We start from the raw sequence: 57,671 nt of genomic DNA, 5'->3' as shown, positions 1-57,671 counted from the left end.
GGCAGCCCGTCCTCGGCGCTGTCGGTCACCGTGAACGGCGGGTCGGCCTCCTCGGCGGGCAGGATCCGCTGGTGGGGCACGCCGTCGATCTCGCCCACCAGGGTGCGCAGCGACTCGTGCCGTGCGGTCACGTCGTGGAGCGCGGCGCGCAGCGCGGGGAGGTCGAGCGCCCCGCGCAGCCGCAGGACGAGCGGGAAGTTGTACGCCGCTCCCCCGGCGCCCCCCGCCGTGTCGCCGAGCTGTCCCACCAGCCACAGCCGCCGCTGGGCGGCCGACAGGGCGATGTGTTCCGGCCGCTCGGCGAGGGCGGTGAGCGGCGGCCGGACGGGCCTGCCGTCGTCCACACGGCCGGCCAGCAGGGCCGGGGTGGGGGCCTCGAAGAGGTCGCGGATGGCGAGTTCGGCGCCCAGTTCGGTGCGGGCGCGGCTGACCAGCCGGGTGGCGAGCAGCGAATGGCCGCCCAGGTCGAAGAAGTTGTCCTCGGCGCCGGTCTCGGGCAGTCCCAGCACCTCGGCGAACAGGCGGCACAGCGCCTCCTCCCGCGGGGTGCGGGGGCCGCGCCCGCCGCCGAGCGCGACGGCGGGCTCGGCGTCGGGCAGGGCGCGCACGTCCAGCTTGCCGTTGGCGTTCATGGGCAGCGCGTCGACGGTGACGAAGGCGGCCGGGACCATGTACTCGGGCAGTTCGCGGCCCAGGTCCTCGCGCAGCCGCCGGATCAGGGCCGCGGTCCCGCGGGCGGCGGTGGGGTCGTTGGCGTACGGCGCGACGCCGCCGCCGGGGCGGAACAGGCCGGCGGTGAGCCGGGGTTCGGCCGCCAGGAAGACGGCGTCGTAGGTTCCGGTCCGGGCCGCCCAGGTGGTCAGCACCCGGTGTCCGGCGCTCTCGCCGAGCAGGCGCAGGGTCTCCGGGTCGATGCCGTCCTCGCGGGTGCGGCCGTCGGGGATGCCGGTCACCCGCAGCGCGTCGGGCCGTGTGGCGCCGGGGCGTGCGCCGGCGCGGCGGTCGGGCCGTCCGGCGGCGCGCAGGAGTTCGCCGACGGCCTCGGAGGTCCAGCCGCCGCGGGTGAGTTCGCCCGCGGCGTGGGCCGTGGCCCAGGCGACGGCCGGGATGTCGTCGAGGCGGACGTCGGGCTCGCCCGCGTACAGGACGACGTCGTAGCGGTGCCGGGTCAGCTCGTTGTGGTGGCGGCCCCGCTTGGTGCGCAGGTCGACGCCGTGGCCGAGGGCGGTGAAGTAGTCGGGGTCGACGAGGAGTTCCTTCTCCAGGCGCAGTCCGCGCTCCACGGCCCGCTCCAGGGCGGTGTCGTCGGTGGCGTCGGCGCCCCGGGCGCGCTGGATCTCGGTGTGGAAGGCGCGGGCGAGGCGGAGGTTGCGCACGTCGCCGAGGTAGAGGGCGCCGCCGGGCGCGAGCAGGGTCATGGCGCCGTCGATGACGGCGGTGAGGTAGTCGATGCTCGGGAAGTACTGGACGACGGAGTTGACGACGATCGTGTCGAACCAGCCGGCGGGCAGTCCGCTGAGGTCGTCGGCGGGCCGGCAGCGCAGTTCGACCCTGGCCGCCAGTTCGGGGTCGCGGGCGCGCAGTTCCGCGCCGATCTTGCGGATGACCGGGGCGGCGAAGTCGGTCGCCCAGTACGCCTCGGCGTCCGGGGCGAGAGCGGACAGCAGCAGGCCGGAGCCGACGCCGATCTCCAGGACGCGGCGCGGGTTCAGCGAGCGGACGCGGGCGAGGGTGGCCTCGCGCCACTCGTGCATCTCCTCGAAGGGGATGGGCCGGCCGTCGTAGGAGCTGTCCCAGCCGTCGTAGCGCTCGGTGAAGACGGCGGTGCCGATCTCCTCGTACTCGTCGGAGTAGATCTCCTGCCACTCGCCGACCTGGGCGGCCTCGGCGGCCGGGCGTTCGCCGGCGTCGGCGCCGGAGGGCACGACGTAGCCGACGAGCCGTTCGTCGCGCACCACGACGGCGGCCTGGGAGACCAGCGGGTGGCGGCTGAGGGCGCTCTCGATCTCGCCGGGTTCGACGCGGTAGCCGCGGATCTTGACCTGGTCGTCGGTGCGGCCGAGGAAGTCGAGGTTGCCGTCGGGGCCCCGGCGGACCAGGTCGCCGGTGCGGTACATGCGCTCGCCGGGCGCGCCGAACGGGTCGGCGACGAACCGCTCGGCGGTCAGGCCGGGGCGGTCGAGGTAGCCGCGGGCCAGGCCGATGCCGGCGATGTACAGCTCGCCGGGCACGCCGTCGGGCACCGGGCGCAGCCAGGCGTCGAGGAGGTGGGCGCGGGTGCCGCGGATGGGCCTGCCGACGGTGGGGGTGTCGCTGTCGAGGGTGCCGCCGCCGAGGGTGTTGATGGTGTACTCGGTCGGCCCGTACAGGTTGTAGCCGTAGGTCCCCTCGGTGTCGCGCAGGGCCGTCCACACCGTCTCCGGCACGGCCTCGCCGCCGAGCAGGACGAGCGGCGGCACGTGGCCCTCCAGCAGGCCCTGTTCGATCAGCAGCCGGGCGTAGGTGGGGGTGACGTTGACGACGTCGACGCGGTGCCGTTCGCAGTAGGCGACCAGGGCTTCGGCGTCCCGGCGCAACTCCTCGTCGCAGATGTGGACTTCGTGGCCCTCGACCAGCCACAGCAGCTCTTCCCAGGACATGTCGAAGGCGAAGGACACGGTGTGCGCGATGCGCAGCCGCCGTCCGCCGGCCGCGGCGATGGCCGGTGCGAAGATCTCCTTCTGGTGGTTGAGCTGCATGTTGGTCAGGCCCCGGTAGGGGGTGACGACGCCCTTGGGGCGGCCGGTGGAGCCGGAGGTGTAGATGACGTAGGCGGGGTGTTCGAGGCTGAAGCGGCGGCGCACGGGTGTGTCGGGCAGCGCGGCCAGTTCGGCCCGGACGGCGGGGTCGTCCAGCAGGACGCGCGGCAGGTCGCCGGCCAGGGTGGCGGAGACGGCGGTGGTGGTGAGCAGCAGCAGCGGGCGGGCGTCGGCCAGCGTCAGCGAGAGCCGGTCGGCCGGGTGGTCCAGCTCCAGCGGCAGGTAGGCGGCGCCGGTGCGCAGGACCGCGAAGAGCGCGACCACCGTGTCCAAGGAGCGCGGCAGGCCGAGGGCGACGACCCGCTCGGGGCCGGCGCCGCGGTCGAGGAGCAGCCGGGCGGTGCGGTCGACGGCCGCGTCGAGTTCGGCGTAGGTGAGGGCGCGGTCGCCGAAGACGAGGGCGCGGGCGTCGGGGGTGCGGGCGGCCTGGGCGGCGAGCAGGTCGGCGATGGTGTCCTCGGGGTCCTCGACCCGGGCGGCGGCCCACTGTTCGCGCAGGGCCGCGTGTTCGGCGGGCAGCAGCGGGTCGAGGGAGCCGACGGGCGCGGCGAGGTCGGCGGTGAGGCGGTCGCAGAGCAGGGTGAAGCGGTCCAGGAGGGTGCGGGCCCGGTCGGCCGGGACCAGGTCGGGCCGGTGGGTGAGGGTGACGGCGATGCGGCGGCCGGGGGTGACGACGAGGTTGGCCGGGTAGTGGGTGGCGTCGACGTTGGCGACGGCGGTGGCGCCGTGCCGGGTGCGCAGCCGCTCCAGGCGGTCCTCGGTGTCGTTGTTGCGCAGCACGAACAGGGTGTCGAACAGTTTGCGGTGGCCGGTCTCGGCCTGGAGCACACCGAGGCTCAGGTGTTCGTAGGGCATCAGGTCCAGACGCTCGGCCTGGACGCGGCGCAGCAGGCTGAGGACCGGTTCGGCGGGGTCGAGGGCGATGCGGGTGGGGACCGTGTTGAGGAAGAGGCCGATGACGTTCTCGACGTCGTGGACCTCGCTGGGCCGGCCGGCGACGGTGGTGCCGAAGACGACGTCGGCGCGGCCGGTGGCGGAGGCCAGGGTCAGGGCCCAGGCCGCGTTGAGGAGGGTGTTCAGGGTGAGGCCGTGGTCGCGGCCGGTCCGGCGCAGCCGGTCGCTGAGTTCGGCGTCCAGGTGTGCGTCGAGCTGGTCCGGGACGACCGGTTCGAGCCCGTCGGCGGCGGCCGGGGCGAGCAGGGTGGGCTCGTCCAGGCCGGTCAGGGCGGTGCGCCAGGCGGCGGTGGCGGCCGCGTCGTCCTGCCGGTCCAGCCAGGTGAGGTAGTCGCGGTAGGCGCCGGGGACGGGCAGGGCGCTCGCGTCGCCGCCGCTCTCGTACAGGGCGAACAGCTCGTCCAGGAAGAGCCAGGCCGACCAGCCGTCCCAGAGGATCAGGTGGCGGCCGATGACGAGCCGGTCGCCGCGCTCCTCGCCGAGGCGCAGGAGGAGCATCCGGAACAGCGGGGGCGCGGCGAGGTCGAACCGGCGGTGGCGTTCCGCTTCGGTCAACTCGGCTGTGCGGGCGTCCTGTTCGGCGCCGCGCAGCTGCGAGAGGTCGATCTCTTCGAGGGGCGCCTCCGGGGCCCGCACGATGAACTGGACGGGCTGGGACGTTCCTTCGCTGGTGAAGCCGGCGCGGAGCCCGGGGTTGCGCTCCAGCAGGGTGCGCACGGCGGCGCGCAGCCGGTCCGCGTCCAGCCGTGCGGCGAAGTCGAAGGTCTCGTGGACGGTGTAGACGTCGAGGGCGCCCCGGTCGTAGGCCGAGTGGAAGAACAGGCCCTCCTGGAGCGGTGCCAGCGGCCATACGTCGGCGACGGCGGCCGGGGCGGCGAGCGCGCGGACGCGGGCGTGTTCGGCCTCGGTGAGGGTGAAGGGTGCGGCCGGGGTGTCCGCGGCGGCCGCGGCGGTGCCCGCGGTGGCGGCGAGGGCGGCGGGTGTGCGGTGGGTGAACACGTCGCGAGGGCTGAGGTCGAGTCCGGCCGCGCGGGCCCGGCCGGCGACGCCGATGGAGCTGATGCTGTCGCCGCCGAGCCGGAAGAAGTCGTCGTCCGGGCCCACGTCCTCGGTGCCGAGCACGGCCGCGAAGATCTCGGTGAGCCGCCGCTCCGCCTCGCCCGCGGGCTCGCGGCGGGCGGCGCGTTCGGCCTCGGGGGCGGGCAGCGCGGCCTGGTCGAGCTTGCCGCTCGGGGTGAGCGGCAGGTCGTCGAGGACGACGTACGCCTCCGGGACGAGCGGTGCCGGCAGCGCGGCGGCGAGGGCGGCGCGCAGCGCGGCGGGGTCGGCGACGGCGCCGGTCGCCGGGACCGCGTAGGCGACCAGGTGCTGCTCGCGGACCACGACGGCGCCGCGGGCCACCGCCGGGTGGGCGGTCAACACGGCTTCGATCTCACCGAGTTCGATCCGGTTGCCGCGCAGTTTGACCTGCCGGTCGGTGCGGCCGAGGTAGTCGAGAGAGCCGTCCGGGCGGCGGCGCACCAGGTCTCCGGTGCGGTACATGCGGGCGCCGGGCGTGGCGGCGTCCGGGTCGGCGACGAAGCGGTCGGCGGTGAGGGCGGGGCGGCGGTGGTAGCCGCGGGCCAGCTGGACGCCGGTGAGGTACAGCTCGCCGGGCGTTCCGTCGGGCACCGGACGCAGGCACGTGTCCAGCACGCGCAGGCCGGTGTTCCACACGGGCCGCCCGATGGGGACGGTGGTGCCGGGTGCGCCGTCGTAGGCGTGGTGGGTCACGTCGACGGCGGCCTCGGTGGGGCCGTACAGGTTGTGCAGCGGTACGCCGGTCAGCTCGCGCCAGCGGGCCGCCGTGCGGCCGGGCAGGGCTTCGCCGCTGCTGAAGACGCGGCGCAGGCGGGCCGCCCAGGCGGGGTCCGCGGTCACCTCGTCGGAGGCGAGGAACGCCTCCAGCATCGAGGGCACGAAGTGCGTCGTCGTCACTCCCTCGGCCGCGATCAGCCGGGCGAGGTACCCAGGGTCGCGGTGGCCGTCGGGCGCGGCCAGGACGACGGCGGCGCCCTGGCACAGCGGCCAGAAGAACTCCCACACGCTCACGTCGAAGCTCGCCGGCGTCTTCTGCAGCACCCGGTCCTCGGGGGTCAGTCCGTAGGCGCCCTGCATCCAGGCGAGCCGGTTGCCGACGGCGCGGTGGGTGACGACGACGCCCTTGGGGCGGCCGGTGGAGCCGGAGGTGTAGATGAGGTAGGCGGGGTGGTCGGGGGCGAGCGGTGCGGGGCGGTCGTCGGTGAGCGATGTGGCGTGGCCGGGGTTGAGCGGCGCGGCTTCGCTCTCGCCGGTCTCGCCCGCCTCGCCGCGCTCCTCGCCGTCCTCTTCGACGTGCAGGACCTCCAGGCCGTGCCCCTGTGGCAGGCGTGCGGCGTCGTGGGCGGTGGTGACGACGGTCCGGGCGCCGGAGTCGGCGAGCATGTACGCGATGCGGTCGGCCGGGTAGTCGAGGTCGACCGGCAGATAGGCGGCGCCGGACTTGAGCACGCCGAGCAGGGCCACCATCAGTTCGGCCGAGCGCGGCACGGCGACGGCGACGAACTTCTCGGGTCCCGCCCCGGCGGCCCGCAGCCGGCGGGCCAACGCCGCCGCGTGCGCGTCGAGTTGGGCGTAGGTGAGAGCGGTGTCGCCGTACACGACGGCGGTCGCCCCGGGGGTGCGGGCACTCTGGGCGGAGATCGCGGCGGGCAGGGTGACGGGCGGCACGGGCCGCCGCTCGCCCTCGGTGTGCGCGGCGGCCCGCTCGGCCGGGGTGAGCAGGTCGAGGGCGGCCACCGGAAGCGCGGTGTCGTCGGCGAGGGCGGTCAGGACCAGGACGAGCCGGTCGGCGACCGTCCGTACGGCGTCGCCGGGGATCCGGTCGGCGTGGTGCTTGAGCCGCAGGTCGAGCCGCCGGCCCGGCTTCACGATCAGCGCCAGCGGGTAGTGGACGGCGTCGTGGAAGGCGTGCCCGGCCAGCCGGACGGCGCCGGTGGGGTCGGTGAGGCCCGGTTCGGCGGGGTAGTTCTCGAACACCACCAGGGTGTCGAAGAGTTCGCCGTCACCCGCGTGCCCGGCCGCCCGCTGGATCTCGGCGAGGCCGAGGTGCTGGTGGTCCATCAGGGCGCTCTGCTCGCCCTGGAGGCGTTCCAGGACGGCGCCCAGGGTGTCGGCGGGGTCCCAGCTCAGGCGGGTGGGCAGGGTGTTGATGAAGAGGCCGATCATCGACTCGATGCCGTCCACGGCGGCGTCCCGGCCGGAGACGGTGGTGCCGAAGACCACGTCCTGGCGCCCGGTCAACCCGGCCAGCAGCAGGCCCCAGGCGGCCTGGACGACCGTGCCGAGGGTGACGCCGTGCGCACGGCCGCGGGCGGTGAGGCGGGCGGTGGTGCGCTCGGGCAGTTCGACGCGGATCTGGGCGGGCTCGATCGGCCCGGCGGCCGGGTTCCCGGCCAGGCGGGTGGGCTCGTCGATGCCGGCCAGCGCGGCGCGCCACGCCCGCCGTGCGGCCTCGCGGTCGGCGCGGGCGATCCGGGCCAGATGATCGCGGTACGGAGCGACTTGGGGCAGCTCGGCCGGCCGCTCGCCGTAAAGGGCGAGGAGTTCGCGGTGCAGGACGGGCAGCGACCAGCCGTCGGCAATGATGTGATGGAACGTCAGCACCAGGCGGCTTTGGTCCTCGCCGAGGCGGACCAGGGCGAGGCGCAGCAGCGGCGGGCGGGCGAGGTCGAAGCGGTGGGCGCGTTCGTCGGCGGCGACGGCCTCGGCGAGGCCCGCGCGGACGTCGGCGGCCTGGGCGGACAGGTCGACCTCGCGCCAGGGCAGGTCGAGGCCGGTGGCGACGAGCTGGACGGGACGGCCGTCGGGGAGCTGGCGGAAGCAGGCCCGCAGCGGTGCGTGCCGGTCGAGCAACCGCTCGGCGGCGCGCCGCAGTTGGCCGCCGTCGACGGGTCCGGCCAGGTCGATGGTCTGTTGGACGACGTAGGCGTCGTGCTCGGCGCCGTCCACCAGGGCGTGGAAGTAGAAGCCCTCCTGGAGCGGGCCGAGCGGCAGGACTTCGGCGACGGTGAGCGGGTCCTCGCCCCGCAGTGCGGCGAGTTCGGCGTCCGTGGGCGTCTGCCAGGGCGCCTCGGCGCTCTCGCCCGCGCTGTCGGCGGTGCGGGCGACGGTGGCCAGCTCGGCGACGGTGCGGTGCCGGAAGACGTCGCGCGGGGTCAGTTCCAGACCGGCGCGGCGGGCCAGGACGAGCAGGTGGATGGCGACGATGCTGTCGCCGCCGAGCGCGAAGAAGTCGTCGTCCGCGGTCACCGAGGGGACGCGCAGGGCGCGCGCGTACAGGTCGCACAGCAGGCGTTCGCGTTCGGTGCGCGGGGCGCGGCCCGAGCTGAGCAGGCCGTAGTCCGGTACGGGCAGGGCCGCGGCGTCCAGCTTGCCGCTGGGGGTGACCGGCAGCCGGTCCAGCGGGACGAGGGCGGCCGGGACCATGTACGCGGGCAGGAACTCGGCGGCGTGCGCGCGCAGCACGGCCATCAGCGCGGTGACGTTGCGGAACGGCGCGGGGCGGTTGGCGTGCGGCCGGGTCCTGCCGGGCCGGTAGAGGGGGCCGGGCGGGGTGTCGTCGCCGAGCGCGAACACCGCGTCGAAGCTGCCGTCCTCGGCGTCCGCGGTCCAGGTGAGGGCGGTGCGGTAGCCGTGCCGGGCGGCGGTCTCGTCGAGGGCGGCGGGGTCGACGCCGACGGGGCCGGTGCGGCTGCTGTCGTCGAGGGCGCCGAGTGCGGCCAGGTCGGGGGCGAGGCGGGCGTTGGGGATGCCGGTGACGCGCAGCAGGGCCGGCCGGTCCGGGGCGGTGAGCCGTTCGGCGAGGGCCTCGGGGGAGCCGACGGCAAACCAGGGGAGCCGCGGGGCGGTGTCCGGGGCCGGGTGGGCGCCGGGGCGCAGGACGACGTCGTAGCGGTAGCGGGTCAGCTCGTTGTGGTGGGCGCCGCGCTTGATCCGCACGTCGGCCGTGAAGCCGTCCAGGGTGGCGAAGTAGTCGGGGTCGAGGAGGAGTTCGCCCTCCCAGGCGACGGCCCGGTCCACGGCGGCCCGCAGGGCCTCCTTGTCGTCGGAGCGGCCGTCGCCGGGGCGGCCGTCGGCGGCGCGGCCGGACTCGATGGCGGCGGCGAGGGTGCGCTGGAGCCGCAGGTTGCGGACGTCGCCCACGAACAGCGCGCCGCCGGGGGCGAGGAGCCGGGCGGCCGAGCGCAGGACGCCGGTGAGGTAGTCGGCGCTAGGGAAGTACTGGACGACGGAGTTGACGACGACCGTGTCGAAGTGTCCTTCGGGCAGGCCGGTCAGCTCGTGCGCGGGGCGGGCGAGCAGGGTGACCCGGCCGGCCAGTGCGGGTACGCCGTCTACCTGGGCGCGCAGGGCGCGTACCGCCTCCTCGGAGAGGTCGGTGCCCCAGTACTCGGCGCAGTCGGGGGCGATACGGGACAGCAGCAGTCCGCTGCCGACGCCGATCTCCAGGACGCGGCGGGGCCGCAGCCCGCGGATCCGGGCCACGGTGGCATCCCGCCACTCGCGCAGATCGGCGAGGGGGATGGGCAGGCCGTCGTACATGCTGTTCCAGCCCGCGAAGTTCTCCTCCAGGCCCTCCGACCCGGCGGCGGAGTAGAGGAGTTCGTGCAGGTCCTTCCAGTCGGCGACGGCCTCGTCGGCTCCGGCGGCCGTGTCCAGGGAGGGGACCACGTAGGCGGCGAGGCGGCGGTCGCCGGGGCGGTCCTCGCGGACCACGACGGCGGCCTGGTCGACGGCGGGGTGGGCGCGCAGCACCGACTCGATCTCGCCGGGTTCGACGCGGAAGCCGCGGATCTTGATCTGGCCGTCGGCGCGGCCGTGGAACTCCAGCCGGCCGTCCGCCGTCCAGCGGACCAGGTCGCCGGTGCGGTACAGCCGTTCGCCGGGCGCGCCGAAGGGGTCGGCGACGAACCGCTCGGCGGTCAGCGCGGGCCGGCCGAGGTAGCCGCGGGCGAGTCCGGCGCCGCCGAGGTACAACTCCCCCACCACACCGGCCGGTACGGGGCGCAGCCGGTCGTCCAGGACGTAGGCGCGGGTGCCGGGGTCGGGGACGCCGATGGGCACGATGGCGCCCGCCGGGGTGTCGGGGTCGCAGCGGCCGAGCGTGGAGTTGGTGGTGGCCTCGGTGGGGCCGTAGGCGTTGAACATCATCCGGCCGCGCGCGTAGCGGCCGACCAGTTCGGGCGAGACGCGTTCGGTGCCGGCCAGCAGGGTCGCGGTGGGCGGCAGATGGACGTCGTCCGGCATCGCCGCGAGCAGGGCGGGCGGCAGGATCATGAAGGTGACGCCGTGCGCGTGGGCGTAGTCGGCGAGCGGGGCGCCGGGGACGCGGCGGTCGGCGGGCACGACGACGAGGCGGCCGCCGGAGAGCAGGCCGAGGCACAGGTCCCAGAAGGCCACGTCGAAGCTGGGCGAGGCGAACTGGAGGACCCGGCTGTGCGGGCCGATGCCGAACCGCTCGCGCTGGGTGGCGACCAGCCCCGCGACGCCGGCGTGGGAGAGGACCACGCCCTTGGGGCGGCCGGTGGAGCCGGAGGTGTAGATGACGTACGCCGCGTGGGCCGTGGTCAATTCGGAGGCGACGTCCGGGTCGTGGGCCGGGTGGGCGGCGAGTTCGGCGGAGGTCTCCGGCGCGTCGAGGACCAGTGGGTCGGCGCCGGGCGGCAGGTCGGGGAGCGTGTCGGCGGTGGTGACCAGGCAGACCGGGCGGGCGTCGTCCAGCATGTAGGCGATGCGGTCGGCCGGGTAGTCGGTGTCGATCGGGAGGTAGGCGGCGCCCGTCTTGAGCACGGCGACCTCGGCGACGATCATGTCCGCTGAGCGCGGCACGGCGAGGGCCACGACCTGCTCGGGTCCGGCGCCCCGGGCGACCAGGGCGTGCGCCAACCGGGCGGCGCGCTCGTCGAGTTCGGCGTAGGTGAGGCGGACGTCGTCGTGGACGAGGGCCACGTCGCGCGGCCGGGCGGCGACCTGTTCGGCGAACATGCGCGGCCAGGTGAGCGCGGGCACGTCGTGCGCGGTGTCGTTCCAGTCGGTCAGCAGTCGCCGCCGCTCGTCGGCGCCGAGGAGTTCGAGGTCGGCGACGGGTGTGCCGGGGCGGGCGAGGGCGTCGGCGAGGAGGGTGGCGTAGTGGCCCAGGATGCGGTCGGCGGTGGCGGGTTGGAAGACGTCCTCGGCGTACCGGAGCCGCAGCCGTCCGTCGGTCACGGACAGCGCGAGGTCCAGCGGGCCGCCGTCCACCCAGGGCGCGGGGCCGAAGCCCGCGGCGCACAACAGGGCGCCGCCGCGCCCGGGTTCGGGGGCGAGCAGGCGCAGCAGCTCGCCGGTCGGCAGCCGGTGCGCGGCGGCCTCGTCGCGTACGGCGGCGACGCGCTCGCGCAGCCTGGCGAACGACAGCTCCCCGTGCACCGGCACCCGCAGCGGCAGTCCCTCGTGCGCGACCGTCACCTCGCCCGGCGCGCCGCCGCCGTAGCGGTGCAGCAGGGCGGTGAAGGCGGCGAGGCGGGTGGTCTCGTCGGCCGTCGGGCCGGGCGGGGCCGTGCGGTCGGCGTACGGTCCGGATCGCCGCGGGTGCGGCGGGTGCGGGAAGTCGAAGGGCAGCGAGGTCTGCGGCGCCGGTGAGCCGAACCGCTCCCGCCAGTGGTCCGCCGAGGTCGCCGCCCGCGCCGTCGCGGCGGCGGAGGGTGTGGAAGAACGCCTGTTGCCCGACACAGCTGCCCGTGCCTCCCCATAGGTGTGGAACGGCTCAGCGGAGCCGCGACCGCCCACATAGTAAGGTAAGGGTTGCCTAACTCAATAGGGCCGCCGAGGTTTGGGACGGGCCGCATCGCAGCGGCTGAGGTTATGCTCACCTAACCTGTTGTCAGTACTGTTCCGCGGTCCACCGAACGACGTCATGGAGACCGGCAAGTGGCTTCCGGCAGAAGGCTTCGCACCACGGTGCTGGTGGCGCTGATCGTCGCCCTCCTGATCCTGCTGTCCCTCCTCTCCGTGGCGCTGGGCGCGTTGAGCGTCCCGCTCGACCAGGTGGTCCGCTCGGTCCTCGGGCATCCGCCCAGCCGCCTGATCGACAACGTGATCTGGTCGGTGCGCGTCCCGCGCACCCTGCTCGGCCTGACCACAGGCGCCGCGCTCGGCCTGTCCGGCGCGCTGATGCAGGCGCTGACCCGCAACCCGCTCGCCGACCCCGGCATCCTCGGCGTCAGCGCCGGCGCCTCGTTCGCCATCGTGGTGTCGGTCGCGGTGTTCGGCGTCGGATCGCTGTACGGCTACGTGTGGTTCGCCTTCGCCGGCGCGCTCGTCGCGAGCGTCCTGGTCTTCTTCCTGGGGCGGCTCGGCCGGTCCGGGGCCACCCCGGTCAAGCTCGCGCTCGCCGGAGTGGCCGTCACCTCCCTGCTCTCCTCGCTCACCAGCGCCGTGGTCCTCACCGACCAGGACGCGCTGGACCGCTACCGCTTCTGGTCCGCCGGCACCCTGGCCGACAAGGACTCCGGCGACCTGCTGCGCATCCTGCCGTTCCTGGCGGTCGGCGCCGTCCTCGCCCTGTCCTGCGCCCCCGCACTCAACAGCCTGGCCCTCGGCGACGACGTGGCCGCCTCCCTCGGCCGGCGGCTGGGCCTGGTACGCCTCCAGGGCGTGACCGCGATCATGCTGCTGACCGGCGCGTCGGTCGCCGTCATCGGCCCCGTGGTCTTCCTCGGCCTCGTCGTCCCGCATCTGGCCCGGATGCTCGCCCAGTTCGCCGGCATCGGCCCCGACCACCGCTGGCTGCTGCCGCTGTCGGCCGCGCTCGCGCCCGTGCTGCTGCTCTCCGCCGACATCGTGGGCCGGATGGCGGCCCGCCCCACCGAGATCCAGGCCGGCGTCCTCGTCGCCTTCCTCGGCGGCCCGTTCTTCATCGCCCTGGTCCGCCGCCGCAAGCTCGCGGAGGTATGAGCGTGCCCGCGAAGTCCTCTCCCGCCCTGCCCGCACCGTCCGCCCTCCCGGCGCGGTCCGCGCTGCGCGACCGGCCGTTCCGCCTCGCCGCGCCGCCGGTGTCCGGCATGTGGCGGCCGCGTCTGGTGCTGACCGGAGTGCTCGTCGGCGTCGGCGCGTTCGCGCTGTTCTGCTGGGGCCTGGCCCTCGGCGACTACCCGGTGAGCCTGCCCGAGGTGGTCAAGGCCCTGTTCGGCGTGGGCGATCCCGGCACCCTCACCGTCGTACGGGAGCTGCGGCTGCCCCGCGCCCTCACCGGCCTCCTGGTCGGCGTCGCCTTCGGCGTCTCCGGGGCCGTGTTCCAGACGATGACCCGCAATCCGCTGGCCAGCCCCGACATGATCGGGCTGACCGAGGGCGCCGGGACCGCCGTGGTCGCGGCGGTGGTCCTCGGCTGGACCGGCGGACTCGGACTGTCCACGCTGGGACTGCTCGGCGCCCTGGCGACCGCGCTGCTGGTGTACGCGCTGGCGTGGAAGGGCGGGGCCACCGGCTACCGCATCATCCTCGTCGGCATCGGCGTCTCCTGGATCTGCACCAGCGCCACCGACTTCCTGGTGGCGCGCGGCAACCGGTTCGAGGCCGAGGAGGCGCTCGGCTGGCTCGTCGGCAACCTCAACGGCCGCACCTGGAACCAGGTGGACTCCCTGGCCGTCGCGCTGGCCGTGCTGCTCCCGGCCGCGCTGGGCATGGGCCGCTGGATGCGCACGCTCCAGCTCGGCGACGATGTCGCCGCCGGACTCGGCACGCCCGTCCAGCCGGTCCGGCTGGCGCTGCTGCTCACCGGGGTGGGCCTGATCGCCTTCGGCACCGCGGCGGCCGGACCGGTCGCCTTCGTCGCCCTGGCCTGCCCGCAGATCGCCCTGCGGCTGGCCGGCACCTCGGCGCCGCCCCCGCTCGTCTCCGGTCTCACCGGCGCGTTCGTCGTCCTCGGCTCCGACCTCCTCGCACGCGAGGCGATCCCCGGGACGGAACTGCCGGTCGGGATCGTCACCGGCGCCCTCGGCGCGCCGGTCCTGCTGTGGCTGCTCATCCGCGCCAACCGCGCGGGCTCTGGAGGCTGATCCCATGTCGACCACCGACTCGCGCACCCCGCGGCCGGCCACCCCCGGCTCCCTGCCGCAGCCCGCGCCCGGACCCGAACTGCGGGCCCGTGACCTGCACCTCGGCTACGACGGACGCGTGGTGGTGCGGGGCCTGGACCTGACCGTGCCCACCGGCCGGATCACGGCCATCGTCGGCGCCAACGCCTGCGGGAAGTCGACCCTGTTGCGCGCTCTGGCCCGGCTGCTGGCCCCCCGTCAGGGCGCCGTGGAGCTGGACGGCGCCGCCCTGCGCTCGATACCGACCCGGGAACTGGCCCGCACCCTCGGCATCCTGCCGCAGACGCCGGTGGCGCCGGAGGGGCTGACCGTCGCCGACCTGGTGGGCCGGGGCCGCTCCCCGCACCAGACCTGGTGGCGGCAGTGGTCGGCGGCGGACGAGGAGGCCGTCCGATCGGCGCTGACGGCGACCGGGCTGACCGAACTGGCCGACCGGCCGGTGGACGAGCTGTCCGGGGGCCAGCGGCAGCGCGCCTGGATCGCCATGGCCGTCGCCCAGGGCACCCCCGTCCTGCTCCTGGACGAGCCCACGACGTATCTCGACCTCGCCCACCAGATCGACGTGCTGGACCTGATCACCGACCTCAACCGGCGCGAGGGCCGCACGGTGGTGATGGTGCTGCACGACCTCAACCAGGCGTGCCGGTACGCCGATCACGTCATCGCCATGAAGGCGGGCCGCATCGTCGCCGAGGGCGCGCCGGCCGAGGTGGTCACCGAGGCCACCGTCGAGGACGTCTTCGACCTGCGCTGCCGGATCGCCCTCGACCCGGTCAGCGGCACCCCGCTCGTCATCCCGCTCGGCCGCCACCACCACGGCGACGGCGCGCGGACGGCCGGGGACGCGGTGCCGGCCGCGGTCGACTGAGCCCGCCCCGATCCGGCGCACGGCCCCGCCCCGATCCGGCGCACGGCCCCGGTCCGACCCGGCGCGCGGCCCGACCCGATCCGGCGCGCGGCCCCGGCGTGGCGCGCGCCGGGGCCGCGGCGTGTTCCGCCCGGCGCTCAGGGCCGGGACGTCAAGTACCCGCCCATCGTGCGGAAGTAGTCCGTCGCCGCGTACTCCGTGCCGTCGTCCGTGCGCACCCGCCGGACCAGGAGGCCGGGGCAGCGCCCGGTGTGGGCGTCGGCGCCCGCCACGACGACCACGCCGTCGCCCTCGCGGATGAAGACACGGCCCGGGGTGCCGCCGTAGCGTCCCTCGGACACCGCCGCGGAGACGATCTTGAGCCGCTTGCCGCCGTGGAAGGCGTAGGCGTTCGGGTACGGGTCGGACTGGGCCCGCACGAGGCGTTCCAGCCGGTCGGCGGGCCAACTCCAGTCGATGCGGCTGTCCTCGGCCGACCGCTTGTGGAAGAAGCTGGCGCGGGCGCGGTCCTGCGGCATCCACTGGCCGGCGTCCTGGCCGGAGGCGATCAGGTCGAGCGACTCCCGCACGAGGGGCGCGATGAGGTCGACGGTGCGGTGGAAGAGATCGGTGGCGGTGTCGGTGGGGCCGACCGGCACCGAGCGCTGCACGAGGACGTCGCCGGCGTCCAGTTCGGCGTTCATGCGGTGCGCGGTCACCCCGACCCGCTCCTCACCGTTGATCAGCGCCCAGATGATCGGGGAGAACCCGGCGTAGGCGGGCAGCAGCGAGTCGTGGATGTTGAGGGTGCCGTGCGCGGGGAGGTCGAACAGCTCCGGCGGCAGCCAGGTCCGCCAGTTGTTGGCCACGATGATGTCGGGGCGCGACTCCCGTACCGCGTCGAGGAGTTCGGCGTCGTCGGGACGGCTGCGCAGCAGCACCGGGACGTCGTGCTTCTCGGCCAGTTCGGCGACGTTGTCGTCCCATATCTTCTCGTAGGCGTGCTCGCTCTTCGGATGGGTGACGACGAGCACCACCTCGTGGTCGGAGTCCAGCAACGCCTGCAGCGTGCGGTGGCCCCACGTCTGGTAGCCGAGCATGACGACCCGCATGACGGTCCATCCCTTCACAGACTCCATTGCTAGGTAAGCCTTACCTTATCTAGCATGAGGCTGCCTGAGGGAGGCGATGCCAAGGTGAAATCACCGATCATGGATTCCGACGTCGTCCACGACATCGTCGGAGTCGGTTTTGGTCCGTCACATCTCGCTCTGTCCATAGCGGTTGAGGAGTACAACGCGCATTCTGCGGCGGACGGCCGCCTCGACGCCCTGTTCCTGGAACGCCAGCCGCGCTTCGGCTGGCACCGGGGCATGCTGATCGACGATGCCACGATGCAGGTCTCCTTCCTCAAGGACCTCGTCACATTGCGCGATCCGACCAGCGACTACAGCTTCCTGTGCTTCCTGCGCGAACGGGGCCGGCTGATCGACTTCCTGAACCAGAAGACGCTCTTCCCGCTGCGGGCGGAGTTCCACGAGTACTTCGCGTGGGCGGCCGCGCGCGTCGCGCACCTGGTCTCCTACGACAGCGAGGTCGTCGCGGTGGACCCGGTGCGCGACGCGGCGGGGCAGGTGGCCTTCTTCGACGTCACCTGCCGCGACGCCGGGCGCCCCGGCGCGACCGTGACCCACCGGGCCCGCAACGTCAGCGTGGCGATGGGTCTTGAGCCGCATGTGCCGCCGGGTCTCGAACTGTCCGAACGGGTCTGGCACAACAGCGAGTTGATTCCCCGGGCCGAGCGGCTGGCCGCTTCGGGGGCGGCGGTGCGGCGGGCCGTCGTGCTCGGCGCCGGACAGAGCGCCGCCGAGACGGTGGACTACCTGCACCGCACGTTCCCGGACGCCGAGGTGTGCTCGGTCTTCGCCAAGTACGGCTACACACCCGCCGACGACAGCCCGTTCGCGAACCGGATCTTCGACCCCGACGCGGTCGACGTCTACTTCTCCGCGCCCTCCGGGGTCAAGCAGTCCCTGCTCGACTACCACCGCTCCACCAACTACTCGGTCGTCGACATGGAGTTGATCGAGTCGCTGTACGCCACCGCGTACCGGGAGAAGGTGGCCGGGCGGGAGCGGTTGCGCTTCCTCAACGTCTCACGCCTGCGCGGTGTCGCGCCCGGACCGGCGGGCGGCGTCGACGTCACGGTGGAGTTCCTGCCCACCGGCGAGCGGCAGTCGCTGTCCGCCGACGTCCTGGTGCTGGCCACCGGCTACCGGCCCCGGGACCCGGCCGCGCTCCTGGGCGACGCGGCCAAGCTGTGTCTGCGCGACGACGGGGACGAGCTGCGCGTGGGCCGCGACCACCGGGTCCAGACGCCGCCGGAGGTCAGTGCGGGCATCTACCTCCAGGGCGGGACCGAACACACCCACGGGCTCACCAGCACCCTGCTGTCGACCGTGGCGATCCGGGCGCAGGAAATCCACAGCTCCGTCCTGGCCGGCCGGACCGCGGTGGCCTGACCCGCCCCCGCGTCCTCGCGCCCCCGTACCGCCTGTGGCCCGGACGACGGTCCGTCCGGGCCACAGGCTCGCCGTGCCGGGCGTGGCCCGCACGGTCCGCGACGTCTCACACGTGTGCGGCGTCAGAGGGTGAGCAGTTCCTCGTAGAAGCCGCCGAACCGCCGCGCCGGGTCGACGAGATGGATCTCCAGGATCCAGTGGCAGGCGCGGCCCGCCTTGTCGGTGCGCCGCAGCGGGGTGTCGTTGGCGGGGGCGATGTACGACTCGGTGTCCGCGCCGTCGATCTTCTCGTGCGGGAACTCGCCGACCAGGTGCCCGGCGTGCCAGCCGCCCAGTTCCCAGCCGGCCTCGGCGGCGAGGCGGGCGACCTCGGCGTGCAGCGCGGCGCCGGTGATCTCCGGGTGGCTCTCGAAGTGCCGCTTGCCGGCCGCGAACACCTCGGGCAGGTCGGCGCGGAGCCGGTGCTTGACGGGGTCGTCGCCGAGGACGAAGGTACGGCCGAAGTCGGCCTCGTACTCCTCGAAGATCGGGCCGAAGTCGGCGAACACGATGTCGTCCGCGCCGATCACGCGGTCCGGCGGGTTCTCCCGGTACGGCGCCAGGGTGTTCGGCCCGGAGCGCACGATCCGCTTGTGCCAGTGCCGGGTGGTGCCGAACAGCTCGTTGGCCAGGTCCCGGACCCGGTCGCTGACCGCCCGTTCCCCTTCTCCGGGTGCGACGAGGCCGCGCTCCTCGATCTCCCGGAACAGTCGCGCGGCCTTGCCCTGGGCGTCCAGCAGCCGTGCGGCGCGCGTGGGTTCGTCATCTGCCATGAGTCCAGAACCTAGTCGGACCCGATCACCTGCGGCAACGCGATTCACGACCCGGGGCGGCGGTCCGGTCCCCGTGCCGCCTCCTTCCGGCATCATATGACAAACCGATGAAATTGCTTCTTTAGGAAATACCCACACACCGGTGTTTTTACTGTCAAAAGCCACGAAGAGTCTCTACTGTCCTGCTTGTCAGCGACCAGCCCATAACGGGCTGTGGTGACACGAACAAGGAGAGGCAATGCGCAAGTTCCAGAAGGCCGCTGTCGTCGTGGCCATGCTCGGCAGCGTCGGCTTCATCGGTGCCGGTGCGGCCCAGGCCCACGGTGGCGACGGCGGGCTGAAGGTCGACAGCAAGCAGAACCAGACCTGCACGGGTCAGGTCGACTCCCAGCAGGGCCTGGTCAACGTCCAGGACCTCGGCGTCGGCCTCAACGCCATCCTCGGCGTCGGCAACCCGGTCGGCAAGGCGACCTCGGTGTCCTGCGCCTCCACCGTCAGCTTCGGCTGACGATCACCCCGCAGGTGATCTAGGCCGGTTTTGGGGCCCGAACCACTGGTTCGGGCCCCGAGCCGTTTCCGGCGCCGAGGCACTCGCCGCCGGTGAATCGGAGTCGGCCGCGGCGCGCCGCCCGGCGGCCGGTGACCGCAGCGGCGTCCACCCGGTCCTCCAGCTCCACGACTGTGTCACCGGGCGTCCCCGGCAGGAGCGCCAGTGGTATGCGGTGTCCATGGAGTTCACCCTGCACGCCGCCCGGCATCCCGACGTCGCCCAGGCTCTCGCCGTCCACGAGAACCGGCTGACCGAGGGCCTGGCGGACGTCGTCACCACCGCGCTCGCCGGAGCCGGTCGCCGGCCCGGCCTCGATCCTGAGGACCTGGCCCGTCTGCTCGTCGCCGCGTTCGAGGGACTCACGGCCCGCCGGCTCGTGCACGGCGACGGCGAACCCGGCCGTCCGCGACGCGCACCAGGAGCACCTGTCCGGGGAAGGCGCGCAGGGCGAGGAGTTCGCTCCACATGCTCCTCATCCCTCCGCTCGGGGCCTCTCCCATGACAAGCCGGGCCGGTCACCGCGGCAACCCGGCCGCCGGAGCCCGCAGGTGTGAGTGCTGTGCTTTCGCCGGCTGCCGCCCGGGGGACGGTCCGCTGCCCGCCGCCGGTGCGCCGCGGCGGGTACGCGGCTCCCCCGGCACGTGGTCTGTACCGGGGGAGCCTGAGCCGGGCCGGCCCCCTAGGGGAAGGCCACCGATCCGACCTGATCCAAGAGTCCCCCGCGCCGCCGCCATGATTCCCACCGTTTGCGGATCACCCGTTCGCCCGCTTTCCGGCGCGGTTCCGCGGGGCCGCCGCGGGGTCAGGGGCGGCCCCGCCAGCGCAGGATCTCCAGGGCGGCCCCCACCTCGACGGGGTGTTCGGCGAGCGGGCGCGGCAGCAGCCGATCGGCGCGGGCGAGCCGGCGCAGCAGCGTGTTGCGGTGGGTGAACAGCCGGGCCGCCGCCCGGGTGGCGTTGCACTGCTCGGCGATGAAGACGCGCAGCGTCTCGGCGACCTCGGGCGGCGCGCCCTCCAGGTCGCCGAGGGTGCGGGTGACGAACCGGTCGGCGCGTTCGGGGTCGGAGGTGAGCAGGGCGACGAGCTCGATCTCGTGGTGGGAGGCCAGTCGCGAGGGCGAGGTGAGCCGGGCGAGCATCTGCTGGGTGGTCAGGGCGTCGAAGTGGCTGCGGCGGAAGCCGTCGAGATCCGGCGCGGTGGAGCCGACCGCGATCCGCACGTCCGGCAACTGGTCCAGCGCGGCGCGCAGTGGTGCGGTGTCGGGTGTGCCGTGGACCCACACCCACCGGGTGGCGGCGCCGGCCAGGACGCTCAGCGGGCGGGTGTGTCCCGCGGCCTCGGCGAGGGCGTCCACGGCGCGGTCGAGCCGGCGCAGATCGGGGTCGGCGGCGTCGGTCCAGACGATCGCGGCGGTGTGGGCGGCCCGCAGCCGGTAGCCCAGCCGGCTCTCGGCGCGCTCGCGGGTGATCGGCGCTCCCTCCAGCAGCAGGGTGACGGTCTCGCGGCGTTCCGCGTGCGTGCCGCGGGTCAGCTCGTCGCGTTCGGCGCGCATCCGGGCGGTGATCGTGCTGATGGTGTCGTCGACGAAGGCGGAGATGGAGCGCAGGGACACGTCGAGCAGCTCGCGCAGTTCCCCGGGGTCGGCGGTGAGCGAGCAGGCGATCTGGGTCCACAGCCGCAGGGCGACGCTCTCGCCGGCCCGGTAGGCGTCGAGGGCGGACTCGTCCAGGCCGCGCCGGACGATGTCCCGGGCGGTGGCCAGCGGGGTCTCGGTCTCGTTGGCCGGGACCGGCTCGCCGGGGTCGCGGACGTTGGCGGCGGCCCAGAAGAGCAGGTTGGAGCGGTTGACGCGGCGTGTTCCCGCGGCGAGCACCGGATCGGAGGCGATCTGCCGCCTGGTCTCGCCGGTCAGGGTGGCCGCGTCGAGTTCGTCGAGCCACTCGTCGGGCGGGTGCAGGGCGATCTCCGCGCCCTGCCGGATCAGTTCCCGTACCCGGGGGGACGGCGTCTTCCATGCCACGCGCCCATCGTAGTGGTGCGGATCGTCACCCCGGGCGGATGGTTGTGGTGCGCTTCGCACATTGCGCTCGGGTGTCCCGGCGCACAGCATGGACGGACGCGCCCGTCCCACACCGTCTGGAGCCGCCCATGTCCGCCGCCTCCGGCCCGCCCGCCCCCGAGCACCTTGACGTCCTGGTCATCGGAGCCGGGATCTCGGGCATCGGCGCGGGGCGCTACCTGAGGACCGAGCTGCCCGCCAAGAGCTTCGCCATCCTGGAGGCCCGGCAGGCGTCCGGCGGGACCTGGGACCTGTTCCGCTACCCGGGCATCCGCTCGGACTCGGACCTGCACACCTTCGGCTACGAGTTCAAGCCGTGGCGCGACGAGCAGTCCATCGCCGACGCGCCCCGCATCCTGTCGTACCTGCGCGAGACGGTGCGGGAGAACGGCCTGGACGCGCACATCCGCTACCACCACAAGGTGCTCGGCGCGTCCTGGTCGAGCGCCGAGGCGCGGTGGACCGTGGACGTGGAGCGCACCGACACCGGCGAGCGGGTCCGGCTGACCACCGGCTGGATCTTCTGCGCCGGCGGCTACTACCGCTACGACGAGGGCTTCACCCCGTCCATCCCGGGCCGCGACCGGTTCACCGGCCCGGTCGTGCACCCGCAGCACTGGCCCGAGGACCTGGACTACGCCGGCAAGCGCGTGGTGGTGATCGGCAGCGGCGCCACCGCCGTCACGCTGGTGCCCGCGATGGCCGGCGCCGCCGCGCACGTGACGATGCTCCAGCGCACGCCGTCGTACGTGCTGCCGGTGCCGCGCGAGGACGTGATCGCCAACGCGCTGAAGAAGTACCTCGGCCAGCGGCGGGGCTACGCCCTGACCCGGCGCAAGAACATCGCCCAGCAGCGCGTGGTGTGGCGGCTGTGCCAGAAGTACCCGAAGGCGGCACGGCGGCTGATCCGGTGGGTCAACGCCCGGCAGTTGCCCGCCGGCTACGCCGTCGACACGCACTTCAACCCGCCCTACGACCCGTGGGACCAGCGGCTGTGCGCGGTGCCCGACGGCGATCTGTTCCGCGCCATCCGCAGCGGCAGTGCCTCGGTCGTCACCGACCGGATCGCCTCCTTCACCGAGACGGGCGTCCTGCTGGAGTCGGGGCGGGAGCTGCCGGCGGACGTCGTCGTCACCGCGACGGGGCTGAACGTGCAGGCCTTCGGCGGCGCCCGCCTCACCGTCGACGGCCGCGAGGTGCGCCTGCCGGACACCGTCGCCTACAAGGGCATGATGCTCTCCGGGGTGCCGAACTTCGCGTACGCGATCGGGTACACCAACTCCTCCTGGACGCTGAAGATCGGCCTGCTGTGCGAGCACCTCTGCCGGCTGCTGGCGCACATGGACGCCCACGGGTACGACGTCTGCCGGCCCGAGCCGGCCGACCCGCGGATGCCGACCCGTCCGTTCCTCGACTTCGGCGCCGGCTACATCCAGCGCGCCGTCGACTCCCTGCCCCGCCAAGGCGACCGGATGCCGTGGCTGACCTCGACGGACTACCGGGACGACGTCCGGCTGCTGCGCGCGGACGACGTCACCGATCCCGAGCTGCGTTTCTCCCGGGCGAGCCGCACGGGCGGTCTCACCACTCGACCGGCAGTGCGTGCAGACCTCTGAGCATGGCCTCCGTCTTCCAGCGCAGTTCCGCGTCGCCGACGGCCAGTTTCAGACCGGGCATCCGGACCAGCAGCGTCTCCAGCGCAACCTGGAGTTCCAGCCGGGCCAGCCGGGCGCCGACGCAGAAGTGGGCGCCGTGCCCGAAGCTCAGGTGCGGGGCCTGCGGGACGCGGTCCAGGATCAGGTCGTCGGCGTCCTCGAAGACCGCCGGGTCGCGGTTGGCCGCCGACATGTCGACGAGGACGGGTTCGCCCGCGCGGACGAGGACGCCGCCCACCTCGACCTCCTCGGTGGCGTAGCGGGGGAAGACGAGGCCGTTGGGCATGGGGACGTAGCGCAGCAGTTCCTCGACGGCGGCGGGGATGTCGGCGCGGCGGTCGCGCAGCCGGGACAGCCATTCGGGGCGGCGCAGCAGCAGGTAGCAGAAGTTGGAGATCTGGTGGTAGGTGGTGACGAATCCGGCGGAGAGCAGTTCGGCGGCGAGCTCGAACAGTTCGTCGTAGCTGAGGCGGTCCTCCTCGTCGTGGGCCCGCACCAGGCAGGTGAACAGGTCGTCGCCCGGCTCCCGGCGGCGCAGCTCCACCAGTTCGGCCAGGTAGGCGCCGAACTCCTGTGACTGGGCGGTGAAGTCCTCCACCGTCACGGCGTGGGCGAGCATGACGTCGAGCCATCGCCGGATGCGGTGGTGGTCGTCCTCCGGCACGCCGAGCAGGTCGCAGATCAGGGTGATGGCGAGCGGGAAGGCGAAGCCCCGCACCAGGTCGCCCGGCGGGCCGGTCTCCTCCAGCCGGTCGAGCAGCGCCTCGGCGGTCTCGCACACCCGCTCGCGCAGCCGGTCGACGCGGCGCGCGCCGAAGTGCCGGGCCACCACCCCGCGCAGCCGGGCGTGCTCGGCGCCGTCGGTGGAGAGCAGTCCGACCCCGCTGATGGACTGCGGCCGCATCCTGGGCTGGTCCCGCTCGGCGCCCGCCCGCAGGCTGAATCTGGCGTCCGAGAGCACCGAGCGGGCGTCGGCGTATCCGGTGACCAGCCAGGCGTCCTCGCCGTAGGGCAGCCGGACCCTGGGCATCGGCGCGTCCCGCAGTTCGGCGTAGCGCGGTGCGGGCGCCAGGCACTCATCGGACGTGAAGGGATACCGGAGGGGTTCCGGTCGTTCGCTCATCGGGGCTCGCATCCTTCCCATGGGGGCCTACCGGGATGACGACGTGGGTGGGGGGCGGTCCGGTGTCGTCGGTGTGGGCGGTGAACGCGCGGCCGTCGTCGCGGCAGACGAACTGCATGACGTGCCGGCCGGCGGCCGCGGCGCGGATGAGGCCGCCGGTGGTGGCCCAGACGCCGGAGAAGTAGAAGTTCGACAGGCCCGGGAGGGTCGGTCCGTGCTTCTTGACCAGCTTCTCCAGCGTCTCGCCGCTCTCCACGAAGGGCTGCCAGCCGAGGACGGTGCCGTCGTGGTTGGCGGTGTAGCGGGTCTGGGTGAGCGGGGTCGACACGTCCCGTACGGCGACGGAGTCCTTCAGTCCGGGAAAGCGCTGGTCCAGGAAGTCCAGCAGGGCGTCGCGCACCTGGTGCTTGGCCTCGTAGTACGCCCGGCCGCGGCGCACCGGCAGGGTGTGCAGCTCCTTGCCGCCGCGGCTGCGGGTGCGCTGCTCCGGGGCGTCGTTCAGGGCGCGCCAGGGGCCGACGTCGCTGAAGTAGGTGGCGTAGACGACGGTCGTGCGCTCGGGGGACAGCTCCGGGTAGTGCAGGCTGCGGAACTGGACGTTGACGCTGGGGTGGCGGATGCCGGTCAGCCGGTCCGCCTCCGCGTCGGTCAGCAGGTGGGTGGTGCAGGGGTCGCCGTCCGGGAAGGGGCGGCGCAGGCCGAGGAAGAGGGCGACGTAGCCGGGGAAGATCATGCCGGGCCGGTCGATGACCTCGGTGTACAGCCGCCGGTACTCCTCGTTCAGGTAGCGGCCGCCCAGGAACTTCATGGCGGTGGTGTGGCCGTCGCACGCCGAGACCACGATGTCGGCGCGGAACTCCCGCCCGTCGCTCAGGCGTACGCCCACGGCCCGGTCGTCCTCGACGAGGATCTCCGTCACCTTGGCGTTGTAGGCGATCTCGCCGCCGAGCCGCAGATAGCGCCGCTCGATGGAGGTGGCCAGTCCGAGGGAGCCGCCCTCGGGGACGCCGGCCGAGAGGTTGGCGTGCGCGGCGAGCTGGAAGTAGAACGGCAGCACCGGGAAGGCGGCGTGCTTCTCGTAGAGGATGAAGTTGAACGCCTCGCGCAGCAGCGGGTCCTTGAAGGCGGCCGAGTAGTCGGTCATGAGGACGCCGATGGACTTGCGGATGACGTTGAAGTGGGGGACGAACGAGGCGAGCATGCGCCAGCGTTCGGTGCGGCTCATCAGCCCGACCGGTTTGAGGAAGGGGTAGGCGGCCAGGCAGGTGCGGAACTTGCGCAGTCCGTCGCAGAAGTCGCGGATCAGCTTGGCGTCGGCCGGTGAGAGGTCCGTCAGATGGGCCTGGAGCCGGTCGGGGTCGGAGTAGAAGTAGACCGCCCGGCCGTCGCGTCCGCGCACGATGTTGAAGACGTCGAAGTGCCGCATCTGCTTGCCCTGGAGGGCGCCCAGCTCCAGCCAGACGCGGTGCATCTCGTTGCCCGGTCCGTTGCCGAGCAGCCAGCTGACGCAGCAGTCGAAGGTGAAGTCGCCCCGCTCCCATGCCGTGCAGCAGCCGCCGGGGATCTCGTGCATCTCGAAGATCCGGGTCCGGTAGCCGTTCATCCGGGCGTAGCAGCCGGTGGACAGGCCGCCCAGACCGGCACCGATGATGATCATCGTCTCGCGGCGGGGCTTTCCTGGCATCGTCACGCTCTCCTCACCTCATGCTCTGGTCGAGCTGGGGCAGCCGGCCCAGCTTCCCCGGGTGCCACGCGTCGCGGCCGGTGCTCTCCCAGGCCCGGAACGGCAGGCCCAGCTCCTGGCAGAGGTACTGGACGGCGAAGCGTCCGCCGGAGGCCACCCGGATCAGGCCGCCGCCGGTGAACCACTGGCCCACCAGGGAGAGGCCCGCGAGGCCGGGCAGCCGCATCCGGTCCTTGTCGATCAGTGCCTGCAACGGGTCGTCGGCGTCGGTGAAGGACTTCCAGGCGAGGATGCTGCCGTGCAGGTTGCCGGTGTAGCGCTCGGTGGTCACCGGTGTGGCGACGTCGATGACGTCGACGCGCCCGGCGAGTCCGGGATGGCGCCGGTCCAGGAACTCCCGGACGAAGTCGGCGGTCTGCCGCTTCAGCGCCCAGTAGGCGCGGCGGTCGCCGGCGCGCAGTGCCTTCCAGGAGGCGTAGTCGCTGAAGTAGGTGCAGTGGATCACGGAGCGGCCGGGCGGTGCGAGACCGTCGGAGAAGCGGGAGCGCAACTGCACCACCAGGCTCTTCTGGAGGACGCCGGGCAGTCGGGCGCTGTCGGCGTCGGAGAGCAGGTGGGTGGTGCTGTGCGGGGTGTCGGCCGGTACGTCCCCGCGCAGTCCGACGAAGACCGACACCACACCGGGGTAGACCAGGTGCGAGGTGCGCAGCATCGACTGGAACAGCTGGTCGGCCCGGGGGCTGGAGTGGCGGCCGCCCAGCAGGCGGTCGAGGGTGGTGGCGCCGTCGCAGGCCGCCACGACGTGGTCGGCGTAGTGCCGTTCGCCGCCGCGCAGTTCGACGCCCACCGCGCGGTCGCCCTCGACGAGGATGCGCTCCACGCGCGCCCGGTAGTCGATCCGGCCGCCCAGGGAGGTGTAGCGCTCCTCGACCGAGCGGGCCAGTCCCAGCGAACCGCCTTGCGGGAAGCCGGCGTTCAGCCGGTGGGCGCCCGCCATGTTGAACAGGTAGGGCAGCAGCGGGAAGCCCTCGTGGTCCTGGAAGAAGATGAACGGCAGCGCGCGGCGCAGCAGGGGGTCCTGGAAGCGCTCGGCGAAGGCCGCCATGGGTGTTCCGGCGGTGCGCCGCAGCAGGTTCAGCAGCGGCACGACCGTGCGCACGGTGCGGGCCTTCTCCCGCAGGGAGAGCAGCGGGGTGGGCTTGAGGAACGGGAAGAGGTCGACGTCGGCGAACCGCCGCAGGTCGCGGCAGAAGGACCGGATCAGCCGCGCGTCCGCCGGGGCGAGGTCCAGCAGGTGGCGCTCCAGGCGGTCGGGGTCGTTGTAGAAGGACACCGAGCGGCCGTCCTCGGCGACGACGGTGTTGAAGACGTCGAAGTTGCGGATGGTCTTGCCGTCGAGGGCGCCCAGTTCCCGCCACACCCGGTGCGCGTCGTTGCCGGGCGCGGTGCCGATCAGCCACTCGATGCAGTAGTCGAAGACGTAACCGTCGCGGGACCAGGCCGTGCAGCAGCCGCCGGGCAGGACGTGTTTCTCGAAGACGCGGCTCTCCATGCCGCTCATCTGGGCGTAGCAGCCGGTGGACAGTCCGCCGATGCCGGCGCCGACGACGATGACGCGCGGCCTGGCTCCGGGGGCCCGGTCCCGGGCGGTCCACTGCTGGCGTGGGCTAGCTCGCACGCGCCGTCGCCTCCTTCGCCGCGCCGCCGTGCGCCAGCAGGCCGCGGATCAGCCGGGCGTTGTGCTCCACGTGTCCCGGGTCGAGCATGTCGGCGTGGCCGCCGGCGCCGCGCAGGACCTGGGTCGGCCGGGGTGAGGCGCCGTGCCAGGAGCCGCGCTCGCCGGCGGCGTAGAAGGCGGTCTTGTGCGCGTCGGAGACGACGGTGACGCGGGCGCGGACCGTGCCGAGGTTGGGGGTGCGACCACAGAAGGCGATGTAGTCCCTGGCCTGTTCGAGGGTCTCCCGGGCGAGGGCGTCGGAGCCGGTGTGCTTGCGCAGGTGCTCCCGCAGTTCCCGTTCGAATGCCTCGATGTGTTCGGGGCCGGGGGCGAAGGAGGCGTCGATACGGTACGAGTCGACGATGACGACGTCGCTCACCTCCCGGCCGCGCCGCTCCAGTTCCTTGGCGACCTCGAAGGCGAGGTTGCCGCCGAGGGAGTAGCCGAGCAGGGCGCAGGGGCCTTCCGGCCGGAGCGTGGTGATCAGGTCGGCGTAGCGGGTGATCTTGTCGTCGTCCGCCACGTAGTTGAAGGCCGTCAGCTCGTGTTCCGGGAGGTGTTCGGCGAGCCGCCGGTAGACCAGGCCGTGGCCGCCGGCCGGCGGGAAGCAGAACACCGTCTCTCCGGCGCCGCGGTTGAGGGTGAGGTAGGGCTGCGCGCCCGGCAGGCGGCCGGTGACGATGTCCTCGACCGTCCGGGCCATGCCGTGCAGCGTGGTGACCTTGAAGAGCCGGCCGACCGGGATGCTGATGCCGAACTCGCCCTGGAGCCGGTGGATCAGCTCGATCAGTTTGATGGAGCTGCCGCCGGACTCGAAGAAGTCGTGCCGCAGACCGATGCCGTCCACACCGAGCAGGGCCGACCAGTGCGCGGCCGTACGGGTCTCGTACAGCGTCACCGGCGGATCGTGGGCCTCCTCGCCGGTGGTGGGCCGTGGCTCGGGCAGTGCGGCGGTGTCTACCTTGCCGTTCGGGGTGAGCGGCAGTTCGGGCAGTTCGGTGAAGGAGGCGGGGATCAGGTAGGTGGGCAGGTGCTCGCCGAGGTGGCGGCGCAGCTCGCGCCAGTCGAGGCGGGCGCCGGGCGCGGCGACGCCGTACGCGCACAGGGTGTTCTCGCCGTGTGCGTCCGGACGGACGCGGACGACCGCCTGGGCCAGGGCGGGCCAGCGGGCGAGCTGGGACTCGATCTCCCCGGTCTCCACCCGGTGGCCGCCCACCTTGACCTGCGAGTCGGCGCGGCCGATGAGGTGGAGGCAGCCGTGGGCGTCCCAGCGGGCCAGGTCGCCGGTCCGGTAGAGGTGTACCGGGGCCGCGTCGGCGTCGCCGCTGCCCGGGGTCCGCCGGACGAAGCGGCGCGCGGTCTCCTCGGGGTCGCCGAGGTAGCCCGCGGCGACCCCGCTGCCGCCGATCCACAGCTCGCCCGTGACACCGGGCGGCACCGGCTCGCCCTGGTCGTCCAGGACGTACGTCTCGGTGCCGGGGAAGGGCCGGCCGATGGGGACCATCCGGCTCGGGTCCAGGCCGTCGGTGGGGCCCTCGAAGCAGGTGCTGTCGATGGTGGCCTCGGTCAGGCCATAGGAGTTGACCACGCGGGTGGCGGGGCCGGCGAGGGCGCGCAGCCGGTCGTACTCCTCGACCTTCCAGGTGTCCGAGCCGACGATCAGCAGACGCGTGAAGTCGAGGCGCAGGCCGTCGCGTTCGCAGTGCGCCATGAGGCCGCGGACGACCGAGGGCACGAACTCGGCGCAGTCGACGCCCTCGGCGCGCATCGTCTCGTACAGCTTCGCCGTGTTGAACAGCAGCTCGCGGCCGATCAGGACCAGGGTGCCGCCCGAGCACAGGGCGCGGACCAGGTCGCCGGTGAAGACGTCGAAGGACGGGCTCGCCATCTGGAGGTGGACGCGGGCGTCGGTGTCGAGGCGGTACTCCGTGCGCCAGGCCGCGTAGGCGGCGGCCAGATTACGGTGGCCGACCTGGACCGCCTTGGGGCGGCCGGTGGAGCCGGAGGTGCAGATGACGTAGGCGGGGGCGTCCATGCGGACCGGTGGATCGGCGGGTTCCGAGGGCTCGGAGAACTCGGGGGGTTCCGTGAGTTCGGCGTCTTCGGCGCCTCGCGCGGTCTCGGGTGCTCGCGCGGTCTCGGGTGCTCGCGCGGCTTCGGCCTCCTGCGCGGTCAGGTCGGCCAGGGTGAGCGCGCCGGGGTGGGCGGTGAAGCGGCGCGGGTCGTCGGTCACGAGGTGCGCGGCGCCGGCCTGGGCGGTCATGTGCTCCAGCCGGTCGTCCGGGTCGTCGGGGGCGAGCGGCAGATAGGCGCCGCCCGCTCTGAGGACGGCGAGCAGGGTGACGATCAGCTCGGCCGACTTGTCCAGGCACACGGCGACGACCGTGCCCTCGCGGACGCCGAGTGCGCGCAGCCGCCGGGCGCGGGCGCGGCTGCGGCGGTCCAGTTCGCCGTAGGTCAGGCAGTCGGCCGTCCCGTCCGGCGCGGGCACCCGGACGGCGATCGCCCCGGGGTGCGCGGCGGCCGCCCGGAGGATCAGTTCGTGCACCGGCGTCCGCGGCTCGGCCGGCCGGCGTACGGCGCCGCTCCATTCACCGAGGATCCGGCGGCGCTCGCCGGGGCCCAGCAGTTCCAGCTTGTGGGCCGGTTGCGTGGCGGGGGCGCGGGTGAGGGCGTCGAGCAGGGTGACGTAGTGCGCGGACAGCCGCCGCATCGTCTCGGGCAGGAACAGGTCGGTGTTGTACTTGAACACGCAGTGGAACCGCCGGTCGGCCTCGTCCTCGTACACCGACAGCGTCAGGTCGAACTGCCCCTCTTCCTCGGGGAGTTCGATGTACTCCAGGCGGTAGCCGTACTTTTGGGCGGCCACCTTGTGGGTGAGCAGGATGAACATGGCCTGGAAGACCGCGGAGCGGCTCGGGTCGTGCTGGAGGCCGAGTTCCTCCACGAGCAGCACGAACGGGTACTCCTGGTGGTCCAGGCCGCCGAGCACCACCTCGCGGACGCGGGCGAGCAACTGCTCCACCGAGGGGCCGTCGCCCAGGTCGAGATGGAGCGGCAGCGGGTTGACGAAGTAGCCGTAGACGGAGGCGAACTCCTCCTTGGTCCGGCCCGTCACCGGGCTGCCGACGACGATGTCGTCCTGCCCGGAGTAGCGGTGCAGCAGCACGTAGTAGGCGCTGAGCAGCACCATGAAGACGGTGACCTGGTGCGTGCGGGCCACCTCGTGGACGCGGGCGCTGAGGCCGGCGTCGAGGGCGAAGAACTCGGAGGCGCCGTTGTGGGTCTGGACGGCGGGGCGGGGCTTGTCGGTGGGCAGGCCGAGCACCGGGACCTCGGCCGGCAGCGCCGCCTTCCAGTAGTCGAGCATCCGGCGGGCCTGGGGGCCGGCCAGGAACTGGTTCTGCCAGTTGAGGAAGTCGAGGTAGCGCGCGGCGACGGGCGGCAGCTCGGGGGTGCGGCCCCGGCGCAGCGCCTCGTAGACGGCGAGGAGTTCCTCGATGAAGGTGAACGTCGAGATCGCGTCCGAGACGATGTGGTGGACGGCCTTCATCAGCACCCAGCGGTCGGGCCCGCGCCGGAACAGCCGCAGCCGCACGAGGGGGTCGTGGGCGAGGTCGTACGGTCTGCGGTACTCGCGCACGATCAGGGTGCGGACGTCGTCCCAGGGCGTGCCCTCGACGTCGAAGAGGGCGACGTCCAGGCGCCGCGCGGCGTCGGCGGCGGGGGTGACCTTCTGCACCGGGCGGCCGTCCTCGTGGGTGAAGTTGGTGCGCAGCGCGGGGTGGCGCTCGACCAGGGCGCGGAACGCGTCGAACACCAGCTCGGGGTCGAGGGGGGTGCGCACCTCAACCGCTCCCCCGATGTTGTAGGCGAAGCCGTCCGGGTTGAGCTGCTTGAGGAACCACAGGGCCTTCTGGTTCTGGGTCAGCGGGTGCCGCGCCTCGTCGTGGAACAGCTCCACCGCGGCCGCGCCCGCCGTCTCGTCGGCGTCGGCCGCGACCAGTTCGGCCAGTCCGTCGTGGAGCTGCCCGGTCAGTTCGGCGACCGGAGCGCTGCTGAGCAGGGTGACGACGGGGAGGGTGAGGCCCAGGTGCGTCTGGACGCGGGAGCGCAGTTCCATCGCGAGCAGGGAGTCCAGACCGAGCACGCCCAGGGCGGCGTCGAGGTCGACCTGCTCCGCCCCGACCCGCAGGACGCCGGCGACGATCTCGGTGAAGCGCGCCGTCACCAGGGCGCGGCGGGCGACGGCGTCGGCGGCGCGGAAGTCTTCGAGGAAACTGCCCTGTTCGCCCGGTGGGACGGCCGGGCCGCCGGCGGCGGCCAGCTCGGTCACCAGGGGCGGCGCCGAGGGGTACCAGGCGAGGAAGGCGGGCCAGTCGACGACGGTGGCGACGAGCAGTTGGGCGCGGTCCTGTCCGATGACGCGTTCCAGTACGGCCGTGCCCGCCTCGGGCGACAGGGAGCTCATGCCGCGGTGGGTGCGGTAGTGCTCGATGAGGCCGAGTTCCTCGATCATGCCGGTCGCCCAGGGGCCCCAGTCCAGGCTGAGGCCGGGCAGCCCGCGGGCGCGGCGGTGGTGCGCCAGTGCGTCGAGGAAGGCGTTGCCGGCGGCGTAGTTGGTCTGGCCGGCGGTGGTGAGCAGAGAGGCGATCGAGGAGAACAGGACGAAGTGGTCCAAGGGCTGGTCGGCGAGGTGGCGGTGGAGGAGGTAGGCGCCGAGGACCTTGGGGTCGTGGACGGCATCGAAGGTCGGCCGGTCCATCTCGGGCACCAGGGTGTCGCGGACCTGGCCGGCGAGGTGGAAGACGCCGCGGATCGGCGGGGAGCCGAGGCGCCGGTGCTCGGCGAGCCAGGCGACCAGGCTCGCCTCGTCGCCGATGTCGAGGGTGGCGACGACGGGCTGGGCGCCCCGTGCCTCCAGCTCGCGCACGAAGCGGGCGGCGCGGCCGGCGGCGGAGTCGGGGTCGGTGGCGGACCGGCTCCCGGGGTCGGGCAGCGGGGTGCGGCCGACGAGGATCAGCCGCCGTGCGCCCCAGGCGACGAGGGCGCGGCTCAGCAGCCGGCCGAGTGCGCCGAAGGCGCCGGTGACCAGGTAGGCGCCGTCCGGGCGCAGTCTGAGCGGCAGCGGCCGGGTGAGGCCGGCGGCCGGGGTGAGGCGGCTGGTGTGGCGGCGGCCGGCGCGCAGGGCGATCTCGTCGTCGGCCTCGGGTGTCCCGTCGGCGGTCGTGATCTCGTGCAGCAGGGCTTCGGCCTCGGCCCTGCGGGCGGCGGCGCCGGCCGGGGAGGCCGGATCGAGGTCGATGAGCCGTCCGCGGTGGGCGGTGAGTTCCTGCTGCCACAGCACGCGGCCGATGCCCCAGGCGGGTGCGGCCAGCGGTTCGACCGGGTCGGTGGCGGTGACGGCCTGGCTGCCGCGGGTGACGATGTGCAGTCTGGCGTCCGGCAGCGCGCCGGGCAGCGTCCGGGCGAGGGCGACGAGGGCGTATCCGCCGGTGCCGGCCGCCTCACGCAGTGCGTCCGCGGTGGTCGTCGTGTCCAGGGTGGGCAGGTCGAGGTTCCACAGGTGCACGACGTGGTCGTAGGGGCGGGCGCCGGAGCTGCGCAGGTGCGCGAAGAGGCGTTCGAGGTCGGCGGCCGAGTCCGGCCGGACGGTGGATTCCCGCAGGTCGTGGGAGGTGCGGTGGGCGGCGCCCGGGCGGACCAGGTGGCAGCGGCCGCCGCGGGCGGTGATCAGGGCGGCGAGCGCGTCGGCGACGCCCCGCGCGTCGGCGAACAGCAGGCAGTCGGGCGCCGTCGTCCCGTCGGCCGTGGCCGGGCCGGCCGAGTCGGCCGGGCTCTGCGCGTCGACCCAGGTGAGGTCGGCGAGCCAGGAGTCCACGGTGCCCAGGCCGACGGCGGCGGTGGTCTTCTCCACGTCGACGGCGCGGAATCCGCTGATGCGGCCGAGCGGGGCGCCGTCGTCGCCGTGGACGGTGATGTCGCCGACGAGTTCGCCCTCGGCCCGGCGGGTGACGACGGCGTGCGCCCACAGCGGGCGGTCGCCGACGGCGGCCATGCGCACCTCGTCGATCGACAGCGGCAGCCGGATGCCCGGGGCGCCGGCCGGGTCGTGCCCGGCCGGGTCGTGCCCGGCCGGGGGAATTCGCCCGGTCGGTGGGATCTGCTCGGCCGGTGGGATCTGCTCGGTCAGCAGTGTCTGGAAGCAGGCGTCGAGCAGGACCGGGTGCAGGTGGTGGCGGGCGGCGTCGGCGCCGATCGCGGCCGGAGGACGGAGCCGGGCCAGCGCCTCCCCGGGGCCGGTCCACACCTCCTCGATGGCCTGGAAGGCCGGGCCGTAGTGGTAGCCGAGCGCCGCGAGCGCGGCGTAGCAGCCGGCGCCGTCGAGGCGGCGCAGGCCGCGCGCGCGGACCTGGTGGGCGTCCAGCCGCTCACCGCCCGCGGTGGGCTGGCCGGAACGCACGACGCCGCGGGCGTGCACGGTGCGTTCCCCGGCGTCTCCGGTGGGCGCCGTGGCGACGGTGAAGGCGGCGCTGTCCGGGGAGAAGGAGAACTGCACGGTGGCGGTGGAGCCCGCCGAGGCGTCCTGGGTGTCGGGTCCGGCGGTCAGGAAGAGCGCCTTGCGCAGCTCGATGTCGGCGAACACGGCCGTGCCGCCGGTCAGGGCGCGCACCGCCTGCGCCGCCATCTCCAGATAGCCGGCCGCCGGGAAGACCACGCTGCCCTGGATGCGGTGGTCCTCCAGGTAGGGCAGCTGCTCGGTGTCGAGCCGGGCCTCCCAGGCCGGCTCGGCCGTGGCCAGCCGGCGGCCCAGCAGCGGATGGTCGCGCCGGCCGAGGCGGACCTGCTCGACCGCCTTCGGCTCGGCCCAGTGGCGGTCCCGCCGCCAGGGGTAGCGGGGCAGTGGGACCGGCCGGCCCTCGGGGTGCAGCACCTCCCAGGCGATGTCGACGCCCGCGTTGTGCAGGGCGGCCAGCGACAGGGCGATCCGTTCGCGTTCGTCCTCACCGCGGCGGATCGAGGGCAGGCTCAGCCCGTCGGCGTCCTCGGCGGCCAGGCATTCGGCGATCGCGTGGCCGAGGACGGGGTGCGGGCCGATCTCCAGGAAGAGGCCGTGGCCGTCGTCGGCGAGGTGGTCGACGGCCGTGCGGAAGTGGACGGTGTCGCGGACGTTGCTCCACCAGTAGGCGGCGTCCAGCTCAGGGCCCTTGGCGGGACCGCGGCCGGCCGCCTCCTGCCCGCCCGTCAGGTACAGCGGCACCTGTGCGGCGCGGGGCCGGAGCCGGGAGAGCGAGGAGAGCAGCTCGTCCTTGATCAGGTCCATGCGGTGGCTGTGGTACGGCACCCGCACGGCGAGGAACTTCGCGAAGACGCCTTCGGCGGCGAACAGCGCGGCGAGCTCGGCGAGCGCCTCCTCGTCCCCGGCCAGGGTGATCGCGGTCGGGCTGTTGACGGCGGCGACCGACACGCGGTCGGCGTAGGGCCGCACCCGTCGCTCGGCCTCCTCCGCCGGAAGGCCGGCGGCCAGCATCGTGCCGGCGCCCACGAGTCTCTGTTGGAGGCGGCTGCGGTGGACGACGACCATGGCGGCCTGCTGGAGGGTGTAGACGCCCGCCTCGTGGAAGGCGGCGACCTCGCCGGTGCTGTGGCCGACGATCGCGTCGGGGTGCACGCCCCGGCTGCGCCACAGGGCCGCGAGGCCCACCTGGACGGCGAAGTTGGCGGGCTGCGCCAGCCAGGTCTCGCTCATCCTGGAGTCCGCCTCGTCGGCGGACAGCTCCTTCAGCAGCGACCAGCCGGCCAGTTCACGGATCTCGCGGTCGCAGCGCTCGACGGCCGCCCGGTACACCGGTTCCGTCTCGAACAGCTGCCGGCCCATCCCCCACCACTGCGGCCCCATGCCGGTGAAGACCCAGACCAGGCCGCGTCCGCGGCCCTCGCGGCGCCGGCCGAGCAGGACCCGGGGGTGAGCCTGGCCGCGTAAGTAGGTGTCGAGGGCCTCTTCCAGCGACGTGCGCGAGTCGTAGACGACCGACAGCCGTGCTTCGAGGTGCTGCCGGCGGCGGGCCAGGGTGTGGCCGAGGTCGGTGAGGGAGCCCGCCGGGCCGTGCGCGGTCCCGGCGAGTTCCGCGCGGATGCCGGCGGCCACCTGGGGCAGGAGGTCCGGGTCGCGGGCGGTCAGCGGGAGGACGGAGTAGCCGAGGGCGGCGGGGACGGTGTCCGGCTCGGGCCGTTCCCCCGCCCCCGCGCGGACGGGCGCGGCTTCGAGCAGCACGTGCGCGTTGGTGCCGCCGAAGCCGAAGGAGTTGACCCCGGCGCGGGCGGGCCCGTCGTGCTCGGGCCAGTCGACCGCGCGGGTGGGGATCTCGAAGGGCAGGGAGTCGGGGTCGATGGCCGGGTTGAGGTGTTCGAGGTTGATGTGCGGCGGGATCCTGCGGTGTTCGAGGCTGAGGGCGGTCTTGATCAGTCCGGCGATGCCGGCGGCCGCCTCGGTGTGGCCGATGTTGGTCTTGACCGAGCCGACGTAGCAGCGGGCGCCGGGCCCCCTTCCGAGCGACAGCGCCTGCCCCAGGGCGGCGGCCTCGATCGGGTCGCCGACCGGCGTGGACGTGCCGTGCGCCTCGACGTACTGGAGGCTGCCGGGTGCGATGCCGGCCTGGGCGCAGACCCGCTGGATCAGGGCGACCTGCGCGTCGGGGTTGGGCACGGTGATGCCGTGGGTGCGGCCGTCCTGGTTGACGCCGCTGCCGATGATCACCGCGTGGACCGGGTCGCCGTCGCGCAGGGCGTCGTCCAGGCGCTTGAGCGCGACCACGCCGACGCCTTCGGAGCGTACGTAGCCGTCGGCCGACGCGTCGAAGGCGCGGGAGCGGCCCTGGGGCGAGAGGAATCCGCCCTTGGTCTCGGCGATGGTGTACTGCGGCGCCATGTGCAGCAGGGCGCCGCCGGCGAGGGCGAGGGCGCTCTCGCGGCGGCTGAGGCTCTGGCAGGCCAGGTGGACGGCGACCAGCGAGGAGCTGCACGCGGTGTCGAGCGAGACGCTGGGACCGCGGAAGTCGAAGCAGTGCGAGACGCGGTTCGACACCATCGTCATCATCGTGCCGGTCGCCGTGTGGGCGGCCAGCGACTCGAAGCCCAGATCGGCGAACTGGAGGATCTTGTAGTCGAGCGTGAACGCTCCGACGAAGACGCCGACGTCACGGCCCGCCAGCTCGGCCGGTCTCTGCCCGCCGTCCTCCAGGGCCTCCCAGGCCACCTCCAGCAGTTTGCGCTGCTGCGGGTCCATGTGCGCGGCCTCGCGGGGACTGATGCCGAAGAAGGCCGGGTCGAACTCGTCGAAGCCGTCGATGTAGCCGCCGCGTCCGCCGACGAGCCGGCCCGGTTTGGACTTGTCCCGGCTCGCGAGGGTCGTGATGTCGTACCGGTCGGCGGGGGTCGGGGTGATGCAGTCCCTGCCCTCGATCAGGTTGTGCCAGAACGCCCGGTGGTCACTGGCGCCGCCGGGCAGGCGGCAGCCGATGCCGATGATCGCGATCTTCTCGGTGGGGGCGTTGTGGGAGTCCGACATGGCCGAGTCCTTGGGTGGTCGTGACGTGGCGGCGCACGTGAAAGGGCAGGGCGACGGCCCGACGGCGGCGAGGGCCGGCGGTCAGGCGGGGCGGGAGAGCGGCGGAAGGTGGCGGGCGTCAGGCGGCGGGGCGCCGCCACGCCTGGAGGTGGCTGGCGAGGACGGCCTCGGTCCCCGGGAAGGACGCCGGGTCCGAAAGGCCCACCGCGGCCGGCCGGCGGCCGGGACACCAGGTCCAGCTGCCGAATATGCGGTCCCAGACGGCCAGGTCCGAGCCGTAGTGACCGGCTTCGGCGAGGTCCGTGCTGTGGTGCAGCCGATGCTGTTCGGGGCTGGCGAAGAGGTGGTTGAGCCAGCCGATGCGGACGTCGATGTTGGCGTGGGTGAAGTAGCCCTGGGTGATCACGAAGAGGCCGATCGCGAACACGGACTCCTGCGAGAAGCCGAGCAGGCTCAGCGACAGCTGCACTCCGCCCTGGGCCAGCAGGACGTCCAGGACGTGGTTGACGCCGTTGTTGGCGACGTTGACCTTGCGCGGCAGGTGGTGCACGCCGTGCAGCCGCCACAGCCAGGGGTTGGTGTGGCTCCAGCGGTGCACCAGATAGCTCGCCAGGGACCCCACCAGCAGGGCCAGCGGTGTCTCCACCGCCAGGGGCAAGCTGGGCCTGGCCGGCGACACGACGCCGACGAGGGACTCCACCAGCAGTTGCGCGGTGACGCTGCCGACGGCGGTCACCAGGAAGTAGACGCCGTACCGGCCCCATTCGCGGCGGTCCGGGTGCCAGCCGCGGTCGTAGGGGATCACCCGCTCCAGGATCACCAGATAGGCGATGACCGCGAACTGGAAGGCGGAGGTGGTCAGTCCCGGATCGAGCCGGTACCGCAGACCCGCGACGGCCGTGGCGACCGTGGCCACGAGCAGCACGGGATAGGCCGCGCGACGCGTCCACATGCGCGACCACCCCCTTTCCCGCTTCCCCCTGTTCCTGCTCCCTGCATGCCCAGCGTGGCGTTGGGTAATCGCGTGGCGACTAAGAGTGATGGTACGACTTGCCCGGGCGCAGCGGCCGCCCGCGCGCGGCGACCGCCCGGGAACAGCGAAGAGCCGGGGCCTCTCGGCCCCGGCTCCCTACGGCTGCGGTGCGGTCAGGCCTTGGGGGGCTTGACGGCGATGTCGAGGTAGAAGGCGTCGATGCTGCGGACGGCCGCCTCGAACTCCTCCAGGTTCACCGGCTTGGTGACGTACGCGTTGGCGTGGTGGTGGTAGGCGCCGGTGACGTCGTCCGGCGCCGCGGAGGTGGTCAGGACGACGACCGGGATGGTGCGCAGCTCGGCGTCCTCCTTGACCACGGCGAGGAACTCCCGGCCGTTCATGCGCGGCATGTTGAGGTCGAGGACGATGAGGTCGGGACGCTCGTTGGCCGGGTCGCGCAGGTAGTCGAGGGCCGCGATGCCGTCGGACACCTGGGTGAGGTTGCGGGTGCCGCGCTCGGCCAGGGCGTCCTGGATGAGCATGGCGTCCGCTGCGTCGTCTTCGACCAGCAGGACGTCGTAGGGGCGGGTTGCGGCGACAGCCATGATTCACGAGCTCCGGGGTGTGGGATGGGGGTAGGGGCGGTGGGTGCCGTTGGTGATCAGTCCGGGCCAGCGGCGCCGGGCTCCTTGTCGGCTCATGCTCACGGCCTGGCCGATCTCGGGGTAACCGGCGCCGTGCGCGGCCGCGGTGGAGGCCGCCTGGTCCTCCAGGCGCCGCACCGCCTGCTTGACGCCGGCCAGTACGCGCAGGCGTACGAGCGCGTGGCGGCGGGCGTCGGTCTCGTCACAGGTCTCCGCCGTCGGGTGGGCGGCGTCCTGGGTCAGAAGCCGGTTGAGTTCGTCCATCACCTGCGTCACCAGCGCGGCCGTCTCTGCGCCGGCGGCGCGCGGAAGGGAAGGCGGACCAGGCATGCCACCAGCGTACGGCGTTGATCCGATCCGAGACAACATACGTTGTCAGGCCACGGGTACAGTGTGCTTGCCGCACCGAGCCGTGGTCCTGGTACCCCGAAGGAGAGACACGAACCCCCATGAACAGCAAGCCGCCCGGCCCCAAGGGTCTGTTCTCGGACTGGACCACCCGGCACTGGCTGCGGGCGGGGGTCGCCGCCACCCTGGTGGTGCTGGCGGTGGTCGGGTCACTGGGCGGCTGGGCCATGTGGCGCACCTCACAGATCACCACCGAGCTGGTGGACCGGCGGTCCCCCGCGCTGATCGACTCCATACGCTTGCAGGAGTCCCTGGTCAACCAGGAGACCGGTATCCGCGGCTACGGGCTGTCCGGTCATGCCGACTTCCTCCAGCCCTACGCCGAGGGCCAGGCCGACGAGAAGGCCGCCCTCGACCGCCTGCGCCCGCTCACCCGCGCCGACGCCCGCACCAGCGCCGACCTGGCCGAGGTGGAGCGGCTGATCGGCGTCTGGCACGAGCGCATCGCCCGTCCCATCGCCGCCGCCCCCGCCTCCCAGGCCGCCAGGCTCAGCGCCGAGCGGGCGACCGAGGGCAAGGACACCTTCGACTCGCTGCGCAAGGCCATGGTGCGCCAGCAGTCGCACCTGGAGAGCGAGCGGACGGCCGCCGGCCGCGACCTGCGGCGGGCGCAGACGCTGCGGAACTGGATGTTCGCCGTCATCGCCGCTGTCATCCTGCTGGTGGCGTCCCTCGTCTTCGAGGGACTGCGGCGCGGCATCACCAATCCGCTCACCCGGCTCGGCTCGGCCGCCCGGGACGTCTCCGAAGGCCGTTTCGGACGCAACCTGCCCGGCACCGGGCCGGCCGACCTGCGCCGGCTGGCCTCGGACGTGGACTCCATGCGCCGGCGGCTGCTGGAGGAGCTGGAGTTCAGCGAGGAGTCCCGCCGGCTGCTGGACGAGCAGGCGGCCGATCTGAAGCGGTCCAACGCGGAGCTGGAGCAGTTCGCCTACGTCGCCTCGCACGACCTCCAGGAACCCCTGCGCAAGGTGTCCAGCTTCACCCAGCTCCTCCAGCGCCGCTACGGCGGACAGCTGGACGACCGGGCCGACCAGTACATCGCCTTCGCCGTCGACGGCGCCAACCGCATGCAGGTCCTGATCAACGACCTGCTGGCCTTCTCCCGGGTCGGCCGCGTGCACAACGATCACCAGCGCGTGGCCCTGGAAGAGGTGTTCGCCCGGTCCGTGGACAATCTGAGCGTGGCGATCGAGGAGAGCGGCGCGGAGATCACCCACGACCCGCTGCCCGAGGTCGTCGGCGACACCACGCAGCTGAGCATGCTCTGGCAGAACCTGCTGTCGAACGCCGTGAAGTTCCGCAGCCCCGAGCGGCCGCCGCGCATCCGCGTGAGCGCGGTGCGCGAGGGCGACAACTGGCGGTTCGCGGTCGCCGACAACGGCATCGGCATCGCGCCCGAGTTCCAGGAGAAGGTGTTCATCCTCTTCCAGCGGCTGCACACCAAGGACGCCTACCCGGGCACCGGCATCGGTCTGGCGATGTGCAAGAAGGTCGTGGAGTTCCACGGCGGCACGATCGGGATCGACCCCGGCCACGCACCGGGCACCCGGATCGTCTTCACCCTGCCCGCCGCCGACGCGCCCGCGGCCCCGGAGAGAAAGACCCAGCCGTGACCGACCACGCCGCGGGCACGCCCGGGAAGTACCACATCCTGCTGGTCGAGGACGACGACGGGGACGCCCTCCTGGTCGAGGAGCTCCTCTACGACACCGACCTGCCGCACACCCTGACGCGCTGCCGCACGGCCGCCGACGCGCGCAGGGAACTCGCGGCGCAGCCCGTCCACTGCGTCCTGCTGGACCTGCACCTGCCCGACGCCTCCGGGGTGGAGACGGTCGAGGCGATCCAGACCGACACCGGGGCCGCCATCATCGTCCTGACCGGTCTGGACGAGCCCCGCGCGGGTGTGGAGGCGCTCGGCGCCGGCGCACAGGACTACCTCATCAAGGGCAAGGTCGAACCCGACCTGCTCCAGCGGGCCGTACGCTACGCCCTCCAGCGCAAGCAGGCCGAGCGCGCCAACGCCGCCCTCCAGATCGGGCGGCTCAGGGCCGAGGAGAACGCGCGTCTGGAGCGCGGACTGCTGCCCGAGCCGCTGCTCTCCTCCGCCGCCGTCACCGCCTCCAGCCGCTACTACCCCGGCCGGGCGCAGGCGCTGCTCGGAGGCGACTTCCTCGACGTCGTACAGACCGACGACGGGCAGGTGCACGCCATCATCGGGGACGTCAGCGGCCACGGCCCGGACGCCGCCGCGCTCGGTGTGTGCCTGCGCATCGCCTGGCGCGCCCTGACCCTGGGCGGCCACCGCAACCAGCAGCTGCTGCGTCTGCTGGAGCGGATACACATCGCGGAGCGCACCGGCAATGACCTGTTCACCACCTGCACGCTGATCACCGTGGACCCGCGGGCGGCCACCGCCACGCTGCACCTGGCCGGTCACCACGAGCCGCTGCTGCTCACCCCCGAAGGGGCCCGGGAGGTCTCCGCGGCCCACGGGGTGGCCCTCGGCATCGTGCCCGGGCTGGGCCAGTGGACGGCGACCACCCTCGCCCTGCCTCCGCGCGGCGCCCTCGTCGCGTACACGGACGGCCTGATCGAGGGATTCGCCAACAGCACCGGCGACCGGCTCGGGGTGGACGGCCTGCTGCGGATCATCGACACGATCCCCACGCCGGACCCGGGCGCCCATCTCGACGAGCTGATCGCCCGGACCCGCACCCTCAACGCCGACCGGCACAGCGACGACCTCGCCGTGCTGCGCCTGGACTGGAACACGGGGACGGCCGCGGCCACGGCGAACGCCTGGCGCACCGCGCCGTGACGGCCGGCCGGACGCCAAGTGGCGTCCGGCGAAACGGGGTTGAGGCGGTTCATGCGCCAGGCGGGCGGATTCCCCCCCTTCGGGTGGACGGCCCCGCTTCCCCTGCCGCCGCGTGCGCGCCGGACGGATAGTGGAGCAGCCGCCGGAACGGGATGCCGGCGCGCGTCCGGCCCCGTCGACGGCGTGGGCCGCAAGTCCGGAAGGAGAGGTGTGCCGCCCATGCGTACCCCTGAGGCGACCGACCGTGTCCAGCTTGTCTTCTCCCTCTTCGACGCCGACGGGAACGGCTGTCTGGAGGCCGACGACTTCGATCTGATGGGCGAGCGGGTGGTCGCGGCGGCGCCCAAGGCCGACGACGCGGCGAAGGACGCGCTGCTGGCCTCCCTGCGCCGGTACTGGACGACGCTGCTGGCCGAACTCGACGCCAACGGCGACGGCCGGATCAGTCCGGAGGAGTTCGAGGCCTGTGTGCTGTCGCCGGAGCGGTTCGAGGCGACGATCGACGAGTTCGCCCGGGCGCTCTCCGCGATCGGCGATCCGGAGGGCGACGGATTCGTCGACCGTCCGGACTTCGTGGCCCTGATGACCGCCATCGGCTTCCGGCGCGCCAACATCGAGGCGCTGTTCGAGGCCTTCGGCCCGGTGGCCGGCGACCGCATCCCGGTGGAGGTCTGGGCGGAGGGCATCCGGGATTACTACCGCCCCGAGAAGGCCGGCATCGCCGGAGACCATCTGACCGCCGACGGCGGCGGGCGGTGACGCGGGCCCGTGTCCTCGCGGGCGCGGCGGCGGGGAGCGTCCCCGGCCGGTGACGGGCGGGGCTACTCCACGTCGATGCCGAAGTCCTGGACCAGTTCGGCCAGACCGCCCGGGTAGCCCCGGCCGCCGAGGACGAAGTCCCAGTCGCCGCTCGCCCGGCGGCGGAAGGAGCCGAGGACGAGCGCGGTCTCGCCGGGCCGGCCGTCGGACACGTCGAGCCGCCCCAGCTCGGCCAGGCGCGCGTCGAGCAGCCGGATGTGCGCGTCCGTGAACCCGGACAGGTCGGCGTCCGGGTTGACCTCCGGGTCGACGGCGGCCACCAGCACGAACCGGTCGGCGTCGGCGGGCAGCGCGTCGAAGGCGACGCCGATCGCGGCCTTGTCGGGCGCGGCGGCGGGCAGGGCGCGCACGGCGCCGTCCGGGGAACGCGGGTTGTTGTAGAAGACGAAGTGGTCGTCGTCGAGCACCCGGCCGCCGCGGCAGACGAGGGCGCACACGTCCAGGGCGACGCCGCCGGTCCACGACATGCCCAGGACGTTGTGGCCGTCGGGCAGCCCGGGGTCCGCGGCCCGCGGCGCCGGCCGGGCCGCGGGACGGCGCGGGCCGTCGTCCAGGCGGCCGCGCAGGCCGTGGCGGTGCAGCAGGTCGACGAGTTCGGTCCCCGCGATCAGCTCCAGCGGCTTGCCGCCCGCGAAGGTGTGCGAGCCGGGGCCGAACTTGGACGTCGTCACCAGGACGCCCTTGTTGGCGCCGGTGTCCTGCACGGTGCCGTACAGGTCGCGCACGGCGGTGGGCGGCACGGTGTTGCGGTAGCGCTTGACCTGCACGACGATCTTGCCGCCGCGGATCGGCGTGGGGTCGAGCGCGTCGACGTCCACCCCGCCGTCGCCCGAGCGCTGAGTGGTGACCGCCTGCATCCCCATGGCCCGGAACAGCTCGGCGACGAGGTTCTCGAAGGCGATCGGGTCCATCTCGTACAGGTCGGGGTCCTCGTCGCTGCCGTGGGTGACCACCCGGTCGCCGACCTCCTGCGGCCGACGGCCCGGCCGTACCGGCGCGAGCTGGTCGGGGCGGGCCGAGAGCTGCCCGCGCAGCGCGTCGGCCAGGCAGCTGCCGGCGTCCACCTGCGCCAGGTGGAGTTCGCGGAAGGTGGAGCGCGCGGCCATGACGGTGGCCAGGTGGATGTGGCCGGGACGGCCGGTGGTGGGGTCGTGGCCGTCGACGAACCCGTTGAGGACCACCGATTCGAGCGCGTCCGACCGGTCGGCGGCGAAGAGTTCGTGCAGGACGAGCAGCATGCACTGGGCCAGGACCTCGCGGTACAGGGCCCGGCGCTGGGTGACCGGACGGGCGGTCTCCTTGTCCTGGTCGGTCCCGGCCACGTACCGCACGGACCTGGTCTCGGGGACGACGTCGTAGGCGGGCAGCTCCCAGTCCAGGACCAGTTGCCGGGCCGCCGGGTCGTAGGCGACCGCCACCTGCCGCGGGAAGTCCTCGGGCCAGGCGGTCGAGGCGTAGAGGGCGGCGGAGAAGTACTCGACCACGGAGTCGGGGTCGCCGCGCCCGACTCCTTCGGCGAGTTGGGCGACACCGGCGTTGTGGCGGCGCAGCTCGGCCAGCCGGGTGTCGGCCCACTGCCGGTACTGCTGCTGGTAGGCGGCCAGTTGGCGCTGCCGCTGAGCCTCCGCCGCCTGCGCCGCCCGCAGGTCCTGCTCGAAGCGCGCGCGGGCCTCGGCCTGCGCCTGGGAACGCCGGCCGGCTGTCCATCCGCTCTGGGTGCGGTAGTGCTCGAAGTCCGGCATGGGCAGGGGCTGCGCGAGCGGGCCGGGGGCGAAGGGCTCGATCTGCTCGGGGCGCGTCAGGGAGGAGACGTCGAAGGCGGGCGCCCGGCATCCCGTCGCGAGCAGCCCCTGCAACGCGGCGACCCGCGCGTCCAGTTCCTCGGTCCGGCGCGCCGCCTCGGCCTGCCGGTACTCGCGGTAGGTCTGGGCGGCCCGCCGCTCCCGGGCGCGCGCCTGCTGGGCCTCCTGCCTGCGTCGCCTGGCGTCGGCCTCCAGCTGGCGCTGCTGCTGCCTCTGCGTCTCGGCCCAGACGCCTGCCAAGCCGGTAGAACGACGACTCATGTGCTGCAAGCCCTCCCCGAGGTGCCCTGGTTGTCCCCCACAACCAGTTGTAACGGCACGACTCTATCCAGCGAGCGCCGTGCCGCCTATCCGCCCGGCACCGGCAACTGCCGTACCGGGCCTGTCCGGAGAGTGACACACGGGTGTACGGGGCCGGGCGGGCGGGGTCGGGAGGGCGCAGGTGGCCGAGTCGGCGGGGCGGCCGGGTGGGCTGGGGCGGCCGGGTGTGCCGGCCGCCCCAGCCCTGCCGCCCTGCCGGCCGTCGCGGCTAGAGCGTGCGCTCCATCCTGTCGGCCACCAGCTTCACGAACCGTCCGGCGTCCTTGGGCTGTCCGCCCTCGGCGAGCAGCGCGAGGCCGTACAGCAGCTCGGCGGCCTCGGTGAGTTCCGAGAGGTCCTCGCCCTGCCGGGCGTACGCCTGCCGGACGCCCTTGACCAGCTGGTGGTCCGGGTTGAGTTCGAGGATGCGCTTGGCCCGCGGCACCTCCTGGCCCATCGCCCGGTACATGTTCTCCAGCGCGGGCGTGAGGTCCTCGGAGTCGGAGACGACGCAGGCCGGCGAGACGGTGAGGCGGGAGGAGAGGCGGACCTCCTTGACGTCGTCGGCCAGGTGCTCGGTCATCCAGCCGAGCAGCCCGGCGTACTCCTCGGTGTGCTTCTCCTGCTCGGCCGTCTTCTGCTCGTCCTCCTCGCCGCCGAGGTCGATCTCTCCCTTGACGACCGAGCGCAGCCGCTTGCCCTCGTACTCCCCCACCGTGTCGACCCACACCTCGTCGACCGGGTCGGTCAGCAGCAGCACCTCGACGCCCTTGGCGCGGAACGCCTCCATGTGCGGGGAGTTCTCGACGCTCTCCCGGGACTGGCCGGTGATGTAGTAGACGTGCTCCTGGCCGTCCTTCATCCGCTCCGCGTACGCGGCGAGCGTCGTCGGCTCCTCGGCGTCGTGGGTGCTCGGGAAGGAGGCCGCGGCGAGCAGGGCGGCCCGGTTGTCGGCGTCGGTGACCAGGCCCTCCTTCAGCACCGCGCCGAACTCCCGCCAGAAGGTGCGGTAGCGGTCCGGGTCGGCGGAGCGCATGTCCTTGACCGTGGCGAGGACCTTCTTCGTCAGACGGCGCTGCATCAGCCGGATCTGGCGGTCCTGCTGGAGGATCTCGCGGGACACGTTGAGCGAGAGGTCCTGGGCGTCGACCACGCCCTTGACGAACCGCAGGTAGGGCGGGAGCAGTTCCTCGCAGTCGTCCATGATGAAGACGCGCTTGACGAAGAGCTGGAGGCCGTGCCGTTGGCCCCGGGTGAACAGGTCGTGCGGGGCGTGGGCCGGCAGGAAGAGCAGCGCCTGGTACTCGAAGGCGCCCTCGGCCTGGAGGCGGACGGTCTCCAGCGGATCGCGCCAGTCGTGGCTGATGTGCTTGTACAGCTCGTGGTAGTCCTCGTCGGCCACCTCGTCGCGCGGACGGGCCCACAGCGCCTTCATGGAGTTCAGCGTCTCGGGCTCGGGCGCGTCCTCGCCGTCGCCCGCCGCGGTGACGAGGCGGACCGGCCAGGTGATGAAGTCCGAGTACCGCTTGACGATCTCCTTGATCTTCCAGGCGGAGGTGTAGTCGTGCAGCTGGTTCTCGGAGTCGGCGGGCTTGAGGTGGAGGGTGACGGCGGTGCCCTGCGGGGCCTCGTCGACGTTCTCCAGGGTGTACGTGCCCTCGCCGCGCGAGGACCAGCGGGTGCCCTGGGACTCGCCGGCCCGCCGGGTGACCAGGGTGACCTCGTCGGCCACCATGAAGCCGGAGTAGAAGCCGACGCCGAACTGGCCGATCAGCCCGTCGCCGCCGGCGCCCTCCTGCGCCTCGCGCAGTTCCGCCAGGAAGGCGGCGGTGCCGGAGTTGGCGATGGTGCCGATGAGCTGCGTGACCTCGTCGTAGGACATCCCGATGCCGTTGTCCCGCACGGTGAGGGTACGGGCCTCCTGGTCGGCCTCGATCTCGATGTGCGGGTCGGAGGTGTCGGCGTCGAGCGTGTCGTCCCGCAGGGCCGCCAGCCGCAGCTTGTCCAGCGCGTCGGATGCGTTGGAGACGAGTTCCCTGAGGAAGACGTCCTTGTTCGAGTAGACCGAGTGGATCATCAACTGGAGCAGCTGACGGGCTTCAACCTGGAACTCAAACGTTTCGGTCGGCATGGTTCGCGTGTACCTCACAGGTGCGCTGTCGCCGGGATTTGGCGACACCACTTTACTGAACCGCGCGGGCGGCGTCGGCCGGATGAGGCGCGGTCGACCGCCGGGCCGGGGCGCTCCCGCACGCGGTTCGGGCGGCGACGGCGTGGTGGGTACTCGATCGGTGCCCGTCCGCCGGTGTTCCGGCGGTCCGCGCCGTAGGGAAGGACGGCCGCCCATGCAGCACGACGAGATGATCACGAAGGTGCGGGCGCTGGCCCAGCTGCCGGGCCGGGGGCCGGCCGAGGCGGCGACGCGTGCGGTGCTGACCACCCTGGGCCAGCGGCTGCCGTCCGGGCTCGCCGGCCATGTGGCGGCCCAGCTGCCGCCGGAACCGGCCGCCTGCCTCCGGCATGCCTCGGAGGCCGCCTCGTCCGGGGCGGCCGCGTCGGGAGAGCGTTTCGGGCTGACCACGTTCGCCGGGCGCATCGCCGCTCGTACCGGCACGGACGAGGACGCGGCGCTGCGCGAGGCCGCCGCGGTGCTGGAGGTGCTCGACGCCGCGCTCGCTCCCGAGCTGATGGAGAAGCTGGCCGGGGCGCTGCCCGGGGACATCCGCGAACTGCTGCCGCTGGGGCGCGCGGCGGAGGACGCCGAGTGACGGGGGCGTAGCGGCGGACCGTGCGGATCGGCTGCGCCGGGCCGCGCACGGAGCGGCCGGGTGTGCCTGGTCGCGCACCGAGCGGCTGGCTGTGCCTGGCTGCGTGCCGGGCGGCTGACTGTGCCTGGCTGCGTACCGGGCGGCCGGATGGGGGTGAGCGGATCGCACCGCGCCCCGGTGCGGGGCGGCGAAGCGCTCGCCCTCACGCACCGGTGCGGGACGGCGAGCGGATCTCGTCACGACCCGGTACGGGGCGGCGAGCGAACCGCGTCACGTCCCGGCGGCGGGCGGAGTGTGCCACGCCCCGGTACGAGGCAGCGAGCGGACCGTGCCGCGCTCCGGGTACCGGGGGGCCGAGCGAACCTGCCGCGCCCCAGTGCGGGGCGGCAAGCGAACCGCGTCACGCCCGGTACGGGGAGGCGAGCGCATCGCACCGCGCCCCGGTACCGGGGGCAAGCGGATCGCACCGCGCCCCGGTGCGGGGCGGCGAGCGGACTGTGCCGCGCCCCGGTGCGGGGCGGTGGGCGGAGCGTCTCGTGCCCGGCCGCGCGGGGCCTCTCGCATGCCGCGCGGCCGGTGCGCGGCCGTACCGGTGGACGGGGCGCGGCGACCGGCAGGGGGCCGGTGATGGCACGCGGTGCCCGATCCGCGGGCTTGCACCTGCCGACTCGGGGGCACTCGGCAGGGACACGGACACCCCCGGGCACGGACCCGGGGTGCGGCGGGCCGCGAGGCCCGCCGGGAAGACGAGAGAACAGACGCGGCGACGGCACGTGTGCCGAGGCCCGGCCGTGCGAGCCGAGTTCCCGCGTCGCGACCGAGGAGAGTCCCGCCGCCATGCTGCCCCGCCTGTTCCCGCCCCCGTTCCCGTCCTCGTCCCGCACCGTCGCGCGCCGTGCCGTCGCCGTCGCGCGCCGAGGCGGTCACGCCCGGCGGTGGCCGGCGCCACCCGGGCGACAGGCCGGGGAAGGGAGGTTTGCCTGATGTGCGGTCTCAGCGGCGAGATCCGCTTCGACGGCGGCCAGCCCGACATCGCTGCGGTCGAGCGGATGACCGACCGGCTCGCGCCGCGCGGACCGGACGGCCGCGGCCTGTGGTCCCAGGGCCCGGTCGCCCTCGGCCACCGCAGGCTCAAGATCATCGACCTGTCGGAGAGCGGCGCCCAGCCCATGGCCGACCCGCGCGCCCGGCTGACCGGCGTCTTCAACGGCTGTGTCTACAACTACCGCGAACTGCGCGAGGAACTGCGCGGGCTCGGCCACCGCTTCTTCTCCGAGTCCGACACCGAGGTGGTGCTCAAGGCGTACCGGCAGTGGGGCACGGCGTGCGTCGAGCGCTTCTACGGCATGTTCGCCTTCGTCGTCGTCGAGCAGGACACCGGCCGGGTGGTGATGGCCCGCGACCGGCTCGGCGTCAAGCCGCTGTACCTGGCCGAGACGCCGGAGCGGCTCCGGTTCGCCTCCTCGCTGCCCGCCCTGCTGGCCGCCGGCGGAGTGGACACCTCGCTCGACCCGGTCGCGCTGCACCAGTACCTCAGCTGGCACGCGACCGTCGCCGCGCCCCGGACCGTGCTCAACGGCGTGCGCAAGCTCCCACCGGCCACCGTCCGTGTCATCGAAGCGGACGGCACGAGCCGCGAGCACTGCTACTGGCAGCCCTCCTACACGCGCCGCGCCGAGTACGCGGGACTGAGCGCCGACGACTGGACGGACGCCGTGCTGGAGGCGCTGCGCACCGCCGTGCGCCGCCGCATGGTGGCCGACGTGCCGGTCGGCGTGCTGCTGTCGGGCGGCCTGGACTCCAGTCTCATCGTGGCGCTGCTGGCCGAGGAGGGACAGCGGCAGCTGGCCACCTTCAGCGTCGGCTTCGAGTCGGAGGGCGGCGACGAGGGCGACGAGTTCGGCTACTCGGACCTGGTGGCGCGGCGCTTCAGCACCGACCACCACCAGCTGCTGGTGCCCTCCGACCGGGTCTCCCACGCGCTGGACGACGCGGTCGCCGCCATGAGCGAACCCATGATGAGCCACGACGTGGTCGCCTTCCACCTGCTGTCCGAGCAGGTCGCCAAGGAGGTGAAGGTCGTCCAGAGCGGGCAGGGGGCGGACGAGGTGTTCGCCGGTTACCACTGGTACCCGGCGATGGCGGACGCGCCGCGCGAGGACGCGGCGCGCGCCTACATCGACGCCTACTTCGACCGGTCGCACCGCGATCTCGCCCGCATGCTGGAGCCGGACATGCTGGCCGGTCACGACGCGTCCGCCGAGTTCGTCCGCGCCCACATGGCCGCCCCGGGCGCGGAGAGCGCGCTGGACGCGGACCTCAGACTGGACACGCACGTGATGATGATCGACGACCCGGTCAAACGTGTGGACAACATGACCATGGACTGGGGTCTGGAGGCGCGGGTGCCGTTCCTCGACCACGAGCTGGTCGAACTGGCCGCCGCCTGCCCGCCCGGGCTGAAGCTCGCGGACGGCGGCAAGGGCGTCCTCAAGGCCGCCGGGCGCAAGGTGCTGCCGCGCGAGGTCGTCGACCGGCCCAAGGGCTACTTCCCGGTTCCGGCGATCACCCACATGGCGGGCCCGGTGCTGGAGCGGGTGCGCGACGCGGTCACCGCTCCCGCCGCCAAGGGCCGGGGCGTCTTCCGCCCGGAGTACGTCGCCGAACTGCTGGCGGCGCCCGACGCGCACCGAACCCACCGGGGGGCGAACACGCTGTGGCAGGTAGCTCTGCTGGAGATATGGCTGCAAACGCACGGGATCGACTGACCGGCGGCCCGGACCCCCGTCCCTCGTCGACTGCTTCCCGTACGTCGTCGGCTCCCCGCTCGTCGGACCCGGGAGCCGTCGGGACGGCCCCGCGCGCCGTCGGCTTCCGCCGTCCCGGCGGCGGCGCGGGCGGGCCCGGGCGGGACGCGGGCGCCGCGTACGGGCCGGCGGCGGACCGGCTCCAGGAGCTGTGGACCGCCGCTCCGGCGGACGGCACGGCGCCGCTGAACCCGTCGGCGCGGGCGCCGCTGGCCGCGCCCGCGCCGCTGGCGCTGCCGGACGTCTCGGCGGCCCACGACGTGCCCCAGCCGGTCACGGCCCACGGCTGCTGGTACCCCTCGGTGGACCCCGGCGGCCGGCAGGTCGCCTTCATCTGCGACCGGGGCGGCGTACCGCAGCTGTGGACGGGACCGGTCGACGGAGACGCGGTACGGCTGCTCGACGGCGACCCGGACCCGGTCGTCGAGGTGTCCTGGTCGCCGGACGGCCGGTGGATCGCGTACACCACCGCACCGGGCGGCGGGGAGCTGACCCGGGTGCTGTGCGTGCGTCCCGACGGCACCGGACGGCGCGTCCTCGCCGGCGCCGAGCCGGGCAGCTCGGCCCACCTCGGGTGCTGGCGGCACGACGGCTCGGCCCTCGCGGTGACCGTCGCCGAGCCGTCGGCGGGCCAGGAGCCGGGCGCCGTGGAGGCCGCCCCCGTGCGCGCGCAGGCCGGGACGCACGTCCCGCCGCACCCGCCCGGCTGGGCGGCGCGCAACGGGCACGCCGTGCTGCTCGGCGGGCCGCCGCGCGCCACGGCGGCACGGCCGTACGCCCCGGGACCGGACGGGCCGGTCGGCCGCGCCGTCCCGGGCGGCGAAGCGGGGGGCGGTCTGGACGCGTCGGCGACCCTGACCCTGTCCGCCTATCTGGTCGACCCGGAGGGCGTGGCCGCACCGGTGTTCCTGGCGAGCGAACGCGGGGCCGCCACCCTGCGCGTGTGCGATCTGAGCCGGGACGGCCGGCTCGCCCTGCTGCGGCGGGGACCGCGGGCCCGGCGCGAGGCCCTCGTCGTGCGCGTGCGCGACCTGGCCACCACCTGTGCGGTGCCGGTCGCCGACGACGACCCCTGGATCGGCGGCTTCGCCCCGGACGGCCTGACGGTGTGGCTGCGCAGCGACCACGGCCGGGAGTTCGCCGCCCTGTACGCGCTGCGGCTCGACCCGCAGGGGCGGCGGCGGGGACTCGCGGTCGCCGCGGAGCGCGCCGACCGCGGCCTGGAACTGCTGGCCCTGGACCGGACCGGGCGCCGGGCCCTGCTCTCCTGGAACGTGCGCGGCCGCAGCGAGTTGCAGATCGCCACGCTGGACGCCTCCGCCGAGGAGGACGACGGGACCGGCGCGACCGACGGGCAGGCCGGTGAAGCGGCTGCCGCCTCCGGGGCGGAGCGGGCGCCCCGGCTCCCCGGTCTCGGCGGTCCGGGCGCCGCGGCGTTCGGCGGCCCGAGTGTCGTGCCGCCGCTGCGCGAGGAGGTGGCCGCCTGGGACGTACCGCTCCCCCACGAGGTGGTCACCCGGGTCGTGCCCACCGCGGAGCCGGACAGCCCCGTGGTCGCGCTGTCCGGGTCGCAGCGCCGCCCCGGAGTGTGGTGGCTGCCTCAGGGGACCGCCCTGCGCACGCCGTGGTCCTCGCGCGACGAGGACGTGGCGCCGGACGGCCGCGCGCCGGTCCGGCCGGTGCCGCTGCGTCCCGTCGCCCGCGACGGGCTCGCCCTCGGCGGCTGGTACTACCGCGCCCCGGGCCGCTCGCCCGGCGAACCCGCGCCCTGCGTCCTCCACCTGCACGGCGGCCCCGAGGAACAGGAACGTCCCGTGTTCGACCCGCTCTACCACGAGCTGCTCGGCCGGGGACTGGACGTCTTCGCCCCCGATGTGCGCGGCTCCGGCGGGCACGGGCGCTCCTTCACCGACGCCGACCTGGGCTCCGGCCGGTTCGCGGCCATCGACGACGTCGCCGACTGCGCCGCCCACGCGGTCCTGGCCGGGCCGGCCGACCCCCAGCGGCTGGCCGTCATGGGCCGCTCCTACGGCGGCTACCTGGTGATGGCCTCCCTGGTGTGGCACCCCGACCTGTTCCGCACCGGTGTGGCGGTCTGCGGGATGTCCGACTTCGCCACCTTCTTCGCCGGCACCGAACCGTGGATCGCGCGCTCCGCGGCCCACAAGTACGGGCATCCGGAGCACGACCGCGACCTGCTGCGCGCGCTGTCGCCGATGAGCCGCGTCGACGCCCTGCGCGCCCCGGTGCTGGCCGTCCACGGCGAGCACGACACCAACGTGCCGCCGGGCGAGTCCGAGCAGTTCGTGCGGGCGGCCCGGGAACGCGGGCTGGAGGCGGCGCTGCTCCTGCTGCGCCAGGAGGGCCACGACTTCCAGCGCGCCGACAACCGCCGCCTGTTCCGCCGGACCGCCGCCGAGTGGATCGAACGCCGTCTGACGGGCTGACTCCGGACGCGGTCCCGGGGACGGCGGGCGGGCGTGCCGTCGTCCCCGGCCGAGGGCCGACGGCCCGCGCCGCCCCGTGGAATAGTGGGAGGAGGCCCCGGGTCCCGCCCGGCTCCTCACTGCCGCCGTGGCCGGGCCCCCGGTCCGACGGCGGGCAGGGTGGTACCCATGTGCGACGAAGACTCCACCGCAGACGGTGTTCCCGGCGCGCGGCGCGCGACCGCCGCCGTCGGCCGCCGTGCGCTCCAGGAGCTGGGGGTCTGCCTGACCGGGGCGGTGTCGGGGCTGGGCGCGTACGGCGGCGGGGTGTACCTCCTCGACCCGGACGGCGAGGCCCTGGAGCTGGCCGTGTTCACCGGGTTGCCGCCGCAGTTCGCCGGCCCGTGGCGTCGTATCCGGGTGGACGCCCCGGTGGGAGTCGCCGAGGCGGTGCGCGAGCGGGAACTGGTCTGGGTGGGCGACACCCAGGAGATGGCCCGCCGGTATCCGCGTACGGCACTGATCCTGCCGTACCGGCTGGCCTTCGCGTGCCTGCCGCTGGAGGGCGACGGGCGGGTGCACGGCGCGCTGTTCGTGAACTGGGCCGGCTCGCGTCCGGGGTCGCTGGCGGCGGACGAGCGCGACCGGCTGCGGGCCGCCGCGTCGGTCCTCGGCCGGGTCCTGGCGCACGCGGCGGCCGCCGGGGAGCCCGTCCGGACGGCGGACGAGGCGCTGGTGCTGCCGGGCCTCCCGCACGGCCAGGACCGCACGTCGGAGCACGCCACGCTCGCCCGGCTGCCGGAGGGGGTGTGCGCGCTGGGCGTGGACGGCCGGGTCACCCTCGCCACCCCCGCCGCCGCGGCCCTGCTGGGCGCGGCGGCGGACGTGCTGCTGGGACGGGCGCTGTGGCAGGTGCTGCCGTGGCTGGACGATCCGGTCTACGAGGAGCGCTACCGCGCCGCGGCGATGAGCCGCCAGCCGACCGCGTTCACGGTGCTGCGCCCGCCGGACCGCTGGCTGTCCTTCCAGCTGTACCCGGACGTCTCCGGCATCACCGTGCGGATCACCGAGACCGGCCCGGCGCCCGGCGTGGCCCCGCCGCCCGGCGGCCGGGGCGGGTCCGGGGCGCCGGCGCGGCTGGACGGCTACTACCACGTGCTGCATCTGGTCGGCGCCCTGGCCCGGGCCACCGGTGTGCGGGACATCGTGCGGCTGATCGCCGACGAGCTGCTGCCCGTCTTCGGCGCCGCCCGCGCGGTGCTGCTGGCCGTGGAGGCGGACGGGCGGCTGCGGGTGATCGGCGCGCACGGCTACCGGCCCGGCGCGCTGGAGCTCATCGACCGGCCGGCCGCCGACGCGCGGACGCCCGGCACCCTGGCCCTGGCCACCGGCGCCCCGTTCTTCCTGGAGAGCCGCCAGGAGATCGAGCGCCGCTATCCCCGGCACGCCACGCTCGCCCAGGGCTCGGCCTGGGCGGTCCTGCCGCTGCTGACCCCGCAGCGGCGGGTGGGCGCGTGCGTCCTGTCGTACGACGCCCCGCACCGGTTCGGCGCCGAGGAGCGCGCCACCCTGACCGCGCTGGCCGACCTGATCGCGCAGGCGCTGACCCGCGCCCGCCAGTACGACACGGCCAGCGGTCTGGCCCGTGATCTCCAGGACGCCCTGCTGCCGCACCGGCTGCCGCGCATCCCGGGTCTGGAGACGGCCGTGCGCTACCTGCCCGCGGCCGAGGGGCTGGCCGTCGGCGGCGACTTCTACGACCTCATCGCCCTGGACCACCACCGGGTGGCCGCCGTCGTCGGCGACATCCAGGGCCACAACGCCCCCGCCGCCGCGCTCATGGGCCAGATCCGCACGGCGGTGCGCGCCCACGCGTCCGGCGGGGCCGACCCCCGGCGCGTCCTGGCCCTCACCAACCGGCTGCTGACGGCCCTGGACACGGAGCTGCTGGCCAGCGCCGCGTACGTACGTCTGGACCCGCGCCGCAACCGGGCGCTGCTGGCGCGCGCGGGGCACCCGCATCCGCTGCTGCGGCACGCCGACGGCCGGGTCGAGGCGCTGCACGCCCCGGGCGGGATGCTGCTCGGCATCGATCCGAAGGCCGCCTATCCGCACACCCGGCTGGGGCTGCCCGCCGGCACGACCCTCGCCCTGTACACCGACGGCCTCACCGATCTGCCCGGCACCGATCCCGACCACGCGCTGACCGTGCTCGCCCGGCGGCTGTCCGGCGCGGGCGGACCGGGCGCGTCCCTGGACGAGATCGCCGACGCCCTCCTCCAGGACCATCCCGCCGGAACGGACGACACCACGCTGCTGCTGCTCCGCCCCACCGAGACCGAAGCCGGGCCGCACCCGGTCTGAGCGGTCGTACTCAGCCGGTGGGTGAGCACCCGTGCTCATGTTCCGCCGCACCGGGCACCTGTGTACTGATGACGCACTCGACCCGAAGGGACACCATGCGCGGCGACACCCGTCCTCGTCCGTCCGGCCCGCTCACCCGGCTGCGCGCCCACTGGCTGAGCACGGCGTATCTGGTGGCGGTCGCGGCCGTCTGCGTGTGGGCGGTGATCGACTGGCGGCTCGTCGCGCACGAGGACGCCTCGTTCGCGGCCGTCTGGCCACTGGCGGTGACCGCTCCCGGCAGTCTGCTGCTGCTCGTGCTGCCGGGCGACTCGCCGTGGGCGTACGCGGCGTGCGTGGCGCTGGGAGCGGCCGTCAACGCCTGGCTGCTCCACCGGATGGCACCGGAGTCCGGGGCGGAGGAGTCCGGGGCGGAGCACCGCTGAGCCGCGGGCCCGGCGGCGCGTGCGGGCCCCGTGCCGGCTCGGGCCGAGGCGGCCGGGCGCCGGTGCGCCGCCGTGTCGGTTCCGGGAGCCGCGCGGTGGCGGCCGGCCAGGCGCGGGAAGGAACGGGCGGCGGGCAGGAACAGCGGTGGCGTCCGGACGAACGGCCAGGGCACGGCGGGCGGGCGGTGCGTGGCGGAGGACGGCGGCTCGGCGCGGTCCTCAGGACCAGGTCGGGCCGGACTTCCAGAACTCGACCAGTGCGGCGGCGAGTTGGTCGGGCGCCTCTTCCGCCATGTGGTGGCCGGAGTCGATCGGTCCGCCGGCCGGCGGTCCGGCCGACCAGTCGCGCCAGACGCCGGGCACGTCGCCGTAGAGGTCGGCCAGGTCGTCCCGGGCGGCCCACAGCACCTGGAGCGGGCAGGCGACGCGCCGGCCGGCCCGGCGGTCGGCCTCGTCGTGGTCGCGGTCGACGCCGAGACCCGCGCGGTAGTCCTCGCACATGGCGTGCACGGTCGCGGGATCGTGGACGGCGCGCCGGTAGTCCTCGTAGGCCTCGGCGCCCATGTGGTCGGGGGTGGCCCGGTACCAGGCGTCGGGGTCGGCGTTGATGACCCGCTCGGCGGGTTTGTCGGTCTGGCCGAGGAAGAACCAGTGCCACCAGCTCGCGGCGAACGTGGCGTCGCAGCGGCGCAGCGCCTCCGCGATGGGGACGGCGTCCAGCACGCTCAGCGCGGCGACCGCGTCGGGGTGGTCCAGGGTCAGCCGGGTGGCGACGTAGGCGCCCCGGTCGTGGCCGACGACGGCGAACCGTTCGTGGCCGAGGCCGCGCATCAGCGCCAGGCAGTCGCCGGCCATGGCGCGCTTGGAGTAGGGGCGGTGCTCGGGGTCGGTCGGGGGCTTGGACGAGCGGCCGTAGCCGCGCAGGTCGGGGCAGACCACCGTGTGGCCGGCGGCAACCAGCAGCGGGGCGACGCGGTGCCAGGTGACATGTGTGCGCGGGTGGCCGTGCAGCAGCAGCACCGCGGGGCCGTCGCCGCCGTGGCGCACCCGGAGCCGGGCGCCGTCTCCGTCACGTTCCGTCAACTCGAAGCCGTCGAACACGCGGTCTCCTCCCGCTGGTACGCCAGGGCACGGCTCCGGTTCCCCCGGGGCGCCGGCTCCATGCCGGTCGCGGCGTCCGTGCGCGGGCCCCTCACCGGGGGCGTCCGCGCGCCGGGCCGCGCACGGCCGCCGTACCGGCGTCGTCGGGCCCGTCCGGGACCGTCCGGCGCGGCGCGTCAGGCCGCCCGCTCCCAGCGCTGTGCCGTGCGGCGGGGCGTGCGCTGGGGCGCGGCCGGGGTGTGCGCGGCGCGGACGCGGTAGGTCGTCCTGGTGGCGTCGTCGAGGGGGTCGCCGAGTGCTATGCGCCCGGCCTCGTACAGCGCGTCGCACTCGGCGGTGGCCAGGGCCACGTAGCAGCCGCCCCTGCCGGTGTTCGGGTCCAGCGGCTGCCAGTAGCCGTATCTGCGGCGGCCGTCGGCGTGCACGGTGAGGAAGACGGGGTGGCGGGAGTCGCCGATGATGCGCAGGACGTCGGCGCCGGCCGGGCCGGGCGGGGCGGCACGGCGGCCGTAGCGGGGCGCCGGGCCCGTGCGTCCCGGCACGGGCCGCGCGGCGGCGCTCGCCTCGGCGGGGGTCCGCACCGTCCCGGCCTGCTGCCGGCGTGCGGTCAACGACACTACGTGGGCCTGTGCCTGGCCAGGGACGGGCTGCATCAGCGGGTGGCCTTCCTGAACTCGGAGACTGAAGGTCGCTTACCCAGTGCGAGCGATCTTGATCTCGTTTCTTCGGAACGGCATTGTGCGGTACGGCACTGACAACGGCGGCCGGCGCCGGCGGGGCCGGATCAGACCGATCCGAGGTCGGAGGAGAGCCAGCGCTCGGGGCGCATGTGGACGACGACCTGTTCGCCGTGGCTCTTCCAGGCCAGGTCGACATAGGCGTCGACCTTGTCGGCCGGCAGGTAGCGGGCCGACATCTCGCGCAGCTGCTCGACGGTGGCGGGTGAGGTGCCGGTGACCGGTCCCTCCACCGAGACGTAGCGAACGGTGGGCTCGACCCGGTCGACCATCAGCGAGAACCTGCCCGCCGCGCCGATGCGTTCGTTCTTGCGCGAGTGCAGCCCCGTCATGATCCACACGTCGCCGCCCGGCGCGTACTGGTACCAGATGGGCACCGTCAGCGGAGCCCGTCCCGAGCCGGCGTCGACCGCCAGCGCGGCGATGTGCGGCTCGGCGAGGAAGCTCTCGCGCTCGTGCTCGGTCAGGGCCATGCGGCTCTCCTCCAGCGGGTCGGACGGGACGTCCGCGCCATCGTCGCCCGCGCCGTCGCCCTCCGTGCCGAGGCGCGGCCCGCGCGCCCCCACCCGGACCCGCCTGTCACCCGCGTGTCCGACGCGGCGGGGCCGGGAGCACGGCCGGCGGGACGTGCACGCGGTCTGGCCAGAGTGACGGGGTGTGCGCTATACCTTCCTTCGCCTGCTTGATTGTGCTCGTTTAAGCGCCATATCAAGCAGAATCAATCATTGCGGACGACGTGTGCGAAGGGATCGACATGACCGTTCCACCCCGCAGACACAGGGTTTCGCGCTCCCGAGGGGCACTTCTGGCCGCCGCGCCCGTGCTGG

Annotated in this window: 31 protein-coding genes (1 of these 31 cut by a window edge); 15 read left to right on the top strand and 16 right to left on the bottom strand. The window is 74.0% G+C overall.

What is annotated here, in order from left to right; genetic code table 11:
• On the bottom strand, positions 1 to 11,543 hold the 5' portion of the coding sequence (locus tag ABEB07_RS18005; RefSeq protein WP_345669263.1) for a non-ribosomal peptide synthase/polyketide synthase. The gene continues 10,645 nt to the left of window position 1, outside the view; the window shows 11,543 of its 22,188 coding nt (coding positions 1–11,543); it begins with the start codon at positions 11,541 to 11,543; the stop codon falls past the left edge of the window.
• Positions 11,544 to 11,771: 228 nt separating this feature from the next.
• Here ABEB07_RS18005 and ABEB07_RS18000 point away from each other — a divergent pair, with 228 nt between their 5' ends.
• From ABEB07_RS18000 to ABEB07_RS17990, 3 genes are read left to right on the top strand one after another with little or no spacing between them, the layout of a single operon-like run.
• Complete coding sequence (locus ABEB07_RS18000; RefSeq protein WP_425589034.1) at positions 11,772 to 12,767, top strand: FecCD family ABC transporter permease; 996 nt, start codon at positions 11,772 to 11,774, stop codon at positions 12,765 to 12,767.
• Positions 12,764 to 13,870 (top strand): FecCD family ABC transporter permease, encoded by a 1,107-nt coding sequence (locus tag ABEB07_RS17995; protein WP_345669261.1) that lies wholly within the window; start codon positions 12,764 to 12,766, stop codon positions 13,868 to 13,870. The genes ABEB07_RS18000 and ABEB07_RS17995 overlap by 4 nt, the downstream gene beginning before the upstream one ends.
• A 4-nt stretch (positions 13,871 to 13,874) precedes the next feature.
• Complete coding sequence (locus tag ABEB07_RS17990; protein ID WP_345669260.1) at positions 13,875 to 14,777, top strand: ABC transporter ATP-binding protein; 903 nt, start codon at positions 13,875 to 13,877, stop codon at positions 14,775 to 14,777.
• Between the two features lie 137 nt (positions 14,778 to 14,914).
• Here the strand turns inward: ABEB07_RS17990 and ABEB07_RS17985 are convergent, their stop codons facing one another.
• A complete protein-coding gene (locus ABEB07_RS17985; protein WP_345669348.1) occupies positions 14,915 to 15,868 on the bottom strand; it encodes a methionyl-tRNA formyltransferase in 954 nt (317 codons plus the stop codon).
• A gap of 99 nt (positions 15,869 to 15,967) precedes the next feature.
• Between ABEB07_RS17985 and ABEB07_RS17980 the strand changes: the two genes are divergently transcribed.
• Positions 15,968 to 17,278 carry a lysine N(6)-hydroxylase/L-ornithine N(5)-oxygenase family protein gene (locus ABEB07_RS17980; protein ID WP_425589027.1) on the top strand — a complete coding sequence of 437 codons (1,311 nt, stop codon included), beginning with the start codon at positions 15,968 to 15,970 and terminating at the stop codon, positions 17,276 to 17,278.
• 122 nt (positions 17,279 to 17,400) lie between these two features.
• Here ABEB07_RS17980 and ABEB07_RS17975 read toward each other — a convergent pair whose 3' ends face one another.
• Positions 17,401 to 18,090: a M24 family metallopeptidase gene (locus ABEB07_RS17975; protein WP_164583812.1), complete on the bottom strand. Its 690-nt coding sequence runs from the start codon at positions 18,088 to 18,090 to the stop codon at positions 17,401 to 17,403.
• 238 nt (positions 18,091 to 18,328) lie between these two features.
• On the opposite strand from ABEB07_RS17975, the gene ABEB07_RS17970 reads away from it, so the two are divergent.
• Entirely contained in the window at positions 18,329 to 18,598 is a 270-nt protein-coding gene (locus tag ABEB07_RS17970; RefSeq protein ID WP_164583811.1) for a hypothetical protein, read from the top strand.
• Between the two features lie 220 nt (positions 18,599 to 18,818).
• Complete coding sequence (locus ABEB07_RS17965) at positions 18,819 to 19,142, top strand: TetR family transcriptional regulator C-terminal domain-containing protein (RefSeq protein ID WP_345669258.1); 324 nt, start codon at positions 18,819 to 18,821, stop codon at positions 19,140 to 19,142.
• Positions 19,143 to 19,442: 300 nt separating this feature from the next.
• Here the strand turns inward: ABEB07_RS17965 and ABEB07_RS17960 are convergent, their stop codons facing one another.
• Positions 19,443 to 20,660 (bottom strand): PucR family transcriptional regulator, encoded by a 1,218-nt coding sequence (locus ABEB07_RS17960; RefSeq protein ID WP_345669257.1) that lies wholly within the window; start codon positions 20,658 to 20,660, stop codon positions 19,443 to 19,445.
• 128 nt (positions 20,661 to 20,788) lie between these two features.
• Here ABEB07_RS17960 and ABEB07_RS17955 point away from each other — a divergent pair, with 128 nt between their 5' ends.
• Positions 20,789 to 22,315 (top strand): flavin-containing monooxygenase, encoded by a 1,527-nt coding sequence (locus tag ABEB07_RS17955; RefSeq protein ID WP_345669255.1) that lies wholly within the window; start codon positions 20,789 to 20,791, stop codon positions 22,313 to 22,315.
• Here ABEB07_RS17955 and ABEB07_RS17950 read toward each other — a convergent pair.
• From ABEB07_RS17950 to ABEB07_RS17920, 7 genes are all read right to left on the bottom strand, one after another.
• Positions 22,281 to 23,477 carry a cytochrome P450 gene (locus ABEB07_RS17950; RefSeq protein WP_176147767.1) on the bottom strand — a complete coding sequence of 399 codons (1,197 nt, stop codon included), beginning with the start codon at positions 23,475 to 23,477 and terminating at the stop codon, positions 22,281 to 22,283. The two genes, ABEB07_RS17955 and ABEB07_RS17950, sit on opposite strands and share 35 nt — an antisense overlap.
• Entirely contained in the window at positions 23,431 to 25,134 is a 1,704-nt protein-coding gene (locus ABEB07_RS17945) for a phytoene desaturase family protein (RefSeq protein WP_345669347.1), read from the bottom strand. Before ABEB07_RS17945 ends, ABEB07_RS17950 begins: the two co-directional genes overlap by 47 nt.
• A gap of 40 nt (positions 25,135 to 25,174) precedes the next feature.
• Positions 25,175 to 26,839, bottom strand: coding sequence for a phytoene desaturase family protein (locus ABEB07_RS17940; protein WP_345669254.1), 1,665 nt, complete (start codon positions 26,837 to 26,839; stop codon positions 25,175 to 25,177).
• A complete protein-coding gene (locus ABEB07_RS17935; RefSeq protein ID WP_345669253.1) occupies positions 26,829 to 36,446 on the bottom strand; it encodes a non-ribosomal peptide synthetase/type I polyketide synthase in 9,618 nt (3,205 codons plus the stop codon). The genes ABEB07_RS17940 and ABEB07_RS17935 overlap by 11 nt, the downstream gene beginning before the upstream one ends.
• 118 nt (positions 36,447 to 36,564) lie before the next feature.
• Entirely contained in the window at positions 36,565 to 37,398 is an 834-nt protein-coding gene (locus ABEB07_RS17930) for a sterol desaturase family protein (RefSeq protein WP_345669252.1), read from the bottom strand.
• Between the two features lie 194 nt (positions 37,399 to 37,592).
• The gene (locus ABEB07_RS17925; protein ID WP_176147771.1) at positions 37,593 to 38,024 is read right to left on the bottom strand and encodes a response regulator; all 432 of its coding nucleotides are present in this window, start codon (positions 38,022 to 38,024) and stop codon (positions 37,593 to 37,595) included.
• 3 nt (positions 38,025 to 38,027) lie between these two features.
• Positions 38,028 to 38,393: a hypothetical protein gene (locus ABEB07_RS17920; RefSeq protein ID WP_345669251.1), complete on the bottom strand. Its 366-nt coding sequence runs from the start codon at positions 38,391 to 38,393 to the stop codon at positions 38,028 to 38,030.
• A gap of 119 nt (positions 38,394 to 38,512) precedes the next feature.
• On the opposite strand from ABEB07_RS17920, the gene ABEB07_RS17915 reads away from it, so the two are divergent.
• From ABEB07_RS17915 to ABEB07_RS17905, 3 genes are all read left to right on the top strand, one after another.
• Positions 38,513 to 40,087, top strand: coding sequence for a sensor histidine kinase (locus ABEB07_RS17915; protein ID WP_345669250.1), 1,575 nt, complete (start codon positions 38,513 to 38,515; stop codon positions 40,085 to 40,087).
• The gene (locus tag ABEB07_RS17910) at positions 40,084 to 41,295 is read left to right on the top strand and encodes a PP2C family protein-serine/threonine phosphatase (protein WP_176147773.1); all 1,212 of its coding nucleotides are present in this window, start codon (positions 40,084 to 40,086) and stop codon (positions 41,293 to 41,295) included. The genes ABEB07_RS17915 and ABEB07_RS17910 overlap by 4 nt, the downstream gene beginning before the upstream one ends.
• Positions 41,296 to 41,514: 219 nt before the next feature.
• Positions 41,515 to 42,054, top strand: coding sequence for an EF-hand domain-containing protein (locus ABEB07_RS17905; protein ID WP_345669249.1), 540 nt, complete (start codon positions 41,515 to 41,517; stop codon positions 42,052 to 42,054).
• A gap of 62 nt (positions 42,055 to 42,116) precedes the next feature.
• On the opposite strand, the gene ABEB07_RS17900 is transcribed toward ABEB07_RS17905, so the two are convergent.
• Positions 42,117 to 44,177, bottom strand: a complete 2,061-nt coding sequence (locus tag ABEB07_RS17900) for a restriction endonuclease (RefSeq protein WP_345669248.1) — start codon at positions 44,175 to 44,177, stop codon at positions 42,117 to 42,119.
• Positions 44,178 to 44,445: 268 nt separating this feature from the next.
• Complete coding sequence (htpG, locus tag ABEB07_RS17895) at positions 44,446 to 46,347, bottom strand: molecular chaperone HtpG (protein ID WP_345669247.1); 1,902 nt, start codon at positions 46,345 to 46,347, stop codon at positions 44,446 to 44,448.
• Positions 46,348 to 46,561: 214 nt separating this feature from the next.
• Here htpG and ABEB07_RS17890 point away from each other — a divergent pair, with 214 nt between their 5' ends.
• The 5 genes from ABEB07_RS17890 to ABEB07_RS17870 all read left to right on the top strand — a co-directional run bounded on the left by ABEB07_RS17890 (position 46,562) and on the right by ABEB07_RS17870 (position 55,006).
• Complete coding sequence (locus ABEB07_RS17890; RefSeq protein ID WP_345669246.1) at positions 46,562 to 46,984, top strand: DUF2267 domain-containing protein; 423 nt, start codon at positions 46,562 to 46,564, stop codon at positions 46,982 to 46,984.
• 983 nt (positions 46,985 to 47,967) lie between these two features.
• Positions 47,968 to 49,752, top strand: a complete 1,785-nt coding sequence (locus ABEB07_RS17885; RefSeq protein ID WP_345669245.1) for an N-acetylglutaminylglutamine amidotransferase — start codon at positions 47,968 to 47,970, stop codon at positions 49,750 to 49,752.
• Positions 49,725 to 52,238 carry an alpha/beta fold hydrolase gene (locus tag ABEB07_RS17880; RefSeq protein WP_345669244.1) on the top strand — a complete coding sequence of 838 codons (2,514 nt, stop codon included), beginning with the start codon at positions 49,725 to 49,727 and terminating at the stop codon, positions 52,236 to 52,238. The genes ABEB07_RS17885 and ABEB07_RS17880 overlap by 28 nt, the downstream gene beginning before the upstream one ends.
• A gap of 168 nt (positions 52,239 to 52,406) precedes the next feature.
• A complete protein-coding gene (locus tag ABEB07_RS17875) occupies positions 52,407 to 54,581 on the top strand; it encodes a GAF domain-containing SpoIIE family protein phosphatase (protein ID WP_345669243.1) in 2,175 nt (724 codons plus the stop codon).
• A gap of 68 nt (positions 54,582 to 54,649) precedes the next feature.
• Positions 54,650 to 55,006 (top strand): SCO4225 family membrane protein, encoded by a 357-nt coding sequence (locus tag ABEB07_RS17870; RefSeq protein ID WP_345669242.1) that lies wholly within the window; start codon positions 54,650 to 54,652, stop codon positions 55,004 to 55,006.
• 219 nt (positions 55,007 to 55,225) lie between these two features.
• Here ABEB07_RS17870 and ABEB07_RS17865 read toward each other — a convergent pair whose 3' ends face one another.
• From ABEB07_RS17865 to ABEB07_RS17855, 3 genes are all read right to left on the bottom strand, one after another.
• Positions 55,226 to 56,107 (bottom strand): alpha/beta fold hydrolase, encoded by an 882-nt coding sequence (locus tag ABEB07_RS17865; protein WP_345669241.1) that lies wholly within the window; start codon positions 56,105 to 56,107, stop codon positions 55,226 to 55,228.
• A gap of 176 nt (positions 56,108 to 56,283) precedes the next feature.
• On the bottom strand, positions 56,284 to 56,760 hold the full coding sequence (locus ABEB07_RS17860; RefSeq protein ID WP_345669238.1) for a cell envelope biogenesis protein OmpA: 477 nt from the start codon (positions 56,758 to 56,760) through the stop codon (positions 56,284 to 56,286).
• A gap of 131 nt (positions 56,761 to 56,891) precedes the next feature.
• Positions 56,892 to 57,317: a pyridoxamine 5'-phosphate oxidase family protein gene (locus tag ABEB07_RS17855; RefSeq protein ID WP_176147780.1), complete on the bottom strand. Its 426-nt coding sequence runs from the start codon at positions 57,315 to 57,317 to the stop codon at positions 56,892 to 56,894.
• Positions 57,318 to 57,671 lie beyond the last annotated feature (354 nt).

Origin of the sequence: Streptomyces similanensis, assembly GCF_039543625.1 — a bacterium.
Classification (GTDB): domain Bacteria; phylum Actinomycetota; class Actinomycetes; order Streptomycetales; family Streptomycetaceae; genus Streptomyces; species Streptomyces similanensis.
Note: the sequence above shows the minus strand (reverse complement) of the source record. Positions and strands in the feature narration are given on the sequence as shown.

Excerpts from the sequence above, each read along its gene's own strand:
- ABEB07_RS17900 (WP_345669248.1), bottom strand. The coding sequence starts at position 44,177 with ATGAGTCGTCGTTCTACCGGCTTGGCAGGCGTCTGGGCCGAGACGCAG.
- ABEB07_RS17870 (WP_345669242.1), top strand. The coding sequence starts at position 54,650 with ATGACGCACTCGACCCGAAGGGACACCATGCGCGGCGACACCCGTCCT.
- ABEB07_RS17915 (WP_345669250.1), top strand. The coding sequence starts at position 38,513 with ATGAACAGCAAGCCGCCCGGCCCCAAGGGTCTGTTCTCGGACTGGACC.
- ABEB07_RS17965 (WP_345669258.1), top strand. The coding sequence starts at position 18,819 with ATGGAGTTCACCCTGCACGCCGCCCGGCATCCCGACGTCGCCCAGGCT.
- ABEB07_RS17945 (WP_345669347.1), bottom strand. The coding sequence starts at position 25,134 with ATGATCATCATCGGTGCCGGTCTGGGCGGCCTGTCCACCGGCTGCTAC.
- ABEB07_RS17860 (WP_345669238.1), bottom strand. The coding sequence starts at position 56,760 with ATGCAGCCCGTCCCTGGCCAGGCACAGGCCCACGTAGTGTCGTTGACC.
- ABEB07_RS17890 (WP_345669246.1), top strand. The coding sequence starts at position 46,562 with ATGCAGCACGACGAGATGATCACGAAGGTGCGGGCGCTGGCCCAGCTG.
- ABEB07_RS17905 (WP_345669249.1), top strand. The coding sequence starts at position 41,515 with ATGCGTACCCCTGAGGCGACCGACCGTGTCCAGCTTGTCTTCTCCCTC.
- ABEB07_RS17875 (WP_345669243.1), top strand. The coding sequence starts at position 52,407 with ATGTGCGACGAAGACTCCACCGCAGACGGTGTTCCCGGCGCGCGGCGC.
- ABEB07_RS17880 (WP_345669244.1), top strand. The coding sequence starts at position 49,725 with ATGGCTGCAAACGCACGGGATCGACTGACCGGCGGCCCGGACCCCCGT.
- ABEB07_RS17920 (WP_345669251.1), bottom strand. The coding sequence starts at position 38,393 with ATGCCTGGTCCGCCTTCCCTTCCGCGCGCCGCCGGCGCAGAGACGGCC.
- ABEB07_RS17855 (WP_176147780.1), bottom strand. The coding sequence starts at position 57,317 with ATGGCCCTGACCGAGCACGAGCGCGAGAGCTTCCTCGCCGAGCCGCAC.
- ABEB07_RS17970 (WP_164583811.1), top strand. The coding sequence starts at position 18,329 with ATGCGCAAGTTCCAGAAGGCCGCTGTCGTCGTGGCCATGCTCGGCAGC.
- ABEB07_RS17990 (WP_345669260.1), top strand. The coding sequence starts at position 13,875 with ATGTCGACCACCGACTCGCGCACCCCGCGGCCGGCCACCCCCGGCTCC.
- ABEB07_RS17935 (WP_345669253.1), bottom strand. The coding sequence starts at position 36,446 with ATGTCGGACTCCCACAACGCCCCCACCGAGAAGATCGCGATCATCGGC.
- ABEB07_RS17930 (WP_345669252.1), bottom strand. The coding sequence starts at position 37,398 with ATGTGGACGCGTCGCGCGGCCTATCCCGTGCTGCTCGTGGCCACGGTC.
- ABEB07_RS17975 (WP_164583812.1), bottom strand. The coding sequence starts at position 18,090 with ATGGCAGATGACGAACCCACGCGCGCCGCACGGCTGCTGGACGCCCAG.
- ABEB07_RS17885 (WP_345669245.1), top strand. The coding sequence starts at position 47,968 with ATGTGCGGTCTCAGCGGCGAGATCCGCTTCGACGGCGGCCAGCCCGAC.
- htpG (WP_345669247.1), bottom strand. The coding sequence starts at position 46,347 with ATGCCGACCGAAACGTTTGAGTTCCAGGTTGAAGCCCGTCAGCTGCTC.
- ABEB07_RS17995 (WP_345669261.1), top strand. The coding sequence starts at position 12,764 with ATGAGCGTGCCCGCGAAGTCCTCTCCCGCCCTGCCCGCACCGTCCGCC.
- ABEB07_RS17985 (WP_345669348.1), bottom strand. The coding sequence starts at position 15,868 with ATGCGGGTCGTCATGCTCGGCTACCAGACGTGGGGCCACCGCACGCTG.
- ABEB07_RS17980 (WP_425589027.1), top strand. The coding sequence starts at position 15,968 with ATGGATTCCGACGTCGTCCACGACATCGTCGGAGTCGGTTTTGGTCCG.
- ABEB07_RS17925 (WP_176147771.1), bottom strand. The coding sequence starts at position 38,024 with ATGGCTGTCGCCGCAACCCGCCCCTACGACGTCCTGCTGGTCGAAGAC.
- ABEB07_RS17950 (WP_176147767.1), bottom strand. The coding sequence starts at position 23,477 with ATGAGCGAACGACCGGAACCCCTCCGGTATCCCTTCACGTCCGATGAG.
- ABEB07_RS17955 (WP_345669255.1), top strand. The coding sequence starts at position 20,789 with ATGTCCGCCGCCTCCGGCCCGCCCGCCCCCGAGCACCTTGACGTCCTG.